Annotated in this window: 47 protein-coding genes, 1 tRNA gene and 1 pseudogene (1 of these 49 running past the window's edge); 28 read left to right on the forward strand and 21 right to left on the reverse strand. The window is 59.3% G+C overall.

Features of this window, described 5'->3' with window-relative positions; translation table 11 throughout:
- Positions 1-69: 69 nt before the first annotated feature.
- A complete protein-coding gene (locus tag CRD20_RS06345) occupies positions 70-1,077 on the forward strand; it encodes a DUF3644 domain-containing protein (protein ID WP_187405090.1) in 1,008 nt (335 codons plus the stop codon).
- Positions 1,078-1,341: 264 nt separating this feature from the next.
- Here CRD20_RS06345 and CRD20_RS06350 read toward each other — a convergent pair whose 3' ends face one another.
- On the reverse strand, positions 1,342-1,797 hold the full coding sequence (locus CRD20_RS06350) for a DUF4442 domain-containing protein (protein ID WP_187405091.1): 456 nt from the start codon (positions 1,795-1,797) through the stop codon (positions 1,342-1,344).
- A gap of 193 nt (positions 1,798-1,990) precedes the next feature.
- Between CRD20_RS06350 and CRD20_RS06355 the strand changes: the two genes are divergently transcribed.
- From CRD20_RS06355 to CRD20_RS06370, 4 genes and pseudogenes are all read left to right on the forward strand, one after another.
- A complete protein-coding gene (locus CRD20_RS06355; protein WP_187405092.1) occupies positions 1,991-2,869 on the forward strand; it encodes a hypothetical protein in 879 nt (292 codons plus the stop codon).
- 165 nt (positions 2,870-3,034) lie between these two features.
- Positions 3,035-3,292: pseudogene (locus tag CRD20_RS06360) on the forward strand (DNA polymerase III subunit delta'); the annotation flags it as partial.
- A gap of 103 nt (positions 3,293-3,395) precedes the next feature.
- Positions 3,396-3,468 (forward strand) — tRNA-Thr (locus CRD20_RS06365).
- 210 nt (positions 3,469-3,678) lie between these two features.
- Positions 3,679-4,650, forward strand: a complete 972-nt coding sequence (locus CRD20_RS06370) for an N-acetylmuramoyl-L-alanine amidase (RefSeq protein WP_187405093.1) — start codon at positions 3,679-3,681, stop codon at positions 4,648-4,650.
- 8 nt (positions 4,651-4,658) lie between these two features.
- Here CRD20_RS06370 and CRD20_RS06375 read toward each other — a convergent pair whose 3' ends face one another.
- Both CRD20_RS06375 and CRD20_RS06380 read right to left on the reverse strand, forming a co-directional pair.
- Complete coding sequence (locus CRD20_RS06375) at positions 4,659-6,710, reverse strand: acyl-CoA dehydrogenase family protein (RefSeq protein WP_187405094.1); 2,052 nt, start codon at positions 6,708-6,710, stop codon at positions 4,659-4,661.
- Positions 6,711-6,924: 214 nt separating this feature from the next.
- A complete protein-coding gene (locus CRD20_RS06380; protein ID WP_048732297.1) occupies positions 6,925-8,268 on the reverse strand; it encodes an MFS transporter in 1,344 nt (447 codons plus the stop codon).
- 817 nt (positions 8,269-9,085) lie between these two features.
- Between CRD20_RS06380 and CRD20_RS06385 the strand changes: the two genes are divergently transcribed.
- Complete coding sequence (locus tag CRD20_RS06385) at positions 9,086-10,375, forward strand: MFS transporter (RefSeq protein ID WP_070603578.1); 1,290 nt, start codon at positions 9,086-9,088, stop codon at positions 10,373-10,375.
- A 129-nt stretch (positions 10,376-10,504) separates the two neighbouring features.
- Positions 10,505-11,470 carry a GDP-mannose 4,6-dehydratase gene (locus CRD20_RS06390; RefSeq protein ID WP_187405143.1) on the forward strand — a complete coding sequence of 322 codons (966 nt, stop codon included), beginning with the start codon at positions 10,505-10,507 and terminating at the stop codon, positions 11,468-11,470.
- A 62-nt stretch (positions 11,471-11,532) separates the two neighbouring features.
- On the opposite strand, the gene CRD20_RS06395 is transcribed toward CRD20_RS06390, so the two are convergent.
- The 7 genes from CRD20_RS06395 to CRD20_RS06425 form a co-directional block, all read right to left on the reverse strand.
- Positions 11,533-12,528, reverse strand: coding sequence for a thioredoxin domain-containing protein (locus CRD20_RS06395; RefSeq protein WP_048732301.1), 996 nt, complete (start codon positions 12,526-12,528; stop codon positions 11,533-11,535).
- A 49-nt stretch (positions 12,529-12,577) separates the two neighbouring features.
- Positions 12,578-13,000 carry a DUF2304 domain-containing protein gene (locus CRD20_RS06400; RefSeq protein WP_048732304.1) on the reverse strand — a complete coding sequence of 141 codons (423 nt, stop codon included), beginning with the start codon at positions 12,998-13,000 and terminating at the stop codon, positions 12,578-12,580.
- Positions 12,997-13,689, reverse strand: coding sequence for a glycosyltransferase family 2 protein (locus CRD20_RS06405; RefSeq protein ID WP_016421953.1), 693 nt, complete (start codon positions 13,687-13,689; stop codon positions 12,997-12,999). The genes CRD20_RS06400 and CRD20_RS06405 overlap by 4 nt, the downstream gene beginning before the upstream one ends.
- A 23-nt stretch (positions 13,690-13,712) precedes the next feature.
- Positions 13,713-14,534, reverse strand: a complete 822-nt coding sequence (locus CRD20_RS06410; RefSeq protein ID WP_187405095.1) for a glycosyltransferase — start codon at positions 14,532-14,534, stop codon at positions 13,713-13,715.
- Positions 14,535-14,613: 79 nt separating this feature from the next.
- Entirely contained in the window at positions 14,614-15,969 is a 1,356-nt protein-coding gene (locus CRD20_RS06415; RefSeq protein ID WP_187405096.1) for a lipopolysaccharide biosynthesis protein, read from the reverse strand.
- An 18-nt stretch (positions 15,970-15,987) separates the two neighbouring features.
- On the reverse strand, positions 15,988-17,448 hold the full coding sequence (locus tag CRD20_RS06420) for a M1 family metallopeptidase (RefSeq protein WP_187405097.1): 1,461 nt from the start codon (positions 17,446-17,448) through the stop codon (positions 15,988-15,990).
- A 10-nt stretch (positions 17,449-17,458) separates the two neighbouring features.
- Complete coding sequence (locus CRD20_RS06425) at positions 17,459-19,633, reverse strand: prolyl oligopeptidase family protein (RefSeq protein WP_187405098.1); 2,175 nt, start codon at positions 19,631-19,633, stop codon at positions 17,459-17,461.
- A gap of 82 nt (positions 19,634-19,715) precedes the next feature.
- Between CRD20_RS06425 and lpdA the strand changes: the two genes are divergently transcribed.
- Positions 19,716-21,131 carry a dihydrolipoyl dehydrogenase gene (gene lpdA, locus CRD20_RS06430; RefSeq protein WP_049189521.1) on the forward strand — a complete coding sequence of 472 codons (1,416 nt, stop codon included), beginning with the start codon at positions 19,716-19,718 and terminating at the stop codon, positions 21,129-21,131.
- Between the two features lie 240 nt (positions 21,132-21,371).
- Here the strand turns inward: lpdA and ramB are convergent, their stop codons facing one another.
- The 5 genes from ramB to aceA all read right to left on the reverse strand — a co-directional run bounded on the left by ramB (position 21,372) and on the right by aceA (position 27,643).
- The gene (gene ramB / locus CRD20_RS06435) at positions 21,372-22,796 is read right to left on the reverse strand and encodes an acetate metabolism transcriptional regulator RamB (RefSeq protein ID WP_038629316.1); all 1,425 of its coding nucleotides are present in this window, start codon (positions 22,794-22,796) and stop codon (positions 21,372-21,374) included.
- Positions 22,797-22,889: 93 nt separating this feature from the next.
- Positions 22,890-24,095 carry an Ig-like domain-containing protein gene (locus tag CRD20_RS06440; RefSeq protein WP_187405099.1) on the reverse strand — a complete coding sequence of 402 codons (1,206 nt, stop codon included), beginning with the start codon at positions 24,093-24,095 and terminating at the stop codon, positions 22,890-22,892.
- Between the two features lie 108 nt (positions 24,096-24,203).
- The gene (locus CRD20_RS06445; RefSeq protein WP_187401363.1) at positions 24,204-25,055 is read right to left on the reverse strand and encodes a hypothetical protein; all 852 of its coding nucleotides are present in this window, start codon (positions 25,053-25,055) and stop codon (positions 24,204-24,206) included.
- A 67-nt stretch (positions 25,056-25,122) separates the two neighbouring features.
- Positions 25,123-25,902: a hypothetical protein gene (locus CRD20_RS06450; RefSeq protein WP_152681234.1), complete on the reverse strand. Its 780-nt coding sequence runs from the start codon at positions 25,900-25,902 to the stop codon at positions 25,123-25,125.
- Positions 25,903-26,350: 448 nt separating this feature from the next.
- A complete protein-coding gene (aceA, locus tag CRD20_RS06455) occupies positions 26,351-27,643 on the reverse strand; it encodes an isocitrate lyase (protein WP_016421960.1) in 1,293 nt (430 codons plus the stop codon).
- A 1,016-nt stretch (positions 27,644-28,659) separates the two neighbouring features.
- On the opposite strand from aceA, the gene CRD20_RS06460 reads away from it, so the two are divergent.
- The 9 genes from CRD20_RS06460 (at position 28,660) to CRD20_RS06500 (ending at position 40,856) form a co-directional block, all read left to right on the forward strand.
- Complete coding sequence (locus CRD20_RS06460) at positions 28,660-30,870, forward strand: malate synthase G (RefSeq protein WP_048732321.1); 2,211 nt, start codon at positions 28,660-28,662, stop codon at positions 30,868-30,870.
- Positions 30,871-31,092: 222 nt separating this feature from the next.
- A complete protein-coding gene (locus CRD20_RS06465) occupies positions 31,093-31,866 on the forward strand; it encodes an HAD family phosphatase (RefSeq protein ID WP_187405100.1) in 774 nt (257 codons plus the stop codon).
- A gap of 15 nt (positions 31,867-31,881) precedes the next feature.
- Positions 31,882-34,497, forward strand: a complete 2,616-nt coding sequence (locus CRD20_RS06470) for a glycoside hydrolase family 65 protein (protein WP_187405101.1) — start codon at positions 31,882-31,884, stop codon at positions 34,495-34,497.
- 416 nt (positions 34,498-34,913) lie between these two features.
- A complete protein-coding gene (locus CRD20_RS06475) occupies positions 34,914-35,654 on the forward strand; it encodes a succinate dehydrogenase cytochrome b subunit (protein WP_038627511.1) in 741 nt (246 codons plus the stop codon).
- A 19-nt stretch (positions 35,655-35,673) separates the two neighbouring features.
- Positions 35,674-37,692: a fumarate reductase/succinate dehydrogenase flavoprotein subunit gene (locus CRD20_RS06480; RefSeq protein ID WP_038627513.1), complete on the forward strand. Its 2,019-nt coding sequence runs from the start codon at positions 35,674-35,676 to the stop codon at positions 37,690-37,692.
- Complete coding sequence (locus CRD20_RS06485; protein ID WP_016421966.1) at positions 37,692-38,441, forward strand: succinate dehydrogenase/fumarate reductase iron-sulfur subunit; 750 nt, start codon at positions 37,692-37,694, stop codon at positions 38,439-38,441. The genes CRD20_RS06480 and CRD20_RS06485 overlap by 1 nt, the downstream gene beginning before the upstream one ends.
- A 40-nt stretch (positions 38,442-38,481) precedes the next feature.
- Positions 38,482-38,880, forward strand: coding sequence for a hypothetical protein (locus tag CRD20_RS06490; protein WP_038627515.1), 399 nt, complete (start codon positions 38,482-38,484; stop codon positions 38,878-38,880).
- A 190-nt stretch (positions 38,881-39,070) separates the two neighbouring features.
- The gene (locus tag CRD20_RS06495; protein WP_070431991.1) at positions 39,071-40,420 is read left to right on the forward strand and encodes a DUF445 domain-containing protein; all 1,350 of its coding nucleotides are present in this window, start codon (positions 39,071-39,073) and stop codon (positions 40,418-40,420) included.
- Between the two features lie 79 nt (positions 40,421-40,499).
- Positions 40,500-40,856 carry a DUF2516 family protein gene (locus tag CRD20_RS06500; RefSeq protein WP_016421969.1) on the forward strand — a complete coding sequence of 119 codons (357 nt, stop codon included), beginning with the start codon at positions 40,500-40,502 and terminating at the stop codon, positions 40,854-40,856.
- A gap of 163 nt (positions 40,857-41,019) precedes the next feature.
- Here the strand turns inward: CRD20_RS06500 and purU are convergent, their stop codons facing one another.
- From purU to CRD20_RS06515, 3 genes are all read right to left on the reverse strand, one after another.
- Positions 41,020-41,925, reverse strand: coding sequence for a formyltetrahydrofolate deformylase (gene purU / locus CRD20_RS06505; protein WP_016421970.1), 906 nt, complete (start codon positions 41,923-41,925; stop codon positions 41,020-41,022).
- Between the two features lie 17 nt (positions 41,926-41,942).
- Positions 41,943-42,713, reverse strand: coding sequence for an LmeA family phospholipid-binding protein (locus CRD20_RS06510; protein WP_016421971.1), 771 nt, complete (start codon positions 42,711-42,713; stop codon positions 41,943-41,945).
- A 98-nt stretch (positions 42,714-42,811) separates the two neighbouring features.
- Positions 42,812-43,309: a DUF2505 domain-containing protein gene (locus CRD20_RS06515; protein ID WP_049189515.1), complete on the reverse strand. Its 498-nt coding sequence runs from the start codon at positions 43,307-43,309 to the stop codon at positions 42,812-42,814.
- An 85-nt stretch (positions 43,310-43,394) separates the two neighbouring features.
- Between CRD20_RS06515 and CRD20_RS06520 the strand changes: the two genes are divergently transcribed.
- The gene (locus CRD20_RS06520; protein ID WP_187405144.1) at positions 43,395-44,570 is read left to right on the forward strand and encodes a UDP-N-acetylmuramate dehydrogenase; all 1,176 of its coding nucleotides are present in this window, start codon (positions 43,395-43,397) and stop codon (positions 44,568-44,570) included.
- Positions 44,571-44,873: 303 nt separating this feature from the next.
- On the opposite strand, the gene CRD20_RS06525 is transcribed toward CRD20_RS06520, so the two are convergent.
- On the reverse strand, positions 44,874-46,709 hold the full coding sequence (locus CRD20_RS06525) for a long-chain-fatty-acid--CoA ligase (protein WP_083308455.1): 1,836 nt from the start codon (positions 46,707-46,709) through the stop codon (positions 44,874-44,876).
- Between the two features lie 259 nt (positions 46,710-46,968).
- Between CRD20_RS06525 and mshA the strand changes: the two genes are divergently transcribed.
- From mshA to CRD20_RS06550, 5 genes are all read left to right on the forward strand, one after another.
- The gene (mshA, locus tag CRD20_RS06530) at positions 46,969-48,231 is read left to right on the forward strand and encodes a D-inositol-3-phosphate glycosyltransferase (protein WP_172620248.1); all 1,263 of its coding nucleotides are present in this window, start codon (positions 46,969-46,971) and stop codon (positions 48,229-48,231) included.
- A 59-nt stretch (positions 48,232-48,290) separates the two neighbouring features.
- The gene (locus CRD20_RS06535) at positions 48,291-48,776 is read left to right on the forward strand and encodes a YbjN domain-containing protein (protein WP_049172367.1); all 486 of its coding nucleotides are present in this window, start codon (positions 48,291-48,293) and stop codon (positions 48,774-48,776) included.
- 70 nt (positions 48,777-48,846) lie between these two features.
- Positions 48,847-49,593, forward strand: a complete 747-nt coding sequence (locus CRD20_RS06540) for a phosphoglyceromutase (protein ID WP_016421977.1) — start codon at positions 48,847-48,849, stop codon at positions 49,591-49,593.
- A gap of 130 nt (positions 49,594-49,723) precedes the next feature.
- Positions 49,724-51,031: an ATP-binding protein gene (locus CRD20_RS06545; RefSeq protein WP_187405102.1), complete on the forward strand. Its 1,308-nt coding sequence runs from the start codon at positions 49,724-49,726 to the stop codon at positions 51,029-51,031.
- Positions 51,032-51,034: 3 nt separating this feature from the next.
- The gene (locus CRD20_RS06550) at positions 51,035-51,730 is read left to right on the forward strand and encodes a response regulator transcription factor (RefSeq protein ID WP_016421979.1); all 696 of its coding nucleotides are present in this window, start codon (positions 51,035-51,037) and stop codon (positions 51,728-51,730) included.
- 51 nt (positions 51,731-51,781) lie between these two features.
- On the opposite strand, the gene CRD20_RS06555 is transcribed toward CRD20_RS06550, so the two are convergent.
- Entirely contained in the window at positions 51,782-52,714 is a 933-nt protein-coding gene (locus CRD20_RS06555; RefSeq protein WP_016421980.1) for a hypothetical protein, read from the reverse strand.
- Between the two features lie 34 nt (positions 52,715-52,748).
- On the opposite strand from CRD20_RS06555, the gene CRD20_RS06560 reads away from it, so the two are divergent.
- From CRD20_RS06560 to CRD20_RS06580, 5 genes are all read left to right on the forward strand, one after another.
- Complete coding sequence (locus tag CRD20_RS06560; RefSeq protein WP_161798518.1) at positions 52,749-53,687, forward strand: Ppx/GppA phosphatase family protein; 939 nt, start codon at positions 52,749-52,751, stop codon at positions 53,685-53,687.
- A gap of 1 nt (position 53,688) precedes the next feature.
- On the forward strand, positions 53,689-55,122 hold the full coding sequence (locus tag CRD20_RS06565) for a hypothetical protein (RefSeq protein WP_187405103.1): 1,434 nt from the start codon (positions 53,689-53,691) through the stop codon (positions 55,120-55,122).
- Between the two features lie 102 nt (positions 55,123-55,224).
- A complete protein-coding gene (proC, locus tag CRD20_RS06570; RefSeq protein WP_016421983.1) occupies positions 55,225-56,034 on the forward strand; it encodes a pyrroline-5-carboxylate reductase in 810 nt (269 codons plus the stop codon).
- Between the two features lie 263 nt (positions 56,035-56,297).
- Complete coding sequence (locus tag CRD20_RS06575) at positions 56,298-56,489, forward strand: helix-turn-helix domain-containing protein (protein WP_005509751.1); 192 nt, start codon at positions 56,298-56,300, stop codon at positions 56,487-56,489.
- Between the two features lie 242 nt (positions 56,490-56,731).
- Positions 56,732-56,833: a 30S ribosomal protein bS22 gene (locus CRD20_RS06580; RefSeq protein ID WP_003855542.1), complete on the forward strand. Its 102-nt coding sequence runs from the start codon at positions 56,732-56,734 to the stop codon at positions 56,831-56,833.
- Positions 56,834-57,071: 238 nt separating this feature from the next.
- On the opposite strand, the gene CRD20_RS06585 is transcribed toward CRD20_RS06580, so the two are convergent.
- Positions 57,072-57,671 carry the 3' portion of an HAD family phosphatase gene (locus CRD20_RS06585; protein ID WP_070603566.1) on the reverse strand. It continues 525 nt past the right edge of the window, so 600 of the gene's 1,125 nt are visible here — the last part of the coding sequence; the start codon falls outside the window, past its right edge; it ends in the stop codon at positions 57,072-57,074.

Below are 57,671 nucleotides of genomic sequence, written 5' to 3' on the forward strand. Positions count from 1 at the left end.
AGTGTAGACAGGGCACAGGCTGAGAACACCGAAGAGGTGAATCGGGAGCAGAAGTTAGAATGATCCCTCGTGGATAAGGGGCAGGAAGAAATCATTGAGCGGCTCCTAGAGAAGAGTAAGGAAGCTTTTGCTCTTGCAGTGGAGCTGTACAACAGGCCAACGTTGAAATACCACGCGGAGACCTGTTCAATTTATCTCTGCAACGCATGGGAGTTAATGCTCAAGGCGTACCTGGTCCGCGAGCGGGGAATCGAGTCAATCTATTACTCGGACGAATCTGGAAAGACAATTGCTCTAGCAGACTGTCTCAAGAAGATTTTTACGAATGATAAGGCCCCACTGCGCGTCAACATGGCGGAAATCATTCGCTTCCGCAATGTCAATACCCACTTCATCACTGATGAATATGAGATTTTCATCGGACCGTTCCTTCAAAAATCTGTCATGAATTATGCAGATAAGCTCCTCGAACTTCATGGCGAATCCGTTAGCGATTTAATACCGGAGAATCACTTGACGTTGGCCGTGCGCCGCGGTGCAATTGACCCCGACGTGATTCGGACGAAGTACGAGCCTCATGTCGCAGAGAAGCTTCTCAAGATGAGTCAGCTAGCCGCCGACGCGGCAGGAACCGGAGAAGGGGGTGCCGCTGCCGTCATCAATGAGACAAACCTGCGCATCGTCAAGAAAGCGAAGGATGTCGATCTTAACGTCTATGTCGACAAAGACGCGGAAGCCGGCATCACCATCGTTAAAGACATCCGAGACGCTGCCTCCTATTACCCTTACACAGTTGGTAATGCAGTAAAAGAGGTGCGAAACCGGTTAAGGAAGTCGAAAACCACTATTTACTTCCGAGGCGAGGAAAAGCTATTCAACCGGTGGCACTTCAATCTCTTCAATAAGGTATTTCAATTTAAAGAGGATGACAGGTACGCGCACGATTGCAGCACCGCTGGAGAACCCAATTCATCCTGGGCATACTCTCAGCGATTAATCGAGTTTATCGTTGCACAACTCGAAAAAGAGCCAGGGACGTGTATTGATGTCTTGCAGGCCAAGGTGAAAACAAAGTAAAAACGCCAACCCTCGGAGCAAAGGAATTCTCAGGCTGAAGCCCTACTCCCATTCGGGAACCCAGCTTTATCCTTCTCGGGTTGACGCTGTACCTGCCAGAATAGTGGGGCGCGAGGCCTTCTACAACACAAATCTTCCCAGTGCGCTCGAAATGGTTTCAAAATACCAGGTAAACGCGGCGCAAGAATTTCGGGAAAATACCACCGGTAATTCGGTGGCACTAGCCAGCGTCTGCAATCACGCGCAGCCCTTCGCACTCGCTGTTTACTTTTGCTTGCGCCGGTAGTACACCTGGCGGCGCACATGGGCGACGACATCGCCTTCCTCATCAAGAATGTCCACGTCGAACCAATGCAAATACTTCTCACCGTTGGCCGTCTTTTCTTCGATGAGCGCGTAGGTCTCCTCGGGGATGCGCATGTCGGCGGTGACTGTGCCGCGGCCGGGTTTCAAGTACTTAATCTCACCAGCGGTATCCCAGATGCGGTACTCCTTACCCAAGCGGTGCATGGAGGCGAGCATGAAGAAGGGGTCCGTCATGGCGGAGAGCGTGCCGCCGAAGGCAACGCCCATGGCGTTCTTGGTCAGCATGTTTGGCCTGTGGCTGACAACGACGCGGGTTCCATCATCGGCGAATTCCTTGATCCTTATGCCGGCGCCCAAGAAGGGCGGCCAGAACCCCATGAAGCGTTTGAGCTGGCGTGCAGAAAAGTTGGACATGAGAAAGCTCCGAGTAAGTGGTGGGTCAGGTGGGCTAAACGGCCACAACTCTACCGTTGTGGGACGGGGAGTGCCCGCACTTTGATTCGCCGTATCGTCTTTCTATAGGTAGTGCCAGGTCATGCACTGTGTACAGGAAAAAGTAGTGCTAGCGCTAGTGCCTTTCGCTCTCGTGGGAAACACAATATAGAGCATGAAAAAGCTTGTGGTTGGCATGATTGCCGTGGTGGCCGTGATTGTGGTGGTGTCTGTCGGGTTTGTGGGATTCATGCAGTGGGTAGACGCAGACAGCGTGACCGGTGATGACGGCGTGGCTGCCGGATACAGCGCTGAGACGGGTGGTCCGTTGGAAGCATCGTTTGCGGGCGAGGGACCGCACGAAATCGACGTGCGTCGTGACGGTGACGTGACCATTGCGGCACCGACGGGCGCGGGACCGTTTCCGGCGGTGGTCATGGCTAATGGCACGAACACGCCGTTGAGCAGCTACCTGCCCGTGGCGGAGCACCTGGCTAGTTGGGGCTTCGTGGTTGTCGGCGATGAGACTCTCCAAACTGGAACAGGGGAGAATGTCGTGAACTTGATCGAGCACTTGCCGGAACTGGATTCCCGTGTGGACCGATCACGGGTCGGCATCTTCGGACACTCACAGGGTGGTGCGGGTGCCATCAACGCTGCGGCCCACACGGAGGTAGCAGCTGTATATGCGGCAAGCCCAGCCTCCCACAAAGTGGCACAGTCCAATGACTGGGACTACACCACCGCGAACGTAAAAGCACCGTTGTTCTTGATGACGAGCGATGGCCGTTCGGACCGTTGGTTCGTTAGCCCTTGGTCAGACCTAGAGGAGAACTTTGAATCAGCTGGTGGCCCGGCGGTCATTGCCCGCCGCCTGGGTGTGGACCACAAGGATGTTTTGGAGTTCGGGGACGGTTACGCCACCGCGTGGTTCCGCTACATCCTCGCTGATGATTCTGACGCACGAGACGTGTTCGTTGGCACTTCACCAACGGGCGCTGGTGAGCTGGCGAGCAACGCGCTCTGGGACCGAGTGGCCATCCGCGGCTGGTAACTCGCCGGGTCTTTCACCATCCCGTGCGGTGTACCGAACACGCTAAAAGTAACCTGTGCTCACATACCCCCTTCGGCGGAGGCGTGATTCACAAAAATCAGCAGCCCTGATAAATTTCAAGTGAATTGTCAACCGGGCTGCGCCACGCCAGCCTGTACAAGCAGAATCGAAATCGCCCTCGTGGATCTCGCCGGTAGTTACCGCCATGCGCTCATGCTCAAAGTCGGTGCCGAGGTGGAGATGACCCACCCGGATTTCGCGGGCTTGGCGGGCGAGCTTGCCCAGCGCGTGAGCGAGGACGGTCTGCTTGCTGCCCAATCCGCCATCCGCACCTGCCGCGAGCAGCTGCCGCAGAACGTCACCCCGCAGGGGGCTTTCGATGGCATGGTGGGCCACCTGCGCCTGGCCTGCGGTGCGCGCTAACCTGCAGCATGTGCTGCGCGTGCCCTAGATTAAGCAGCCCGATTTCTTTCTCAGTCCCGGCCTAGGCTCAACTCTCACGTGGTGCATATACACACGGCATCGTGCCGCCTTAGCTCAGTCGGTAGAGCGTCTCACTCGTAATGAGAAAGTCGCGAGTTCGATTCTCGCAGGCGGCTCAGGTTTAAATGGGATCCTTTAAAAGGATCCCATTTTTTATTTCTTGGATCGGTCAAACATGAGGAGAGCGAATCCAGCGGCAGGCCGAGGAGTGGGGTGGCTCCCCCGAAACGAATGGGGGCGGAAATCTCGGAGCCGGGACTCTCAATCGAGTGTTTGCTACTGTTACTCAGCACATGGCAGGTACGCGGATACTAGGAGAACGCACGATGCGACAGCCCGGACACCAGCGATTAGTAGTGCGACCATCAGCGGGACGACTAGCTGTGGTTTTGGCGGCCGCGGCAATCATGCCTGCCGGTCTTGTGGCCTGCACCATCGACACGGAAGCTTCCAACGCAGGAAGTGCTCAGCAGACTGCGTCTACGGAAACTCAAACCTCCTTGGCAGCTGAAGAGGAGGCTATGCAGATGCCGAACCCCACGCCGCCGAATGAGGAGTTTGCAATGCCTGATTCTGCTAACCCCGACGCAGTCGCTCCGGGCGACGCGCCACAGCAGCAAGCTAATCGCGCTACTTCGCGTGCCGACGGCTCCAGCGCTGTAGCCGGCAAGGTCATCTACCTCGACCCGGGACACGCCGGCACCCCACCACCTGCCGACCTGATGGTCACTGACGGTCGCGGTGGCCAAAAGCCGTGTAATACCTCCGGCACCGCTTCCAACGACGGCTTTCCGGAGCACGAGTTCAACTGGCTGATGGCGCAGGAAATCAAGCAGCTGCTTGAACAGCGCGGTGCTCAGGTGCTACTCAGCCGCGCGGATGACGCTGGTCGTGCAGATTGCATCGATGCCCGTGCGGAGAAGGAAAATGCTTCCAACGCCGATGCCGTGGTGAGCCTCCACGCAGACGGCGCTGGAGAGGGCAACCGCGGATTCCATGTGTCGGCGATTTCTCAGCCACTCGCCAATAATGACGAGCAGGGCTCTACCGCGCTGGCAACTGCCCTGCGCGATGCGTTTGTTGCCGCTGGTTTTGCTCCGTCTAACTATCTCGGAAGCGAGGGGCTGAATCCGCGTGCAGACCTCACCGGACTCAACCTATCGACGAAGCCAAAGGCACTGGTCGAATACGGCAACATGCGCGATAGCAGCGACATTGCCGTCTTGACCTCCAGCGAAGGCCGTCAGCGTTTGGCAGAGGCCACTGTGGCTGGGTTGGAAGGTTTCTTGGCGCAGTAGCCAACCCGCTAACTAGCCGGGTTGGCCTTAGCCTTCGGCGTCATCGCGTCGTAAGGCTCCATCATGGGGATGTCCAGCATGGTGCTGGGGACACCAAAGGCGTCGACAAGTACCTCAGACCAGGGGCCAAGGGAATCAACCAGATCGGCCAAGCCCGCTCGCGCGCCCTTAGTGCGAGTACCGGTGAGCAGTGACTGCTCCAAGAACCAGCCGGCGTTATCGCAGACAACCGACAGGAAGAACACATCACGAACCTGTTCGAGCACTTCTTGAGAGCGCTCGTCTGTGAGTGTGGATTCGGCTTCGAAGAATGCTTCCAAGATCATGCGATCGATATGTGCCCACGCACAGGAAATCATGTGGTCCTGGACCTTGTCCACCAGCTTCGCAGCCTTCTCAACAGGAAGTTTCCGCGCTGGGCGTAGCCTGCGGGCAAGGGACTTGAGAAGTCGGTTCTCACGCTCGATGAGCAGTTGCATCTGGCTGGCGGGGTCAAAGAGCGAGGACTCATCAGCGTCAGTCAGCGCATCCAAGAGGTTCTGGACGACGGCATCCGCACCGGTGCGACGGCGCAATATGCCACTGAAATTGTCGAGGCCGAAGCGCACCATCTCCAGGTTGGAAAAACTCTGCACCTCCCGGGCAAAACCGCCCAAGAGTTCCTTGGTGACCAGCTGCAACATCACCACGTTGTCGCCCTCAAAAGTGGTGAATACGTCAGAGTCTTCTTTGAGAATGGTCAACAGGTTCTCTGCCATGTAGCCAGCTCCACCGGTGGCCTCACGCATCTCCTGGATGGCATCAGTGGCATGTGTGGTGTTGGCGACCTTCAAGGCGGCGGCATGTGCCTCCGCTTCACGCAGATCGCGAGCCTGCTCCGGGGTTAGATTCGCACGGTCCAGTCCTTCCGCTTCGAGGTCGTGAATCCGCTTGATTAGCAGGTTGGTCGCAAATTGCAGACCGTACGAACGCGCAATGCGGGGGAGTAGTCGGATTCGGTGCTGGCGGTGCTCAATGAGTTTCTTTTCCGGCAGCGAATCGTCGGGAGCAAATTGGCGCCGCAAGTGTGCGTACTTAGTGCCGATGGTCAGTGCGGTGCGGGTTGCCGCACCAGCGGCCGCACCGACTGTCACGCGGCCGCGCACGAGGGCACCGAGCATCGTGAAAAACCGTGCATTGGGGCTGTCAATATCGCTGCTGTACTCGCCAGTGGCCGAGACATCTGCAAAACGATTAAGCAGGTTCTCCCGCGGCACGCGGTAATGATCGAACATGAGAGTGCCGTTGTCCACGCCCAAGAGGCCGCCCTTGGTGCCGTGGTCGCCGATAGCAACTCCGTCGACAGGCGAACCATCATCATTGCGGATTCGAGCGACAATGCAGTGCACGCCATGGGATTCTTCCTGCCCTGGCGTGTAGAGCTGGCAAAAGACCGCAGCCCAGCGCCCATCGCGCGCGGCATTGCCCAAAAACCACTTCTCAGAGGAAGCCGTAGGCGAATTGAGGATGAATTCTTCCGTCTCGGGGTCGTAGTGCGCCGTGGTTTCGAGTGATTGCACGTCCGAGCCGTGGCCGCGCTCGGTCATGGCAAAGCAGCCGAGAGCCCGCAGCTCAATGAGGTCACGCACCAACTCGCCGTGACGCGCAGTTCCCAGGTTGCTGACAGCGCCGCCGAAAAGGCCCCACTGCACTCCGGACTTCACCATCAACGACAAGTCGGTGCAGCCGAGCATTTCAATCCCGGAGAGAGTGCTACCGGTATCTCCCGTGCCGCCCTGGTCAGTGCGGAAAGCGCCATAGGGCATGCCGGTCTTAAGCACCTTGGAAAGCGCGTCGGTGGTGTGCTGCCTGGCCTCCTCCACGGTCAGCCCAGAGGTGGGCCGCAGGGAGGGGTCTTCTAGAAGGACGCGGACATCAGCGCGCGCCTCGGGGAAATAGCCGTCCAGGGCCTTTTGCAGTGCACCTGCCACTTCCGGTTCAGGACGGGAGGGGAGCGTCTTCGGACCGTCGGTCGAGCGACGGCGGGGGATTCGCGCGGAGCTGGAAGAAGTCTGTGCCATAACCCAACGTTAATGGGATATCTGGGGCTTGTCAGCCGCTTTCGACTGAGAAACTCATGAGGAAATCGGGGCCGCGGCAAGAGAAAACCAGTTACCGAGATAAAAGGAAGGCGGAAACGCAAAAGCCGTCGTCAAGCAAATGCTGCGTTGTGCAGTGCTTGACGACGGCTCGCGTAATCAGACCCTCGGTCGGTCAGACCCCTAGCTGTGGGAACTAGACGCGCGACTTAACTTCGTCGAGGTTAGTCTCCGGGTGCTCGATGAGGTCACGGTCTTCAAGACCCTTCGGCAGCAGGAACAGGGCAATCAGTGCCGGGATAGCCATGGCCATCAGGTAGATGGAGATGTAGAACGGGTTACCGGTGGCGTCCATGATCATCTGGGCAATCATCGGTGCGAATGCACCACCCAGGACAGCGCCGATGGCGTAAGCGATGGAAGCGCCGGAGTAGCGAACCTCAGCCGGGAACATCTCGGAGTACATGGCCGGCTGCGGGCCGAAGGTCAGTGCCAGCGGCAGAGTGAGGACTGCGACGGTCATGACGTAGAGGAACGGGCCCTTATCCAGGAGGCTCCACATGACGGCTTCCCAAATCATGATTAGGACGTAGCCGATGATGAAGGTCTTTGCGCGGCCGATACGGTCGGACCAAGCGCCGGCCATGAACATGAAGATGGTCCAGCAGATACCGGCGACGAGAGTGCCTGTCCAAGCGACGGTTGCGGGGTAGCCCAGTGTCTTCTGTGCGTAAGCGCCGAAGAATGCGATCACGAGGTAACCGGTGGCCTGCTGAGCAGCGAAGATCAGGGCGCCCTGGATAACCTTGCCCCAGTGGTTGCGGAAGAGCTCCGGCAGCGGAGCGGAGCGCTCGGCAGACTCAGCCTGCATAGCCTGGAAGACCGGGGACTCATCGACGGTGCGACGAATCATGTAACCAATCAGAACCAGGATGAAGGACAGCAGGAATGGCACACGCCAACCCCAGTCCATGTAGGCTTCCTCGCCGATGATAGCCATAACAATCAGCATGGTGCCGGTAGCCAGGGTCAGACCCAGCGGAACACCGGCCTGCGGGAATGCGCCGTAGATACCGCGCTTTTCCTTCGGTGCGTACTCCACGGACATCAGGGCCGCACCGCCCCATTCGCCACCCGCGGAAAGGCCCTGGAAGATACGGAGCAGAACCAGCAGGATAGGTGCAGCGATGCCGATTGACTCATAAGTCGGCAGCAGACCGATACAGAAAGTAGCTGCACCCATGCCGATGAGGGTGAAGACCAGAATCATCTTGCGGCCGTAGCGGTCACCGATATGGCCGGCGACGATAGCGCCAAGCGGGCGGAAGAGGAAGGAAATACCCAGGGTTGCCCAGGCGAGCACCTGAGCGACCTGTGGGTTCGACTTCGCAGCCGGCTCGATGAAGTGCGGAGCGAGCACGATAGCTGCGGCCTGAGCGTAAATCAGGAAGTCATAAAACTCGATGGTCGTACCCACGAGAGTTCCCGTGAGCACCTTGCGGCGCTGCTTGGGATCATTCGCGATGATCGAAGTAGTCATAAAACAACAAGACTTTCTTTACATACCCGTCCGCACGGCCATCGAGGACCTTGGTGATTTCAGCGGTCGTGCAGAAATCGCCCCAGGTTTTTCTCAGCCAGCGTTTGGGGAATGGACAGATTGTTTGACGGTGTCGAATTCTTACACAGCCAGACCGGTAGCGACCAGCGTTTGAACTTCAGCGAGCGACGACAAAAAGTGGGCAACGGGGGTAATGGGGGTTGGTGAATGGCGGTAGATTTCCTTTGTTTGTGACCGATTTATTTATACGCATGCCTGACAAGTCGGATTCGGGGGTATGTAAAGGGGGTGGGTTGGACGCTACTTAACGACGGGCTGTTTCTGGCTTAATTTGCGCGACCTAGTGGCCGTTTGTGCGTGAGACTGTCTTAAATAGGGGAAATCTGCGTTTTATGACTGTTCGGCTACCCCCACATTGAACTAATTTGTAATTATATAATCAGAAGTTGTGTGAATAGTGTGGCGAAAGTGACGCAAGATATGAAAGAAGTAACGGAATAATAACGATGTAGTGTCGAAAAGATCATTGCCCCCGGATGGGGCAGGGGCGCAAGGTCGGCAACATGCCACCCCGAGACGGGGGTGTGAGCCCCAGGTTTCAGGGGCATATGTACCGAAACCAAGCCGAGGTGCCCAAACTGGGCACGCCACCGCATTAGCCGCCACAGCACTAGCCGACTCAGTTGCCCCGCCCCGCCTGCTCAACTACCTCGGCACACCTCTTGTGGTTAGCTCCGGTTGCTTTAATCCGCACCATTGTGCGTAAGACGCTGGGGACCGTCGTAAAGTAAACGACATGTCTTCTCACGCAGGAACTAACGGCAATGAAAATGAGGTACCTCACGGCAGGGCCAAATCCAATAAGGGCACGCCGTTGTGGCTGCTCGCCGCAATTGCAGTTTTCGCCGTCGCGTGGGGTGGCAATGAATTCACACCGCTGATGGTGATGTACCGCGAAAACGCCGACCTGGCGCCGGTGTTCATTGACCTTCTATTGCTGGTCTACGCCCTCGGCATCGCACCGGCACTGCTGATTTCTGGCCCAATCTCGGACCGTATCGGCCGTAAGCCGGTGATGCTCGCCGCGCCGGTGCTCTCGATTCTGGGCTCGACTCTCATCGCGCTGGGCGAGACCATCGCCCCGCTCATCCTCACTGGTCGTTTTATCTCGGGCTTGGCAGTCGGCATTGTCATGGCCGTGGGCGGCTCGTGGGTAAAGGAGCTTTCCGATCCGCGCTTTGACCCCAAGGCCACCTCCACCTCGGGAGCGAAGCGTCAGTCCATGGCGTTGACCTTGGGCTTTGGCCTAGGCGCGGGCATTGCCGGCACGCTGGCGCAGTTCGCACCGCTGCCGGGGCAGTTGGCTTATATCATCCACATCCTGATCTCCATCCCGACAATCTTCGGTCTTGTGGCTGTGCCGGAGACCCGCCAGTCGCCGCACCTGGGAGGCAGCAACGCTCCGCACGAGACTGTCTGGGAGTCCCTACACACCCCTTCGGTAACTAACCGTCGCTTCCTGCTCGTCGCCGCGATGGGAGCGCCGTGGGTCTTCGGTGCAGCCGGTGTTGCCTACGCAATCATTCCGTCGTTGCTGCAGGACCACGTCTCCCAGCCAGTGTTCTACTCCGCGATGGTCACACTGTTTGCGCTACTCTGTGGTTTTGGCATTCAGCAGATTGGTCCACGCTTTGTAACCGAGCACAACGCCCGCGGTTCGCTAATCGCAATTGGCATTGTGGTCATCGGCATGGGAATGGCCGCATGGATGTCCACCAACCCCACCGCAGTGACGGCGTTTATTGCAGCGCTGGTGCTGGGCACGGGCTACGGCCTGGCCATGTTTACCGGCCTCAACGAGGTACAGCGCATCGCCGGCCCGCGCGACATGGCCGGGCTGACCGGTATCTTCTACTGCCTGACTTACATCGGCTTCGCATTCCCGGCAATTCTGACCAAGCTCTCCCAGTCCATCTCCTGGATGACCTACCCGGTCATGCTCGGTGGCGGTATGGTCATCGCCATCCTGATGGGCTTGGTTATTTTCTTCAATTCCACTGTCAACCTGCCACAGCGCGCTGAGTAATCTCGCATTCCTCGGAAGATTAATCAACCCCGTCAATGTGAGGTTGGCACACGTATAAGCGGTTTTCCTTACTAAGCGCCTATAGTTCTTCCTATGGAGAAGCACAAGAACGAATCACCGGCCACCGCGATGACAGAATCGTCGGTAAGCGCGAAACCGCGCGCGCTGGTGACGGGCGGTGCCGGATTTATCGGTTCGACGCTAGTTGACCGGCTGCTGGCTGAAGGGTACGCGGTCACGGCGTTGGACGATCTCTCCCACGGAAAGCTGGACAATCTCCAGCAGGCATCGCTTAACGACGACTTTGAGTTCATAACCGCCGATGTGCTGGAGGTGGACTGGGACGAGCTGCTCGAGCAAAGCCGTCCGGAGGTTATTTTCCACCTCGCAGCGCAGATTGATGTGCGGATTTCCGTAGCCGACCCGGTGCGGGATGCGACGCTGAACATCATTGGCACAATCAAACTTGCCGATGCGGCTCGCAAGCAGGGTGTCCGCAAGGTTGTGTTTACATCTTCGGGCGGTTCCATCTACGGCACGCCGGAGGAGCTTCCGGTGTCGGAAAGCGTGCCGGTCAATCCGATGAGCCCCTATGCCGCCTCAAAGGCGACGGGCGAACTGTACTTGAATATGTTCCGCAATCTTTACGGGCTCGAATGCTCGCACATCGCGCCGGCAAATGTGTACGGCCCGCGACAGGATCCGCACGGCGAGGCCGGTGTGGTGGCTATTTTCTCCCAGCGTCTGCTGGCGGGAGAGTCGACCAAGGTGTTCGGTGACGGCGGAAATACCCGCGACTATGTGTATGTCGACGATGTGGTGGATGCTTTCTACCGCGCATCCGGCGAGGTCGGTGGCGGAATGCGCTTTAACATTGGCACCGGTGTCGAAACTTCGGATCGTCAGCTGCACTCGTTGGTGGCGCAGGCTGCGGATGCCGAGGATAACCCGGAGTTTGCACCGCCGCGCACTGGTGATGTGGCGCGGTCTGCGTTGGATCCCACGCGGGCGCGTGAGGTACTCGGCTGGGAGCCGGCTATGAGTATTCAGGAGGGCGTTGCCCGTACTGTGGAGTACTTCCGGAATCAGGGCTAGCACAACTTACGCGGGCGGCTTCATGCACTCGCCCGCATAAGTTAGCAGCAAGTCAGCGCAACTTACTTGCCAGCTTCTTCCATGCGCTTAGCGTGGATGAGAGCCAGCTCGATATTGTCCTCGAACACGTCAAGAGGCTGTGCGCCTGAGACGAACTGAGTGCCAACGAGGAAGCCCGGAGTACCGGAAATGCCCAGCATGGAGCCAAACTGGGTGGCATTCTTGACTGCCTCGGTCCACTTGCCGTCCTTCAGCTCCTTTTCAAAGCGCTTCATGTCCGGCACACCGGCCTCGCGAGCGACGGCAATCAGGTCCTTCTCAGTGAACTCCGGGTGGCCCTGGCCCTTTTCCCCGGCCTTCTTAAACAGCGCACGGGAGAACTCCCAGAACTTTCCCTGCGCTGCTGCGGCACGGCCGGCCTCAGCGTCCTTGATGGCCTTCTCGCCATTGATGGCCATGTCGTTCCACTCCAGGCGGACCAGTCCCTCGTTGACGTACTTTTCCACGAGGTCAGGCTCGGTTTCGTTTGCGAACTTCGCGCAGAACGGGCACTCGAAGTCCGAGTAGATCGAGATTACGACCGGCGCATCCACTGCACCGAGAGCAAAAGGATCATTTTCATTGCGGCGGTGGACATTGTCCATGTCCTCCGGGGACTTCAGCTGCGCTCCCGCCTTTGGTCCGTAGATGCTGGCGTCGAAAGAGCCATTCGGGCCAGGCACTGGCGCAATCTCGCCCTTGCCTGGTGCAACACCCGCCATGTTGACGGTGCTCACGCCGTTGAAGCTAGCCGAACGCGAACCAGCGAAGAAGCCCGCTGCACCGACAACAATCAATGCGACGACAGCTAGCGCCCATGCGGCGTTCGGAATCGAGTACCACGACTTAGTTTTCCCACCGCTGTCGGCAGACCAGGACTCCAAGTCCTGCTCAGTGGGTACCGGCTGAGAACCCTGCTGGGGTTCCTGCGGTGTCTCCTGCCACGCTGCGTCTGCCGAGGGCTGCTGCGAATCGCTGCTGTTGTCAGCGGCTGCGTTGTCCTTATTTTCTTCGCTCATGGCTTCTATGGAACCACAGCCTCAGATTCACATGCGCTTAGCGTGCCGATTAGTCGGACGGAGCGTTGTTCTCGACCTTCGTCGCGCTGTCCTTTTGGCTGCTGTTCTGGCTGCCCGAAATCACAATTTCTTCTTCCGGACGCACAGCGGTCTTCAAAGCCACTGCACGAGCCAGTCGCGCGTAGCGTAGCTCCTGTTCGCGGAAGCGGATGTAGGACGACACCGTGGTAAACACAAACGCCAACACCAGTACGTAGAGCAGCAAATCGGTGCCCCGGGTCACACCGATCCAGTTGGCCACCACGGTCAGATCGTCGGGACGCACGATTGCCCACAGGCACGCGACGACGAAAAGGACGAATCCCAGCTTCACGCCCGCCTTGGCGCGCGCTTTACGACGGTTAGCGACGAAGTAAGCCACCAGGCCCACCATCGCCAGCAGCAAAATAATTTGAACGATGGATGCGGTCATGGCAGCCTCTTCGAAATCAGGGAGTCGGCAAGGATATTGACACCGTTGAACAAGGATTGCCCTTTGGACATGGAGTATTCCGTGTAGAGGATATCCACCGGCTGCTCAGCGGTACGCCAACCTCTGTTGTCCATGACCTCGACAAATTCGGAGGCATGGCTCATGCCGTTCATGCGCAGGTTCAGTTGCTCTGCCACCGTGCGGTTGAAGGCGCGCAGACCGTTGTGGGCGTCGGTAAGCCCGAGCCGGCGCGTGCGTGGTGACAACATGACCACCGTCTTGAGGACAATTCGCTTAATCAGCGGCACCTGGTCATCCTCGGCGCGAGGGCGGCCGAAACGGGTCCCCACAATGATGTCGATTGGTTCGCTGCGCAGTCGCTGCACCATGGCGACGACATCCTTGACCTGGTGCTGGCCATCGGCGTCGAAGGTGACAAAGTACTTCGAGCCAGCCTGCGCGCGAGCGTATTCCACACCGGTCTGGATAGCCGCCCCTTGACCCAAATTGACAGGGTGGTTGACCAGGTGAGCGCCAGCCCTGTGGATCTCCAGGCTGGAGTTATCCGAAGAGCCGTCGTTGACCGCGACAATGTTGGGGAAGGTCTCGCGAGCGTGCTCGAGAACCTCACGAATAACCTGGCCCTCGTTGTAGCACGGCACAATCAGCCAGGTGTCCGAGAAATCCATGTTGTCAGTCATCGTTCCGAAGCCTACCGCACAAACAATCGTCGATATGCGCGTGACATGAGCTGAGTTGGCAAAAGTCGGAAAAGTGTCCGCACCGCCAAGTTAAACACCGCCCGCGGCCTGGAAATCAGCCCCTCAGCTACCAGCGTGCGCTGGAGCTGACGTTCACCGCGGATGATGCCGCGCGAGGTTCGCCGCTCGAACATGCCGTCGGCGCGGAAGTACACCAGTGGCTCGGGCAGATTCTCAAACTTCGCGCCGGCGGCCATGAGGCGCACCCAGAGGTCGTAGTCCTCCATCAGACGGATGTCACGATACCCACCGACCTCACGCACCTTCGCCGTTCGCAGCATCGAGGAGGGGTTATTCACGGGTGAATTAATCTTGATATAACGCGCAATCTCGGCGTGCGTCTGCGGCAGAGTCCGCACGCGCACCACCTTGTCCGGCGTGCCCTCGAACTCCGCCATTGCACTGCCCAGCACATCCAACTCCGGATTAGCGGTCAGCACGTCCCACTGCTTTTCAAAGCGGTCCGCACGCGCAATATCGTCCGCATCCAGCCGCGCCACCCATGGCGTTTCCACCAACGGAAGACCCGCCTGCGAAGCCACTCCCGAGCCGCCATTTTCCGTACAACGCAGCACGGTCATCTCCGAATGCGCCTGCTCATGCTTGACGACGACCCGGTCGAGTTCCTGCCCGATCGGGCCATCGATGACCACGATGACGTGCGCGGCCGGACGCGTCTGGTTCCACAGCGACTGCAGCGCAGCATCGAGCTGGTCGGGGACGACGCGGTGGTAGACGGTCATGAGAACCGTGAGGTTAGTGATGGTGGACATGTGAGTCTCGAACCTTGGGAGTTGCAGGGGGATTTGGACAGTTTTTTTGGGGGGGGGACGGCATTGGATGCGGGTGGTGTTATTCCATCGCAAAAGCCTCCGATACGGCTGACCTGGCAGCACGTGGGGAAAGTTTGCGCAGCGCAAGCAGGTGAATGACAACACCTACTGCTGAGCCTACGGCGATAGCCGCGACCGTGCGTACCGACAGGTGCCCAGGGAGGAAAAGAATGGCAACGGCGATCGTGGTCGCAGCCAACCAACCGATCAGATACATATGGTGCTTTTCCACTGCCAAGGTGACCGAGCCGGTAATCATCAACATGGCGGTCAACGTCGCACCGAGTGTCAGCGCTGCGAGCACCGGCCCGGACACGCGATAGCTATCGTCCAGGATGAGAGTCATAATCCACGGGCCGATGAGCCATGCCAGGCCCGCCCCGAAGGTGCCGAAAGCAGCCAGCGCTCCCAACGGCTTGGCCAGCGCTGCCAGTACGCCCTCGGAGCGGTGCCGGACAAAGCTCACAATGATGGCGTTTTGGAACTTCTCCAAGGGCATGAGCAGCGGAGCGCGCGTCAGCGTTACGGCGTAGGCGATACCCGCAATGGTCACCGCTGCGGTGAAGTTGTTGGCATGCGGCGGGGTAAGCGATTCGGCGATCCCTGCGCCAGTGGTGACCGCTTCGCCGGCAATCTTGACGATTGTCGGAAAACCTGTGACCAGCACAGCAGATGCGCCGGATGCGCCCATGGCCGTGACCATGAGAGTGATGAAGCGGCGCACCGGGACGTCGGCACGCGCGAACATGACCGAGCGGGTTGCCGGGGAAAACAGCGCGAGAATAAGCCAACTGACAGTGCCGAAGACCGTGATAATCAGCCATGCCAGCAGGCCCCAGTCGAAGTACCAGGCGATGAGTGCCAGAGCCACGCGCACGAGAATGTCAATCATGATTAGCGCGGCGTAGGGGCCCCACAGTTGGCGGCCGCTGAGCAGACCCGAGGTGGTGGCCTGCATGGAGTACAGCGCCAGACCAAAAGCCATGAGCAGAATTGCAGTGCCGGCGTCATCCTGCACGACCAGTGGGGCCCACAGCGGACCCGTCACTGCCATGGTGACGAAAGTAACTGCGGCGACGCCCAGGGACACTGTGATGGGACGAGCACCGAGAGTTTGATCTGCTGCCGAGGCTCCTCGCCCCTGCCTCTGCTCCTGCTCTCGATCCCGATCCCGCGATTCCGCAGCGCCGATTGCGCGCGTGGTCTCCTGCATCAGCCCGCCGAGAACACCCGTGAGCGCGAAGAAAAGCCCCCAGAACGCCACGAACTGCAGGTTTACCGCATTGGGAAGTGCGCGGGCCGAGATAATCAGCACCGCGAAGCTGCCTATCGCTGCGACAATCGTGGCCAGCGACAACCATTTGAAACCGGACATTGACGTGCCTCTAGCTCTCTAGTCCTTGGCCTTCGAGTAGCCGAGCTTTTCAAACTGAGCGGCCAGTTCCTCGTCCACGATCGGAGCACCATTATCGTCGATGCCCTGGTCAGCAGGGGAACGCGTTGGGTCGGTGGGGAAGTCCGGCAAGGAGCTGCGTGACAGCCAGGAGTCAAAGATGACATCCAGGTGCGAGGTGGTGATGCCACGCTCGCGGCATACGCGGTTGGCCAGTGCGCGGAAGTCCACTGCATCGACCACACTGTGGCGGTTGGTGGTGGTCCACTTGCGCACCAGGTCGAAGAACACCTCGTCGCCCAGCAGCAGACGCAGAGCGTGCACAGTCAGCGCGCCGCGCTTGTACAGACGGTCGTCGAACATCAGCTTGGGCCCTGGGTTGGCGATGATGATGTCCTGATCATCTTCAAGCAGGTCCAGGTAGTGCTTGCGGGCGTGCACATCCGCGCTGGCACCGCCGCTGACCTCGGACCACACCCACTCGGAATAGCAGGCAAAACCCTCGTTGAGCCAGATATCGCGCCACTGCGAAATGCCGACGCTGTTGCCGAACCACTGGTGTGACAACTCGTGGGCAATCAGTCGATTCCACGTGTCCTTGCCGTCGGCGTGGTTGGCTCCGAAGATGGACAGACCCTGTGCCTCGATGGGGATCTCCAGGTCGTCTTCACAAATGACCACCTGGTAGGCGCGGAAGGGGTAAGGACCAAAGAGCTTGGCGAATTCATCGAGCATGCGGCCCTGATCGCGGAAGTCATGGCGGGCATTGGCCACCAACTCAGAGGGCACCCAGGCCACTACGGTCGAGGTCTGGCACGGCAGCTCGACCTTCTTAAACTGGCCGACATTGATGGTGGCCAGGTAGGAGGCCATGGGCTCCTCGGTGACAAACCGCCAGCGGCGGCGCGATCCGCCCACGTTCACCGGAGCGTCGGCAAGCCCTGGTGCGACGACCTCGTAGGGAGCGTCGGTGACCATCGTGAACTCGTAGAATGCCTTGACCTCGGGATCGTCATCGCAGGGGTACCACGACGCCGCGCCCACCGGCTGCGATGCCACGAGCGCACCGTTTTCCAGTTCCTCCCAGCCAATTTCGCCCCACTTCGAGCGCACCGGACGTGGCGTGCCCGAGTAAGTGACAATCAACCGCAGCGTCTCGTCGGGAGCTAGCTCGCGGTCGAAGGTGACTCGCAGCTTACGACCCGAATGGCGCCAACGCTTCACATCGATTGAGTGTGCCTGCGAATCGGAAATCGCATCCACCGAATCGGCCCCCAGCGCATCCGCAAAGTCGAGCGTGATGTGCGAGGTCCAGGCGTTGATCTCGATATGCAGAGTCGCCGTCGCCTTCAGACGATTCGGCCCGACCCAATAGTCGAGGTCCAGCTCGTATTTGTTCACCCGGAAACCCAGGTTGAACGCGATACCGGTATATGGATTAGTGAAATCAGCGCTACTCACGGCTGTTACCTTACTTGAGCTTGTTCCACAGCCACGTAGATATGAGCGCCTCGACGAACGCGACCTGCGAATTATCCGCTGCGCCCGCGTGCCCGCCCTCTGTGTTTTCGTGATAGTCCACCGGCTGTCCCGCCTCTTCCAGCAGCCACGCCAGGCTCCGCGCATGCGCCGGGTGGACACGGTCGTCCCTGGTGGAAGTCGTAATCAACGCCGGTGGGTAGGCGCGCTGCTCTCGCTTGACGACGCGCTGGACCGGCGAATACTGCGCAATCGCAGCCCGCTCGGTGGGGTCGTCCGGGTTTCCATACTCGGCCATCCACGAGGCTCCCGCGGACAGCCTGTGATAGCGCATCATGTCCGCCAGCGGCACCTGGGACACCACTGCGCCTACCAACTCCGGGTAGGAGGTGAGGCAGACAGCGGTTAGCAACCCGCCGTTGGAGCCGCCACGTACGCCCAGCTGCTCGCGGGTGCAGTAGCCACGTCCAACAAGGTCGCGCAGCACGGCCTGATGATCCTCATAGACCCTCATCCGCTCAGTCTTGACCACCGAGGAGTGCCAGGTCGGACCGAATTCGCCACCGCCACGCAGGTTGGCCTCCACGAAGTAACCGCCGCGCTCGAGCCAGGTCAGGCCACGAATCGCCGAGTACTGCGGGACCAGCGAGACCTCGAAACCGCCGTAGGCGTGCACGAGGGTTGGGGCTGGGTTCGGAGTGGGTGCGTCTGTGGTTGTCTCCGCGCCTGTGCCATCACCTGTATCAGCGCCCGCCTCCGCGCCGAAGCGGCCGGTGATGCGATACGGAATGCGCGTGCCATCGGCCGAGGTCGCCCAGTGCTGGCGTGTCTCCAACCCCTCACTGTCGAAGAGCGCCGGAGCACGCCGCACTTCCGTGAGCGGGCTGCCGACTTGCCCGTACCAGAGGGTTGCCGGCTGCGTTGCCGAGGTCGACACCAACCAGATCTCATCATCGCGTTCAGAGGCCGTATCAATCACGCTCACAGTGGCCTGCGCAGGTAACTCGCCGAAGGCCTCCACCGGCTCCCATGAGCCCTCCCGCAAGACAACCACCTTCGTCGCGACATCCTCCAACAGCGTCAGCACCAGGAAGTTCTTCGTCCACGCGAGCTGCTGGAACGACGTGTGCGCATCCGGGGTGAAAATCACCTCCACCTCACGCGAGCCTGCCAGCCACTTTTCTAGCTCCACAACAGCCACGCCACCAGCCGGAATGCCGTTGAAGTCCGTGCGCGGCATCAGCACCAGCCACTGCCTATGGACACTCGTCCGGCAGTCCTGCGGCACCTCCAGAATCTGCAGCGAAAAGTCCCCATTCTGCTGCGCCGCCAACTTGCCCGAACGCTCCGCTGCCACGAACCGCTGCGAATTATAAAAATCATGCGCACGCTCGACAAACAGCCGCTCGAAACCCTCCGTCGCGTCGAACCAGCCGCCCACGGCCACATCATCACTGTGGCCCGAGAAAATCACATCCGCGCTTGACGACGGCATGCCGCGCCGCCACCTACGTACCTGCCGAGGGTAGCCCGAATCCGTCAGTGACCCGGGACCAAAATCACTGCCAACGAGAATCTCGTCACGGCCCAACCAACAGACATCGGACTTCGCCTCCGGGAGGTAGAACGGCTCATCCTTGACAAAAGTGCAGTTGACGAGGTTAAACTCCCGCACCACGGTGGCATCGGCGCCGCCGCGAGAGAGCAGAATTAACGCGCGGTCATACTCCGGATAACGGCACACCGTGCCCTTCCAGACCCAGTTTTCTCCTTCGGCTTTCGCCAGCTCATCGAGGTCAATCAGCACTTCCCACTCGGTCGCCTGCGGATCTTCCTGGCCAGCCAGATAGCTCTGCAACGAGGTGCGCCGCCACAGACCCCGCGGATGCTCGGCATCCCGCCAGAAGTTATAGAGGTACTCGCCGCGCCGCACCGGGTATGCGATCCGGGCATCGGTGTTGAGCGCAGTCAGGATGCGTTGTTCCAGGTTGGTGCGGTCGCTGGTGTCGTCGGCAAGCGAATCGACGCCTGCGACGCTGGCCTCCGACTGCGCGCGAGCCCACGCCAGCGCCTGGGAGCCGTCGATATCGTCCAGCCAATCGGGGACAAGGTCAGTGGAGAGGAAGGAGAAATTGTTGCCCAAGTCGGTGTCCGTGTCGGTGCCCATGTCCACCACCGTAGCCGACCGCAGTAGGTAAAACCGGGACTCGCACGTGAAGTAAAGGCAAGTCGTGCGTAGACTTATGCACGTGGCTGAACATTTTGATCTTGTAGTACTCGGCGGCGGTCCTGGCGGATACGTCGCAGCAATCCGTGCATCCCAGCTGGGTCTGAAGACTGCTGTGGTGGAGAAGCAATACTGGGGCGGTGTCTGCCTCAATGTTGGCTGTATTCCATCCAAGTCTCTGTTGAAGAACGCCGAGGTGGCGCACATTTTCAACCATGAGGCTAAGACCTTCGGTATCTCCGGCGATGTCTCCTTTGACTTCGGTGCCGCACACGCGCGTTCGCGCAAGGTGTCCGCGGGCATCGTCAAGGGTGTTCATTTCCTGATGAAGAAGAACAAGATCACCGAAATCAACGGTTTCGGTGAATTCACTGGCCCGACCTCCATGGCCATCACTGATGGCGATGACAAGGGCAAGGAAATTACCTTCGACAAGGCGATTATTGCAACCGGCTCTGTCGTCCGTTCCCTGCCGGGCGTTGAGGTCGGCGGCAACATCGTTTCCTACGAAGAGCAGATTCTCTCCGACGAGCTGCCGGACTCCATGGTTATCGTCGGCGCTGGCGCCATCGGTATGGAGTTCGCATACGTCTTGGCCAACTACGGCGTGGACGTCACCATCGTCGAGTTCATGGACAACGTTCTGCCGAACGAGGACGCAGACGTCTCCAAGGTTATTGCCAAGGAATACAAGAAGCTGGGCGTCAAGCTCATGACCGGGCACAAGACCACCTCCATCGTGGACAATGGTGACTCGGTTGAGGTCAAGGTCGAGGCCAAGGATGGTGGCGACGAGCAGACTCTGACCGTCGACCGCGTTATGGTCTCCATCGGCTTCGCACCGCGCACCGAGGGCATCGGCCTGGACAAGGCCGGTGTTGAGCTGGGCGAGCGCGGCGAGATTGTCATCGATGAGTACATGCGCACCAACGTCGACAACATCTACGCCATCGGTGACGTCACCATGAAGCTGCAGCTGGCACACGTCGCTGAGGCACAGGGCGTTATCGCAGCTGAGCACATGGCGGGTCACGAGACCGAGACCATCCCGGACTACAACATGATGCCGCGCGCAACCTTCTGTAACCCGCAGGTTGGTTCCTTCGGTAAGACCGAGGCGCAGGCCAAGAAGTGGGCAGAGGAGAACGGTCGCGAGATTAAGGTCTCCACCTTCCCGTTCTCTGCAAACGGTAAGGCCCAGGGTCTGGCGGAGCCGGCTGGTTTCGTGAAGCTCATTGCAGATGCCGAATACGGCGAGCTGCTGGGTGGCCATATGGTGGGTGCCAACGTTTCCGAGCTCATGCCGCAGCTGGTTCTGGCTGAGAAGTACGAGCTGACCACTGAGGAAATCGGCCGCGCCGTCCACATTCACCCGACCATGTCCGAGGCTATGAAGGAAGCAGCTGAGGGCGTTATGGGCAAGATGATCAACCTGTAAGAGGTTGTGGCTTTGGCCTGGGGCCAGTTTTCGCTGGTCCTGGCTCTCACTGGGCTGGTCCCGGTTCAGGCAAATACGAGTTAGTGCTTAAGTTTATGACAGTTTGACCGTGAAAATCGGTGCGAAAGTGTCATAAACTTAAGCACTTTCTTTTTGGGGTCTTCCTTTTTTTGGGGGGGGGCATCCTGCGCGAACCAAGCCCCCGCAAACAGGCCGACCCTGCGCCCGTCGTAAAGCGAACTAGTACGGCGAGACGGTGGAGCGGTGCATGTTGATGTCGATGTCGCGATGGATCGGCGGGAACGCGCGCTGCGGACAGGCCTCGCGGGAGCAGACCCTGCAGCCGGCACCGATTGGAGTTGCGGCGTCGAGGTCCGCGAGATCGAGACCATCGGCGTACACGGTGCGCTCAGCGTGACGGGCCTCGCAGCCCAAACCGATGGCGAAAACCTTACCTGGCTTGCCGAAACGTGCCGCGTGATGCTCCACGGTCCGCGAGATCCACATGTACGGCCGACCATCCGGCATGAGCGCGACCTGCCGCATGACCTTGCCGGGGTAGGAGAAGGTCTCGTAGACGTTCCACAGCGGGCAGGTACCGCCCGAATGCGTGAAGTGGAAGCCCGTAGCGGATTGGCGTTTGGACATGTTACCCGCGCGGTCGACGCGCACGAATGTCCACGGGATGCCGCGCAAGCTGGGGCGTTGCATCGTGGACAATCGGTGGCAGATGGTCTCGTAGCCGACGCCGTAAGTGCGCGACAACAGCTCGATGTCGTAGCGTTTCGACTCAGCCATCGCATGGAACGACTCATACGGCAGAATCAGCGCCGCCGCGTAGTACGTCGCGACTCCGCGCTGCGCCAGCTTCCGCGACTCCTCCGACATGAAATGCCCGGACGCGACGGCCTCGGAAATGGTCTCGCCCTGCTCCAAAAACCCCAGCTCCGTGGCCATGCGGAAGGCCCGCTGCCCCGGCGAGAGGTGCCGCGCGAGGTAGAGCGTCTTTGTCCGCCGATCAAGGCTGTGCTGCACATCGCCTAACGACGATTCCAGCGCAATCCGAATCCCATGGTCGTTGGACAGCCTGTCGGCCAGCACAGAGACCACATCGGTGGTCTCGTCGGTGATGCGCAGCTCGCGGGCCAGCTCCTCAGCGGCGGTGTCGACCGAAGCGATGTAGTTCTGGCGGGCGTAGAAGTAGTCGCGGACCTCCTCATGTGGCATGGTCAGCGCCTGTGAGCCGGAGGCGGTGTCGGTGCTGTTGCCGAAGTTGCGCTCCTCGGTGGCCAGGGAGAGTTTGTCGGTGACGTTGCGGTAGCGGCGGTGGATGTCCACCATGATGCGGGCGATGTCGGGATGGTCGCGAACCATTTCCGAGATCTCCTGCAGATCCATGGGGGACTTAGCGATCTCCTTGTCCATCACCACGTCCTGAACCTCAGCGAGGAGACGGGAGTCGTCATCGCGGGAGAAGAAAGTCGCGTCAACGCCGAATGTGTCCGTGATACGAAGCAGAACAGGAACGGTCAGCGGGCGGACGTCGTGCTCAATCTGGTTGACGTAACTAGCCGAGAGGCCCAACGCCTGCGCGAGCGCAGCCTGGCTGAGGTCGCGTTCGCGGCGCAGCTGGCGGAGACGGGATCCGACATAGGTTTTCGACATACTGCCCAGCATATCGCGGGCTTTGCTGAACTTGTGTAGAAAACCGTTGCAACCTTTGCTTACGTGTGTAGGTGCTGAGGTTCTCGGGCACGCTTAGTTGCCGGAGGTCGGAAACTCGAACTTCGGCAGGCCAGGCGAGCTCAAGGAATCAAAGAAGCTAGGTTGTGTATTGACCAGCATCTGGCGTGGTTCCGACTTTGCGTCACCTCGGGCTGCGGTGACGGTGACAGTGCCCGGGATAGACGGAAGGAATCCGAGATTGCATGAGAATGCTCCCTCATCATTGGTCTTGGCTACGCAGCGGGTACCACCTGGGCCCAGGGCTTCGATAGTGGTGCCCGGCTCAGCTTTTCCGCTGATGACTGTTTGTGCCTTGGCAAAAGCGTTGGCGGGTTCGGCCTTTAGCTCCGAGGGAGCCTCGGGCGGGGCGACGGTAACGGTGATGGACCTGGCGGCCGAGCTGCTGCCGAGGATCTCAGCGGAGTCCTCGAGGACTGCCTTGACTTCGAAGTTTCCGGTGTTGGTTGGGGTCCAATCGCACGTGGCTGTGCCGGTGATGGCAGCGATATCGGCAGTGCAGAGGGTGCGGCTGCCACTGACGAAGCTCACCTTCTTACCTGCCAGGGAAGGAGCGTCCACGCCGTCGTTTGCACTGGCAGTAACCTTTGCTTTCAAGGTGAGCGGGCGATCCACCACTGCTGTGTCCGGAGTGTCAACCAGCTCTACGGACGTGCGGACGCGGTTAGCGTCGACAACGGTAATTCCTGGGCCGCCATTGAACTTGTCACTGCCGTAGGTCTTTGAGCTCAGAAAGCTTCCGTACTTGTAGTAAAACCCAGAAGTGAGTTCCTTGCCCTGTGCGCATGCGTCACTCACCTTGTACTGCAGAGTAAACGTGTGCGGGGCGTCCTTGTTAAAGGTCCAGTAGCCGGAGGCATCATTGGACCTGATGGCGGTGGCACCTGGCGTAGCAGTCACTTTGTCCTCGGGGAGTGTGATTGCGGAAGCGTTGCCGATCTGGAGTGTTGCAGAACCCGACTGGTACTCGAGGCAGGAGTCTACGTTGTTCTTCCAATCGTAGATGTAGTCATTTCCAGAGGTTGTGGTGAAGGTTTGGGCGTAGGTGATGATTTCACCTGGAGCCGGTGTCGTGTTGCTGACAGTGCGGCTGTAAATGGATTGGCTGTCGGTATGGGTCGCAGTTGCGCTGTCTGCCATAGCAGCCGGAGCAGACAAGAGGGCAAATGCGGAGGCACAGGCTACTGCCGTGGTGATGCGCAGGGTCTTGCGAGAGGTCATGGCATTGCTTTCTATCGAAAGGGTCGTACGTCTGTCCGCTGAGCGGTCACTCAAGGACAGCTACCTGGAGAAGGGACCGGGAGATCTGAGGAGACCCGGGCAGCGGAATTACTCTGAGGCCTCGGCCTCGGTACCGGCAGTTTCTGCTGCCGGTACTGTTTCGGGGTTATCAGGGGCCTGTGAGCCTGGGCTCTGGAAGCCCGGGCTCTGTGGCGATGGCAGGCCTGGGGAGCCGAAGAATGCGCTGCCTGGTGTGCGAGTTCCCTCCTCGTAGCCGGTGAAAGCGTATGCGGCATTACTCTCATCGGTGCACATGATGAAGGCGGCAGCATCGAAATCCGTGCGCGGACCTGAGCTCGGGTTGTTCAGATAGACGGAGAAGTCGTGAGATGCACCAGGCTCAATGGTGAACGCGTCAATCAGACCTGCGTGACCCTTCACACGCTCAGTGGAGTAGTCCTTTGCAATCTGGTTGCGCTGGGCATTCGGGTCGCCAAGCAGTCCACCGAGTCCCTGTAGGAGCGGTCCGAGCATTCCCAGGTCCAGCTGTCCCAGTGGAATGTTGCCAATGATGGGGATGCCACCGATCTGGATTGGCACCTTGGGCAGTTCGCGGAAGGTGTTCTTGCGGTAATAATCCTCAGACTCCGCCACCAGCTTTGACGTGGTGACGTCGCCTGCGACCTTGCCGGAGCCACGTGGGCCAGCACAGGTGAACTTCTTATCTGAGGTGTTGGTGACCTTTCCGGAAATTTCAGTTGCGGCAGCATCAGCTGCATCCACGGTAACGGTCAGCAGCTTCGTGTCAGTGTGCACGACAATCGAGGATTGATCCGCGCCGGGCACGACATTGCTGTGGGTATCTGCAAGAGCGGGAGTGGTGGAAAGCAGAGTAACGGTGGCGGCTAGAGCCACTGCAGGAGTGGCGGCCTTAGCTACACGAGACAGAGAGAAAGTCATGGAATCCAGGTCCTTAGAGGCGAAGGGATAAGGGGCCGGGGAGGGGGCGTCGTAAAGCGGTGGTTTACTACGACATCTTTAGTGAGGGAGACGGGAGGCCAGGCGAGCCGAGTGAACCGCCGAAGCCGCCGACCCTGGGAGCCTTGCCGGATTCGTAGCCCGCGAAGACGTACTGCTGCTTATGCGGATTATCGTTGTCCGTGCAGTAGACGAGAGCGGCGGCCTCGAAATCTGTTCGCTCGCCAGAACCTGGCTTATTCAGAACGACTTCGTGAGTGGAAGTGTCGAAAGGCTTGAGCTCGAAGACGGGAATCTCGCCAGTATGGCCGGCCAACTTTGCCTGCTCCCAGGCGCGGAAAAGCTGCGCGCGAGTGTTCAGCTGCTTGCCCAGGGCGGAGCCCAGCAGCCCGTCCGGAACAAATTCCAACAGTCCGTTGGTGGGGATGACACCCAGGAGAGGTACATTGATGCCATCGGAAGGGACATTTGGCCAGGTGCGGTAGTAATCCACAGCCTGCGCGACGATTTCGGCTTCAGTCACCGTGTTAGGCAGTTGAGCTGGCTTCTTCGCATCGGTAGAAACACCCGGAGCGAAACAGGAGAAGTTGCTGTCGTAGTTGTTCTTAATTTCGACGGTGACGGTGTCTTCACCCTTGTTTTCCCCGACATTGACCTGGATTCGTGGGCTGTCGGTGACGACAACGTTGCCGTCAGACGATGCGCCGGGCAGAAGGCTGTTCATATCCTGCGCCGAGGCTACGGAGGCGGATCCGAAAACTACGGCAGTAGCTACTGCAATGACAGTGGCGGGCCTGACTGAGTTCTTGGGGGAAAGCGTACTGGACATGCGTGAGAAGAGTCCGGATTTCATAAACGTATCTTTCGTGGAGAAGTGAATATTCCCCGTGGCAACCACGCGCAACTGAAATCCCGAAGGGTTGGCGAGGAAGGATTGAAAAGCTCCGAAAACTATCCACGGGGGCATGGGATACGCACAGGAAGCTGTACCCATGACCACAAAGGGTGATACGGATGTTACCAGCGTGACTACTGTGACACATGTTGTAAAAATGCCACGGGGGTAACCACATTAATCCAGGTGGGAAGGCATTTATGAAATCAGATGCATTGCGGTGTAGCTGGCAATAGTCAAGCTCGTTGAAAGGTTGCATGCTTCACGACGGCCCGGAGTCGACATGTCGATGAACACACAAAAACACCCAGCGAGGGCTGCAAGTGCAACCCTCGCTGGGTGTTGAAGTTAGGCCCTTGACCTAAGCCCTAAGCCGAGTGACTTAGAACTGACCCTCCTCAGTGGAGCCCTTCAGGGCGGTGGTGGAGGAGTTCGGGTCGACGGTGGTGGCGATGCGGTCGAAGTAGCCAGCGCCAACCTCGCGCTGGTGCTTGACAGCGGTGAAGCCGCGCTTCTCGGCAGCCTCGAACTCGCGGTTCTGCAGGTCGACGAATGCGGACATCTGCTCGCGAGCGTAGCCGTAAGCCAGGTCGAACATGCCGTAGTTCAGGGCGTGGAAGCCAGCCAGGGTGATGAACTGGAACTTGAAGCCCATCTTGCCCAGCTCGTTCTGGAACTTGGCGATCTCGTCCTTCTCGAGGTGAGCGGACCAGTTGAAGGACGGGGAGCAGTTGTAAGCCAGGAGCTGGTCCGGGTACTCAGCCTTGACGCCCTCAGCGAACTTCTTAGCCAGCTCGAGGTCCGGAGTACCGGTCTCCATCCAGATCATGTCAGCGTACGGAGCGTAGGACTTTGCACGCTCGATGCACGGCTCCAGGCCGTTCTGGACGTGGTAGAAGCCCTCGGAGGTGCGGTCACCGGTGATGAACTTCTGGTCGCGCTCATCAACATCGGAGGTGATGAGGGTAGCGGCCTCAGCGTCGGTGCGGGCGATGATGACGGTCGGGGTGTTGGAGACGTCAGCAGCCAGGCGAGCAGAGGTCAGGGTGCGGATGTGCTGCTGGGTCGGGATCAGGACCTTGCCGCCCAGGTGACCACACTTCTTCTCAGAAGCGAGCTGGTCCTCCCAGTGGGTACCAGCGGCACCAGCGTTGATCATAGCCTTCTGCAGCTCGTAGACGTTCAGAGCGCCACCGAAGCCAGCCTCACCGTCAGCGACGATCGGCAGCAGCCAGTTGTCGACGGAGTCGTCGCCCTCGATACGAGCGATCTCGTCTGCGCGGAGCAGAGCGTTGTTGATGCGGCGAACGACGTTCGGCACGGAGTTAGCCGGGTACAGGGACTGGTCCGGGTAGGTGTGGCCGGAGAGGTTAGCGTCACCAGCAACCTGCCAACCGGAGAGGTAGACAGCCTTCAGGCCAGCGCGAGCCTGCTGAACGGCCATGTTACCGGTCAGTGCGCCCAGAGCGTTGATGTAGGAGTCGTCCTTAACGTTGACGCCTTCCCACAGGATCTCAGCGCCGCGGCGAGCGAGGGTGTTCTCCTCGACGACGGAGCCCTGGAGCTCAGCAACCTGCTCAGCGGTGTAGTCGCGGGTGATACCTTCCCAGCGCGGGTTCTCGTCCCAATCCTTCTGGATTTCGGCGGCGGTACGTGCCTTACCAACGTTAGACATAAACGGAGTCACTTCCTTTTGCTTGCTTTTTGAACTCCGGGTGCTGACTTAAGAACAATTCCGACAGAACCGATCTACAGGCTGACCCGATAGTGACCGCGGTGTCACGTGAATGCAGGGGGCGCTAGCAAAGTGCTGTACCCCTGCACGCAAACACGCGAACAAAAACAATGTCCGCTTCCGCGTGCCATGTCTCACATTTTGGGGCATAGCGCTACGTTCGTCAAGCAGCTTCCGATGTGAATTCAAGTATGTAATACGGATAACACTTGTGAAGATTGCAAACATTGTGATGTGTAGCTTGGCTTTAACAATTTTCGCCTGTGACCGGCCGGTACATTTGTACTGTTATTTCCCTATGGCGGGCTCGCGAATAATGTTCCCCCCGCTTTGGGGTGATTTATATTTTGGTATTTATCAAAGCTGGCCGTTAACAGTGTTTGGAGTTTAGGGGGTGTTTCGCTACCCCCGAAATTACGGCCGTAAAGGTGGAAACGGGCTTCTAAATACACTGCCGTTACACCGTCAGTACCCCGCCGGAGCATCCCTGGGTAGTGGCCAGGGTCTCGGTTGTCATCTCGCTTTTATGGTCTGGTTTGAAGGCGGAGGCTGTAGCGACGTGATTGGTCGCTGGCCGTTGATACGCAGGTCGCAATAGTAAATGTCTGTGAGGCGCGACACTTTCCCATTGTGTGTGGTGTTCTGTGGCTGGAGGAAAGAGTGCCGGGGATGCTGCAGTCAATGCGGGTGGGGGAGGGCTGGTTGTGGCGTCAGGATTGAATGCCCGAATGGTCATTGGGGAGGGGTGGGGTCTGTTCGCAGGGTGCTCGTCGTAAAGCGAATGAAATGGCAAATGTGAGCGGCGCTATACCGGGCTGGCGGTTGGCGGTTATGGAAAAAGACGGTTCATAAGTGCGCCGAATCACATACAGTAGGGGAACAACGCATCCAGTGTGAGCCGCTGACGTGGCCATGGCTGGATGGGCAAATTGCAATCAATAGTTTTGAGGAGAGCAATGGCACAGCGTATTTCGGCAGGTGGAATGCAGGTCGCGAAGGTTCTTTACGACTTCGTTAATGACACCGCACTCCCCGCCGCCGGCATTGAGGACAAGGACGCGTTCTGGAACGGCTTCGGTGACATTGTCGCTAAGTACACTCCGCGCAACCGCGAGCTGCTGGCCAAGCGCGATGAGCTGCAGGAAAAGCTCGACGCTTGGTACAAGGAACACCCGGGCGAGCAGAATCAGGATGAGTACGTCGCATTCCTGAAGGAAATTGGCTACCTCGTTGACAACCCGGGTGACTTCCAGGTCACCACCGCTAACGTCGACACCGAGATCACTTCCACGGCTGGCCCGCAGCTGGTTGTGCCGGTTCTCAACGCCCGTTTCGCCATCAACGCTGCGAACGCACGCTGGGGCTCGCTTTACGACGCGCTGTACGGCACCAACGCTATTCCTGAAGATGGCGGTGCGGAGAAGGACACCCCGGGCTACAACAAGGTCCGCGGTGACCGCGTTATCGCATGGGGTCGTAACTTCCTGGACAAGGCTCTGCCGCTGGTCGACGGTTCCCACGCGGACGTCACCTCTTACGACATCGTCGACGGTCACCTGCAGGCAACCCTGGAAGGTGGCGCTACCTCCGGTCTGCGCGAGCCGGAGACCCTGGTCGGCTACACCGGTGACAAGGACGCACCGGAGTCCATTTACTTCAAGCACAACGGTCTGCACATCCAGCTGCTGATTGACCCGGAGTCCCCGGTTGGCAAGACCGACAAGGCTGGCGTCAAGGACATCATCCTGGAAGCCGCTGTCACCAACATCATGGACCTCGAGGACTCTGTCGCCGCAGTTGACGCTGCTGACAAGACCCTGGGTTACACCAACTGGCTGGGCCTGAACGTCGGTGACCTCGCAGTCGAGTTCACGCGTGGCGGCAAGAAGCTGTCCCGTACCATCAACGACGACCGCACCTACACCGCTCTTGACGGTTCCGAGGTCACCCTGCACGGTCGTTCCCTGAACCTGGTCCGTAACGTCGGCCACCTGATGCAGAACCCGGCCATCCTCGACCGCGACGGCGAGGAGATTTTCGAGGGCATCATGGATGCCGTCGTCACCGCTGTGTGTGCAATCCCGGGCCTGGACCAGGACAACGCACGTAAGAACTCCCGTACCGGTTCGATCTACATCGTGAAGCCGAAGCAGCACGGCCCGGATGAGGCTGCATTCACCAACGAGCTGTTCGCAGACGTTGAGAAGCTGCTGGGTCTTCCGCACAACACCCTGAAGGTCGGCCTGATGGACGAGGAGCGTCGTACCTCCGTCAACCTGGACGCCGCCATCAAGGCTGTTTCCGAGCGTGTCGTCTTCATTAACACCGGCTTCATGGACCGCACTGGTGATGAGATCCACACCTCCATCCAGGCTGGTCCGATGTTCCGCAAGGCTGTTCAGAAGACCGCTCCGTGGATGCTGGCTTACGAGGACAACAACGTCGACTCCGGTCTGGCACACGGCCTGCAGGGCAAGGCTCAGATTGGTAAGGGCATGTGGGCCATGACCGAGCAGATGGCCGAGCTGCTGGAGCAGAAGATCGGTCAGCCGAAGCAGGGTGCTTCCACCGCGTGGGTTCCGTCCCCGACCGGTGGTGTCCTGCACGCTACCCACTACCACGAGGTTGACGTCTTCGGCGTTCAGGACAAGCTGCTTACCGACGGTCGCCGCGACACCTTCGGTGATCTGCTCACCATCCCGGTAGCGGCAGCTAAGGCTGGCGAGCCGGGCGCTGACTGGTCCGATGAGGACAAGGCCAACGAGCTGGATAACAACTGCCAGTCCATCCTGGGCTACGTTATCCGCTGGGTTGAGCAGGGTGTTGGCTGCTCCAAGGTGCCGGACATCAACGATGTTGACCTGATGGAGGACCGCGCTACCCTGCGTATTTCCTCCCAGACTCTGGCTAACTGGCTGCTGCACGGTGTTGTCACCGAGGAGCAGATCATCGATTCGCTGGAGCGCATGGCCGAGGTCGTTGACCGCCAGAACGAGGGCGATGAGGCATACCTGCCGATGGCTCCGGACTTCGACAAGTCCATTGGTTTCCAGGCTGCCAAGGAGCTCATCCTCGATGGTGTGAACCAGCCGTCCGGTTACACCGAGCCGATCCTGCACCGCCGTCGCCTGGAGTTCAAGAAGCGCGAGGGCATCGACCAGGATTAATTCTTGGTCGGGCTGCGGCTGCCGAGCCTGAAATAACAAAATAGATATCCATACTGCCGGCGCGCATGCGCGCCGGCAGTTTTGTTTTTGGGGAAGCGCACCATGATTCTCAGATTCGAGATACCCGGGTTCACAAGCGGGGTAGGGGCAACGTTGCTAGCGTTGATTGGGAAGTTAATTGAGAAAATGCAGTCTGCAACGTCCAAGGAGCTGCGACCCCCCATGACTAATTCCACGACCGATAGTGCTATCAACCTCGCCAAGGCCAAAGAATTCCTCCATAGCGCGGGCGCAATCCTCTTTGACCTCGACGGAGTGATTACCCCTACCGCCGATGTGCACGAGCAGGCGTGGGCGGACATGTTTAGCGACTACTTCGAGCACAAGGGCGTCTCGGCCTACACAGAGGATGACTACTTCACCTACCTCGATGGCCGCCGCCGCGATGAGGGCATCGCAGCAATCCTGGAATCTCGCGGCATTTCGCTGCCACACGGTAGCGATGAGGACACAGCGAAAGACGAGACGATTGTGGGACTCGGGAAGCGCAAGAATGATGACTTCCTGGCGCGAGTCGAGAGGGGAATTGAGGCCTACCCGGGGTCGGTTGCGCTGCTCGACGAGTTACAGGGCGCGGGGGACTCGTCGGCAAGCGAAAAACCGCAGTTGGCGGTGGTTAGCTCGTCGAAGAACGCGGTGCCGGTGCTGACGGCCGCTGGGCTGCGTGAGCGGTTCGTGGAGATCGTTGACGGCGTGGTGGCGCATGAGAACAACCTGCCGGGTAAGCCAGCCGCCGATACTTTCGTGTACGCGGCGAAGAATCTGGGGGTGGCGCCGCGCGATGCTGTGGTGGTCGAGGATGCCATCAGTGGTGTGCAAGCGGGTGCAGCCGGCGCATTTGGTCTGGTCATTGGTGTTGACCGAGGTGCTGGCGCAGAAGCGCTGCGCAGAGCGGGCGCCGACATTGTGGTCAGTGACTTGGCGGAACTCGTCTAGGCTGGCTCGTAACAAATGGCTGAGAGAAAACCGGAAGGCATCATGGCCAACGATTCGACCACAGCAGCAGTCGACGAGACTGAGCGTGTGATTCCGCAGGGGCAGGGTCACGACGCGGAGACCGCAGAGGCTGAAAAACAGGAGGAGACGGTGTCCCCAGTTCGTCGTAAGCAGCGTCGTAACTTCCCGGCGGATCGTGCGGATAAGCACCACCACCTTGTAAATGCCGAGGGACTCATGGACCGAGACATCACTCCGGTCGATGAGTGGCGTCTGATTGAGACGAAGCCGAACGGCCTCCCGCTCGGTTTGGGCGAGACGCTGTTTGCGCTGTCGAACGGGTACATCGGCATGCGTGGCAACCCGCCGGAGGGCCGTGACTCCAGTGAGCACGGCACTTATATCAACGGTCTGCATGAGACCTGGCCGATTAGGCACGCCGAGGACGCCTACGGCCTAGCCCGCCAGGGGCAGACGATTGTCAATGCTCCGGACGCTAAGGCAATGCGTCTCTACATTGACGATGAGCCCCTGCGTCTCGGCAATGCTGAGGTCAGCGACTACGAACGTAGCCTGGATTTCCGCGAGGGCGTGCTGCGTCGTCGGTTCATTTGGCGCACCCCGGGTGGCAAGCGCGTTCGCGTCACCTCTGAGCGCATGGTGTCTTTCCAGGAAAAGCATGTCGCCGCGATGAGTCTGGAAGTCGAGCTGCTGGATGCGGATGCTGCGGTGATGATTAACTCGCAGATCCTCAACCGCCAGGACGGCGAGGACGAATACCACGATGCTGCTAAGGCGCAGGGCACCGAACTGGATCCCCGTCGTGCCGAGGCGCTGGAAGACCGCGTTCTCATTCCGGCATTTCAGTCGGAATCGGCGCACGGGCAGCGCTCGACGCTGGGCTACCGCTGCGCGAACTCCGGTATGACCGTGGCTACCTCCATGGACCACACCTTTACTGTCCGCACTCCCGACGGCACGGAGCCGTTCGTAGAGATTTCGCAGTCGACCGAGCCGGATGTGGCCAGCTCCCTGTTCAACCTGGATGCGCCGGTCGGCACTGTCATACGCCTGGAGAAGCTGGTCGCGTACCACTCCTCCCGTAAGGTGCGTGCCGAAGAGCTGGCATTCCGCTGTGAGCGCACCTTGAACCGCGTCGGTCGCATCGGCATGCTGGGGCTGATGGAGAACCAGGAGGAGTGGCTCGAACGCTTCTGGGAGCGCTCTGACGTGGTTATTTACAATCAGCCGGAGATTCAGCAGGCAGTGCGCTGGAACATTTGGCAGATTATCCAGGCCGCCGCCCGCGCCGAATTCCAAGGTGTGCCGGCCAAGGGAATGACCGGCACCGGCTACGGAGGCCACTACTTCTGGGACACGGAAATCTACGTGACCCCATTCCTTACTTATACGTCGCCGCAATTCTCACGCAATGCCATGCGCTTCCGCTGGGACATGCTCGAAGCCGCGTGGGCGCGTGCCGACGAACTGGCGCACGACGGTGCCCTCTTCCCGTGGCGCACTATCAATGGTCAGGAGTCCTCAGCCTACTTTGAGGCCGGCACGGCGCAGTACCACATCGATGCGGACATCGTGTACGCAATGATGAAGTACGTCTATGCCTCCGGCGATGAGGAGTTCCTGCTCAAGGAGGGCACGGACTTGCTGCTCGGCACAGCCAGATTTTGGATGTCGCTGGGATTCTTCGATGCCGAGCATCGCGAATTCCAGATTCACAGCGTCACCGGCCCAGATGAGTACAACACGGTGGTGAACAACAACCTGTACACCAACGTGATGGCGCAGTATAACCTGCGGGTTGCTGCGGACGTCGTCAGGCAGATGAAGCGTGATCGCCCTGCTGCCTATCGTGAACTGACCAACCGCTTCGACCTTACCGAGCGCGAGATTGAAGAGTGGGAGCAGGCCGCTGAGGCGATGTACATCCCGTTCGATGAGAAGCTCGGCATTCACCCTCAGGATGACCAGTTCCTACTGCGTAAGCGCTGGAATCTCGACAATCCCGAGGTCGGCCCCCTGCGCCCGTTACTGCTGCATTACCACCCGCTGACGATTTATCGTCACCAAGTCATTAAGCAGGCGGACGTCGTCCTTGCACTGTTCCTCATGGGCAATCGCTTTACGACGGAACAAAAGCGCGCAGACTACATGTATTACGATCCGCTCACCACTGGTGATTCCTCGCTGTCCGCTGTTGTGCAGTCCATTGTTGCGGCCGAGTTGGGCTTGCAGGAGCAGGCAATGGACTTCTTCCTACGCGGACTCTATGTGGACCTGGCGAACCTGCATGGCAACGCTGCCGATGGTGTCCACGTCGCATCTGCCGGTGGAGTATGGCAGTCCCTGGTCTATGGCTTCGGTGGTTTCCGTGACCACGATGGCCGCTACAGTATCGATCCGCGTCTGCCTGAAGACTGGAGTGGTCTGACGTACCGAGTCACTATTCATGGTTGTCGTATCCGGGTGACGGTGCGTGGCCGCACGGTGGAAGTCGCCCTGGAGGAGGGCGACCACCAGGTTGGACCGATTATGGTCGCGAGCCATGAGGTGATCATTGGTCCGGAGCCGTTGACCGTGGTGATGGCGAACTCGGATCAGAGCGAGGATTAGTCGGACGGCTTCGGCTGTGCACGGTGCCAATGGGGGGGGGATTGCCTGTTGGGGGTGGCTGTTTGGGTTCTTTGGGGAATTCGGCAGGGGTAAAAATAAAGAATTTCGCAACATAATTATTGAGTATTAAAACCGTCCACCTGAGAAAAGTGGGCGGTTTTTTATTTTCGTGCTATTTATGTTGCGTTATTAGCTGGTTTGGGCGGGTGAAAAATCGGCAAAAGTCGGGGTAGGGGCGTTTTTATGGTGGGGAAGGGGATTTATACAGCGCCGACATCAGAAGTGGCTAAAATGCGATAACCTGAGAAAAGGCGGAGAAAAGCCCTAGGTAACCTGTGAAAATCCCCACCCAAAAGGGGGAAAAATGTTTACCAGGCGCTGTGTGACTTTAGAGTGAATATGACACTGGAGGTGCCATGACTGTTAAAAGTTCAAACCGTGACGCAATCGCGCACGGCAAAATTAATGTAGAACCGCTGCGCGAGCAGCCTAAATACCCCTCATGGGCTCTGAAGCTGACCATGGCCGTCACTGGCGTGCTGTTTGGCCTCTTCGTTATTGTCCACATGCTGGGTAACCTGAAAATTTTCGCTGGCGCGGAAGATTTCAACGCATACGCGACCTTCCTGCGCACTGTCGGTGCTCCGGCAGTTCCGAACGAGGGCATTCTGTGGATTTTCCGCATTGTCCTGCTGGTAGCTATTGTCCTGCACATTTTCGGTGGCCTCACCCTGGCTGCACGTGCTAAGCAGTCCCGCGGCAAGTTCCGCCGTCAGGGTATGGTGTCCAGCTGGAACACCTTTACTGCACGTTCGATGGTGATCACCGGCATCGTGCTGCTGGCCTTCATCATCTTCCACCTGCTGGACCTGACCATCGGTGCTGGCGTTGCTCCGTCTTCTTTCGAGCACGGTGAGGCGTACCAGAACGTGATTGCGTCCTTCTCGCGTCCGGGTGTTGTTGTTTGGTACATCATTGCGCAGCTCGCTCTGCTGCTGCACCTGTCCCACGGTCTGTGGACTGCTACTTCCGACCTCGGTATCACCGGTAAGCGCTGGCGCAAGGTTCTGCTGTTCCTGTCCGGCCTGCTGCCGCTGCTGGTTGTTGTCGGCAACATCTTCATCCCAGTCGCCGTCCTGACCGGTCTGGTCTCGTAGGTCGAGGAGGAAATTTACTATGACTAACACTGAAGCAACCGTCGCTGCGGACTTCCGCGCGCCGGAAAGCGTTGTCGACGGGGTCAAGATCGGCAAGGTTCTGTCCGATAACTCCCCGGGTGACAAGGTCTCCATGAAGGACCACTGGCAGTACCAGAAGGATCACGCCAACCTGGTTTCGCCGCTGAACCGTCGTAAGTTCCGCGTCATGGTCGTCGGTACCGGCCTGGCTGGTGGCGCTGCCGCTGCTGCCCTCGGTGAGCTCGGTTACGACGTGCAGGTTTTCACCTACCACGACGCTCCGCGCCGTGCGCACTCCATTGCTGCACAGGGTGGTGTCAACTCCGCTCGCGGTAAGAAGGTCGACAACGACGGCGCTTACCGCCACGTCAAGGACACCGTTAAGGGCGGCGACTACCGCTGCCGCGAGAACGACTGCTGGCGTCTGGCTGTCGAGTCCGTCCGCGTCATCGACCACCTGAATGCAATTGGTGCTCCGTTCGCTCGCGAGTACGGCGGTACCCTGGCAACCCGTTCCTTCGGTGGTGTGCAGGTCTCCCGTACGTACTACACCCGTGGTCAGACGGGTCAGCAGCTGCAGCTGTCGACTACCTCGGCTCTGCAGCGCCAGATTGGTCTCGGCAACGTCGAGATCTTCACCCACAACGAGCTGGTTGACATCATCGTCGCCGACGGCCGTTGCCAGGGTGCCATCATGCGTAACCTCATCAATGGTGAGCTGACCGTTCACACTGCTCACGCAGTTATTCTGGCTACCGGCGGTTACGGCAACGTCTACCACATGTCCACGCTGGCCAAGAACTCCAACGCTTCGGCCATCATGCGTGCATACGACCAGGGTGCTTACTTCGCATCCCCGTCCTTCATCCAGTTCCACCCGACCGGTCTTCCGGTCAACGCGCACTGGCAGTCGAAGACCATTCTGATGTCCGAGTCCCTGCGTAACGACGCACGTATTTGGACCCCGAAGAAGAAGGGCGACGAGCGCCCGGCCAACGACATCCCGGAGGACGAGCGCGACTACTTCCTGGAGCGTCGCTACCCGGCATTCGGTAACCTCGTCCCGCGTGACGTCGCTTCCCGTGCCAACTCTCAGCAGATTAACGCCGGCTACGGTGTTGGTCCGCTGAAGAACTCCGTCTACCTGGATCTGCGTGACGCAATTGAGCGCCTGGGCCAGCCGGTCATCAAGGAACGCTACTCGAACCTGATTCAGATGTACGAAGAGGCAATCGGTGAGGACCCGTACAAGGTTCCGATGCGCATTGCTCCGACCTGCCACTTCACCATGGGTGGTCTGTGGTCTGACTTCAACCAGATGACCTCCATCCCGGGTCTGTTCACCGGTGGCGAGGCATCCTGGACCTACCACGGTGCAAACCGCCTGGGTGCAAACTCCCTGCTGTCCGGTTCGGTCGACGGTTGGTTCACCCTGCCGTTCACCATTCCGAACTACCTTGGCCCGCTGCTCGGTACCGACCGCCTGGCTGAGGATGCCCCGGAGGCCAAGGAAGCACTGGACCGCGCTCAGGCTCGCCTGGACAAGCTGATGAGCATCCAGGGTAAGCACGGCGCTGAGTACTTCCACCGCCAGCTCGGTGAGATTCTCTACCGCGACTGTGGTGTGGCCCGTAACAAGGAAGACCTGGCTCGTGGTATCGAGGAGATCCGCGAACTGCGTAAGGCATTCTGGTCTGACCTGTTCATCCCGGGTGAGCCGAATGAGATGAACCAGCAGCTCGAGTACGCTAACCGTGTTGCTGACTACATCGACCTCGGTGAGCTCATGTGTGTCGACGCCCTCGACCGCGATGAGTCCTGCGGTGCTCACTACCGCGATGACCACATCTCCGAAGATGGCGAGGCAGAGCGCGATGACGCTAACTGGTGCTTCGTTTCCGCATGGGAGCGAGGCAACAATGGTCCTGCATGGGATCAGTCCGGTCACGAATTCATTCGCCACGCCGAGCCGCTCACCTTCGAAGCCGTCCCGCTCATGACAAGGAACTACAAGTAATGAAACTGCACCTTGAAATCTGGCGCCAAGCAGGTCCGAACGTCGAGGGACACTTTGAATCCGTTGACGTTGACGACGCCGTCGCAGAGATGTCGATCCTGGAGCTGCTTGACCACGTCAACTCCAAGTATGTCGAGTCCGGCAAGGAGCCGTTCGCGTTCGCATCTGACTGCCGTGAGGGTATCTGTGGTACCTGTGGTCTGAACGTCAACGGTCGTCCGCACGGCCCGGGCCAGAACACCCCGACCTGTCAGCAGCGCCTGCACCAGTTCAGCGATGGTGACACCCTGAAGATCGAGCCGATGCGCTCCGCCGCATACCCGGTCATCAAGGACATGGTCGTTGACCGCTCCGCTCTGGACCGTGTCCTCGAGCAGGGTGGCTACGTCTCCATCAACGCTGGTACCGCTCCGGATGCAGATACTCTGCACCTGAACCACGAGACCGCTGAGTTCGCACTTGACCACGCAGCCTGCATCGGCTGTGGTGCTTGTGTCGCAGCTTGCCCGAACGGTGCTGCACACCTGTTCACCGGCGCAAAGCTGGTTCACCTTTCCCTGGTCCCGCTGGGTAAGGAAGAGCGTGGCAAGCGTGCCCGCAAGATGGTTGACGAGGTCGAAGGCACCTTCGGTCCGTGCTCCCTCTATGGTGAATGTGCTGACGTCTGCCCGGCAGGTATCCCGCTGACTGCGGTTGCCGCCGTCACCAAGGAACGAGCTCGTTCGTTCTTCCGCGGTAAGGACGACTAGACTCTTTCTCGATTAGAGTTTTCCAGAAGGGACATAGATTATGGCGAATGCAGTCAAGCGTTACCAGGGCGAAGAGCACTTCGTCGACGGTTACGTGCCTCAGAGCATGAATGCCGAATACTCCTCGCTTCACAAGAGCATTACCTGGATTGGCATGGGTCTCATTCTCGCCTCTCTGGCGGCTTGGGGTACCTTCATTTTCGGTCTTGCAACGACCGTTTTTGCCGACCAGACTGCTGCCTCTCACAGCAATGGTTTCCTGGCTAAGGATGCCGCCAACTACACCGACTACACCGGTGGTTGGAACTTCGACGGCAGCGTGTTCATGTGGGCTGGCCTGGTAGTCGCACTGGTTATGGTTATTGCGGGTGTGGCCTGCATCTCCATCGGTCGTCGTGACTACAAGGCTTACCGAAAGGAATTCGGCACTCACCACTAAAGGCTTGCCCCAGTTTAAAGGGGCTCGCCTCTAGGCGGATGCAACGCTAGCCTTTTGAACTAGCACCTCCACAGTTGATGCCACTGTGCACAGTGTGCTGGGGTAGGGAAGTACTGAGAAGTACCTCTCTCACCAACAGCGGACTGCGGCGCGGTGGCATTTTCGCGTTTTCGGCGCCTAATCTATACACATGGATAACAACCCCGCTAAGCTCTCGGCAGCTGTAGATACGGTCTCGGACCGTCTTGAAGTTCCCGGGCCATCACCTGAGGTTGAAGCGGAAAAACGTGCGCAACTGCGTAAGGCCAAGGCTTTCGCTACAATGCTGCTGGTCATCGCAACCGCTGTGTATTTCACATGCCGCGGTATTGAGTCTTCACACTTATCCGCAGGCGAAGTTGTGCCCGCGTGGGTGGGCTACGTTCGCGCTGCTTCTGAGGCCGGCATGGTCGGTGCCCTCGCCGACTGGTTCGCAGTCGTAGCTCTGTTCCGCCACCCGCTCGGCATTCCTATCCCACACACCGCTATCGTCCGCCGTAAGAAGGACCAGGTCGGTGAGTCCCTGGCGCAGTTCGTCGGAGACAACTTCCTGAACCCCGCTTTGATTGTGGACAAGGTGCGTAAGGCCGAGCTCCCTGAGCGTATCGGCGAATGGCTGGTAGCGCCGGGAAACGCCGACAAAGTGTCAGCAGAGGTCGGTAAGTTCACCGGAAATGTGCTGGAGGCGATTAATCCCGACGATGCCGCCGCAGTGCTGAAGTCAGCAGTCATCGACGAAGTTGCAGCTCCGGAGTGGGGGCCACCAGCGGGTAAGGTTCTCGAGCAGCTGATTGAAGAGGGGCGCACCGAGCCCATCGTCCAGCAGATGGCTGAGTGGCTGCACCGGAAGTCGCTGGGCTCGCAGAATCTTATCGACCGCCTCGTCGGAGAGCGCGCCCCATCCTGGGCGCCGAGCTTTGTCAACGATCTCATCGGCGACAAGGTCTATCGCGAGTTGGTTGATTGGACCTGGCAGGTGCAGCATGACTCTAAGCACGACGCGCGCCTGGCACTCCACCGCTTCCTCACGCAGCTCGCCATAGACTTGCAGAACGACGAGAAGACCATCGCCAAGGTCGAAGAAATTAAGACTGACATTCTTTCGTCCGCCGCTGTCACACAGGCACCGGCGAAGATTTGGGCATCAACATCCGCAAAGCTTGTCGACGCTGCCCGAGACCCGGACTCCCTGCTCCGTCGGAAGGTCTCGGAAACGGCCGCCCGCTACGGCGAGCGAATCCAGTCCGATCCTGAGTTGCGCAAACGAATGGACCGCCGTCTGGAAGCGGCTGTCGTCTTCATCGCTGAGAACTACGCGGGCGAGATTACCTCGATCATTTCCGAGACCGTCGAGCGTTGGGACGCCGATGAGGCTTCCGACAAGATTGAACTGATGGTCGGTCGCGATCTGCAGTTCATTCGCGTTAACGGCACTGTTGTCGGATCACTGGCCGGTTTGGCTATTTACACCCTGTCGACCTTGGTGTTTGGGGCTATTTAGCAGCACAACCCAGCACATCAGACCGTGTGCGTTAGCATGTAAAAAGCAATGCATCCCTGTTAAAGGAGTTGTTCCCCCGGTGCGCCTGTTACCATCTTTGCCCAGTCTTGCGGATTCGCCGCTGATGGCAATTTCCGTCTATGTGGACGTCCTGTTTCAGTTCGCCATTCCGTTTGTCATCGGCATCTTGGCGCTAATCGGTGCGGTGCTTGTCATCACCACCCGCGCGGATGCCTTTGACGCTGCAGACCGCAAGAGCCGCAACGTCTGGGCCGGCATGCTGGTCGGTTCGGCTATCTTCCTACTCCTGCCGTGGCTGGGCTGGGCAATGCTGGGCATCCCGCTGATTGCCGGACTAGTCATCACGGGGATTTACTGGTTGGATGTTCGCCCACAGATCAAGGACATTTTGTCGAACGCACAGGGCGGGTATTAGTCCCGGGCGGGTGCTAGCCCAGGGCGGGTGTTAGCCCGCACAACTGAGAAAGTGTCTGGGTTTATGACAGTTTCTGGGTGAAAAACCCGGTGATTTTGTCATAAACCCAGACACTTTCTTTTTTTTGGGGGGGAATAGGGGAAAGATCTGGTTCCCCGAAAACCTACTGGAACACCACGGTGCGGTTGCCGTAGACCTGCACACGGTCCTCCAGGTGCCAGCGCAAACCGCGGGCGAGGACCTGCTTCTCCGCATCGCGACCCTCACGCTGCATGTCCGCAGCGGTGTACTTGTGGGAGACACGCATGACGTCCTGCTCAATAATCGGGCCGTCGTCGAGGTCCTCAGTGGCGTAGTGGCAGGTGGCACCGATGAGCTTCACACCACGTCGATAAGCCTGCAGGTACGGGCGCGCGCCCATGAACGACGGCAGGAAGCTGTGGTGGATATTGATTGCGCGGCCTTCCCACTTCTCGCACAGATCCGGCGGCAGAATCTGCATGAAACGTGCGAGCACGATGGCATCCGGGTTTTCGGCATCGACAATCTCGGCGACCTCATCGAATGCCTTACGCTTGCCGACGGCATCCTTGGGGAAGGGCACGTGGTGGAAGGGAATGTCATACGCTGCGACCAGTGGCTCCAGATCGCGGTGGTTACCAATTACTGCAGCGATTTCCATCGGATAGTCGGACTGTGCGACGCGGCCGAGCAGATCCTGCAGGCAGTGGCCTTCCTTGGTCACCAGGATGACAGCGCGCTTCGGGACAGCGTTGTCGGTGACCTTCCAGCGGACCTCAGGGCCCCAATCACCGACGAGCTCAGCGAACTTCTCGCGCAGCTCTTCTACCGTCAGGTCGAGAGCGTCGGCGCGGACCGCCTGGCGAGTGAAAAACCATCCGGTCTCCGGGTCGGAGAAGAAGTCCGCCTCGGTAATCCATGCACCAATGTCGGACAGGAAGGTCGACAGGGTGGAAACGATACCGGTACGGTCTGGACAGCCGAGCGAGAAGATGTACTGGCGCTCGGTGGGAGTACCGCTATTTGCGGTGATGAGAGAGCGAGTCATTCTCGGTATCTTACCTGCTAGCTAAAGGTAAGTTCGCTCACGGTCGACAAAGGCAGATTTGCGCCCGTCAGCGTCAACGCCAGGCCCTCCCCTGTGACGTGTGCTTCCTCCACCTGCATACCGTGGCCGATGTCGTAGCTCAACAGCGTACCGCTCGCTTCTCCCAGCCAGCCGGCCAGGCCATCGAGGTTTAAGCCGAGGATTGAGCCGCCCTCCAAGTTGATTTCGATATGACCGCCGTTGGCAATCGGGCGGAACTTGGAGGTCGCAAATCCGGAGGCGAATTCAATGTTGAACAGGCCTTCGTCCGGCAACGGCGTGATTGTGGAAGCGCGTACACCGCTTTCCCGGTTAATTAGCGCCTGCAGCAGTTGAGGTGGGATTGTGACGTCTACTCGCAGCGACTCTGCGGTCGGATCCGCACGATTGCTCAGATCCACGTTTTCCAGGTGCACTTCCGCTGCCGGGTCACCGTTGATCTCCGGTGCGCCACCCAGCGCCTCCGGGTTCTTGACCTCCAGTGTGTTCGGAGTGGACAGATCCATCGAGGGCACTGACTTGGTGGCCAAGGCGAGCAGCATCGGGCGGGTGCCGAAAGAAACCTTGGGGTCTTCAGTGACCGTCGCACCACGCTCTTCGGCGGAGGTGCGGTAGCCGTCGGAAATCTCCTTGCTCACGAACATCCGGACGCCGATTTCGCCGGCAATCGCAATGAGTGCCACCACGATGATGACACCGAGGACGGTGGGCAGGACTTTGACGCTCGACGAGCGTTTAGCAGAACTCATGGTTCCCAGTCTTGCTTAACGACGGCTCCGTCGCTACCACTTATCTTCGCCCGGTATCCGTCCCCTCGGTGTCGCCCCGGAGTGCCCCGCTGCGCAACCTACTTAGCGACGTAGTCCGCCAGCACAGCGGTCTCAGCGTTGAGGACGCGTTCCAGGTACGGAGCTGCCTTCTCCTCGAGCTTGCCACCGAGCAGCGGCACGTTGATGGAGAACTCGGAGTTGGTGGTCAGCACTGAACCTTCACCCTGGGCGGTGAGCTTCTGGGACGCACTGAAGGACGCCGGTACGCCCGAAGCTTCTGTGGTCACAGTAGAGGTCGCGCCGTCGTCGTTAAGCGGGCTGATGACGAACGTGCGCGTCATGCCGACCCCGGACTTAACGAACTTCTGCGCCTGCGCCGGAATCTTGTCAGCAGAGACGGTCTGGCGAATCACGACGGTGGTGCCAGCGTCGGTGGTCTCGAACTTTTCCACCTTGCCGTCAGCTGCCGAGAAACGGTTTGCGACCTTCTCCCAGAAACCGGCGTCGGTGAGGGCCTCGTAAACCTTCTCAATCGGCTGGTCGAAGTTGACGGTGTGCGTGTTAGTCGTAGTCATGCGCTTGATGATACGTAATTTGCACTACGCTAGGGGCGTGGAAAATCTCGACCAATCGCCGAACCCAATTCACCTGACCTCCGACATGGAAGAAGCCATCGATGGGCTTGCGGGGCTAGAGGGGGTGGAGCTCAGCACGCATACCGCTTTCGCGGATTTGACGACGCTCCGCCTCGGCGGGGTGCCGCGTGCCGTCGTCCGGTGTAGCACGACGGACGCTGTGGTCGATGTTGTACGCACGCTTGACGACGCTAACGTGCCCCTCCTCATCGTGGGAGGCGGATCCAACCTGGTGGTAGCCGATGAACTCGAGCCGCTGGTGGCCGTGGTAATCGAGGCCGACAACGTGACCATGAGCACTCGCGGACACGGGCTGGAGTCCGTGTCGGCAATCGTGGAGGCCGAGGCCGGTGCGGTTTGGGACGAGGTCGTGGAGATGAGTGTCGACGCAGGTTTTGGCGGCCTTGAATGCCTGTCGGGTATTCCGGGATCGGCCGGAGCCACTCCGGTGCAAAACGTGGGCGCCTACGGTGCTGAGGTGTCGCAGGTCCTGGACGCGGTGCAGCTTTACGACCGCGCAACCGGCTCGGTCGAGTGGGTGGAACCGGAGTCTCTCGACCTTTCCTACCGCTACTCGAACCTGAAGTTCACCGCACGGGCAGTGGTGCTGGCCGTGCGGTTCGAGCTCAGTGTGGATGGCATGTCCGCGCCACTTCGCTATGGCGAACTGGCGCGGCGCCTGGGCGTCGACGAGGCCGAGGCTGCGGCTGGCGAGATTCGCAGGCCGGCGGAGCTGGTGCGCGAAAAGGTGCTTGAGCTGCGCCGGGGCAAGGGCATGGTGCTCGAAGATGCTGACCGCGATACCTGGTCGGCGGGTTCTTTCTTTACCAACCCGATTATTCCGGAGAACTCGGTGGAGGCCGTGCGTGCAAAGGTTGCCGCGCTGCGTGGGGCCGATGAGGCCGCGAATATGCCCGCATTCCCCGCTGGCCCCGGCCACGAGGGGGCCGTGAAGCTCTCGGCGGCGTGGCTTATCGAGCGCGCCGGGTTCCCCAAGGGCTACCCCGGTGACGGTGCGCCCGCGCGACTGTCGACTAAGCACACTCTTGCCCTGACCAACCGCGGGGAGTCCGGCGACGGTACGCCTACGACCGCCGCCGACTTGGTGGCTTTGGCGCGCGATGTGCGCGCTGGCGTGGAAAAGGCCTTCGGCGTGACCCTGGTGCCCGAGCCGGTGTGGGTCGGCGTGAGCATCGATTAGGCCCGCGGCGGGTGGCTGATGGCCAGTGGGGGCGGACTGGAGAGGCTGGCGGGACTGATGGGGCTGGCGGGGCCGCTGGGGCTGATAGAACCGCCGGGTAGTCCTCAGTTTGCGCTCCCGGGCTTTCTCCCAATGGTGAGATAAAGAAAGTGACTAGGTTTATGACATGTGAATATTATTCACCCTCAGTTTTTTGTCATAAACCTAGTCACTAAGTCCGGGGGGGGGGAGCCGGGGTCCGCCTTAAAGGGATAGGAGCCCGCTCTACTCAGGCCCCTATCCCAACTACAAAACCACCCTGAACTAATGGGACTTGCGGTGGGAAAGCGAATCGACGCTCTGGCCCTTCTGCTCCAGCTGTGTGAGCAGCACGTCGCGGACATCGCGGCGGCGGACCTTGCCCATCTGGTCGCGAGGAAGTTCCTCCAGGTGGAAGAATGCGCGCGGCACCTTGTACCGGGTCAGGTTGTCGTAGCAGTGGTCGCGGTAGGCGTCGGAATCCAGTCGGGCGTAGTCGGCAAGGGTGATCGCGGCCACGACCATCTCGGAGCCGTCACTCTTCGGCAGGCCGACGACCGTGGCATCGGTGATGTCCGGGTGAGAGAGCAGTACTTCCTCGACCTCGGCCGGGTAGACATTGAAGCCACCGGTGATGATGACCTCCTTGATGCGGGCAACCAGCTTGATGAAGCCGTCCGACTCCATGACTCCGACATCGCCGGTGCGGTACCAACGGTCGCCAGCGGGAAGCTCAGCAGGCCCATCGGTGAAGGACTTCTCCGTTGCCTCCGGGAGGTTGAGATAACCGGCGAAAACCTGTGGGCCTCGGACGATGACCTCGCCCTCCTCGCCGTCAGCGCGGAGTTTGGTGGGATTTTCGGGGTCAACGATGGCAACCTCGGTGTCGGGGAATGGCAGGCCAACGTAGCCCGGGCGGCGGTTGCCGTCCATCGGGTTGCCGACGATAATCGGTGACGTTTCGGTGAGGCCGTAGCCTTCGACAAGGCGCCCGCCAGTGAGTTTCTCCCACTTCTGTACAAGGGAAACCGGCAGGGTAGCGGCGCCACAGAAGGCAAACTTTACCCCGGAGAGATCGACATTATCGCGCTCGGCTGCTTCGACAATCTTCTCGTAGAGAGTCGGCACACCAGGCACCCATGTCGGGCGATTGTTCTTCATCACCTTCATAATCAGCGGAATCTCCGGTGCCGGCACCAGCACCAGTTCAGCGCCAATCAGCATGGACAAGTTGGTGACAATGGTCAGGCCGTAGGCATGGAACATTGGCAGGATGCCGAGGGAGATTTCCCGCTCCTTGCCAAGGCCCGGCACCCAGGCCTTACCCTGCAGAATGTTCGCTACCAACCCCTGGTGACTCAACTGTGCGCCCTTTGGCGAGCCCGTGGTGCCAGAGGTGTACATCATCACTGCAGTGTCATCGGCAGTGATGGATTCATCGGCCTGGAGGTCGTGGCCATCTCCGCCGACGGCGTCGTGAAGCAAAGCGTCAAAACCCATGACCTGCGGTGCGGAGGAGTGCAGCTTAGCGCGGGCGGCGCGGAGCTTCGGCAGCGGGATCGACAGGGCGGTGCGCATGACAAACGGCAGGTCCTGCAGCATATTGACCGCGATGATGGTCTCGAGCGGGGTGTTGTTGCGGAGGTCTTCAAGTACGGGGACGATCTTGTCCCAGCAGATGGCAAAGCGGGCGCCGTGGTCGTTGAATGGGTGGCGCAGTTCGTGGGCGGTGTAGAGGGGGTTGTGCTCTACGGCAACAGCGCCGAGGTGCAGAACTGCCCAGTAGGCGATGACGTGCTGCGGGCAGTTCGGCATGAGCAGTGCCACGCGATCGCCTTTGCGTACGCCAAGTGCGCGCAGGCCGGCGGCAACGCTGCGAACCTTGGCATCCAGCTCCGCATACGAGGTGGAGCGACCGAAGAAGGTCAGTGCCTTGCGGCGCGGGTGGTTGCTCAGAGTGTGGCGGTAGACGTCTAGGAGGGTGTCGAAGTTGTAGTCGATGTGGGGTGGGGTCCACTCCGGATACAAGTTCAGCCAGGCCTTGGAAACCGCAGCGTTGGGTGCGGAACCGTGAGCTGGGGCAGAGTCATTTGCAGCGTGTGAGCTGGATGTATCGGCCATGGGGTCCTCCTAAATTTTTGTTTAGCACCTGAATATGTCGTGAGGTGATAATAACCTACGACGTAGTAGGTATCGACCTCTATTGTGCCGTACGTCGCACTGCGATGCCGGAATTCCGATACACGTATTTGAGGTACTCATTTGCGGGGTTGCCCCTGGCGTAGGCACTCTGGGCAGTATGAGCGAAACATTTCCGGCGGCAACGGCGGGCGCAGACGCAGCCACCTCTAACACCCCGGCGTGGCCGAACCGCATCGCGATGATCTCCATGCACACCTCTCCGCTGGAGCAACCGGGCATCGGTGACGCTGGTGGCATGAATGTCTACGTGCTGCGCACCTGCGAGGAGCTGGCACGACGCGGTGTGAAGGTGGATGTTTTCACCCGCGCCACGCGTTCCAGCGATGGGCCGGTGATTCAGGTCAGTGAGAACTTCCGCGTCATCAACATTGTGGCTGGTCCCTATGAGGGGTTAGAGAAGTCAGACCTGGCTACGCAGATGCCGGCCTTTGCCGGTGGGGTCATTGAATTCGCCCGCAAACAGGGGATTGAATACGACCTGATCCATTCGCACTACTGGCTCTCTGGCCAGGTGGGGTGGCTGCTGTCGGATTTGCTTGACATTCCGTTTGTGCACACGGCGCACACGCTGGCGGCAGTGAAGAATCTCCATCTGGCGGAGGGAGATACGCCGGAGCCGGAGTCTCGGCGTATCTGTGAGCAGCAGATTGTGGACAATGCGTGCCGGCTCATCGTCAACACCGATGCCGAGGCTAAGCAGCTCGCGGATCTCCACGATGCCGACCCGTGGCGCATCAATGTCGTGCCGCCCGGGGTGGACGTGGAGCTCTTTTCGCCGGGCAGTGATCGTGCCACCGAGCGGTCCCGTCGTGAGCTGGGCATCCCGTTGCACACTAAGGTCATTTTGTTCGTCGGTAGGCTGCAGCGGCTGAAAGGCCCGCAGGTATTGCTGCGGGGTGTCGGTGAGCTCATGCGTCGCCATCCCGCCACTAATGTCCGAGTGATTATCTGCGGTGGCCTGTCCGGTTCTGGGCTGCACGCGCCCGACGAATTCACCAATCTCGCCGCGGAAGAGGGGATTGATCACCTAGTCCGGTTCATGCCCCCGCGCCCGCCGCAGGATCTGGCGAAGCTCTACCAGGCCGCCGATATTGTCGCCGTGCCCAGTTACAACGAAACTTTCGGGTTGGTGGCGATGGAGGCTCAGGCCACTGGCACTCCCGTTGTCGCGGCGAATGTCGGCGGGCTCTCCATCGCTGTCGACGATGGGGTCAGCGGTTTGCTTGTCGACGGTCACGAGCCCGCAGCCTGGGCCGATGCCCTCGGTCGCCTGGTGGAGGACGACGAGCTGCGCATTAAGTTGGCCACCCAGGCGCGCGAGCACTCCTTGGAGTTTTCCTGGCAAAAGACCGTGGATCGGTTGGCCGATGTCTATCATCGAACCGAACTCCAAAAGGAAAATTGTCCCGGCTCTATCCGGGATGCGGGCGGCTCCCGGTAGGTTTCGTTAGCTTCAGTACCGCCAGAGCCGTAGCCACAAAAGCAGGGAGATGATTCACGATGAGCACGGACATCCAAGTACAGCTGAAATCCCTCGGTGAGCAGCTGGAACGCCTCGGTGTCGAGCATGGTATTGCAGACAATGCCGCCGTGGTGGTCCTGCCTGGTAAGAAGAAGCTCAAGACTGTCGTCGGCCTCATCCCGGCGCCCGACTCCCTGCGTGTTGAAGCCTTCGTCTGTCGCGCGGTCGAAGAAAACCACGAGGCCGTTTACAAGTGGTTGCTACAGCGCAACCGTCGTCTGTTCGGCATCGGTTACACCATCGACGCCGCCGGCGACATCTACCTGGTCGGTCAACTGCCCGCTGAGCTTTCCGACGATGACCTCGACCGTCTCCTCGGTCAGCTGCTGGAGACGGCCGATGGGGACTTCAACCAGATCCTCGAACGCGGCTTTGCATCGGCAATCAAGCGCGAGTGGGAGTGGCGAGTTGACCGTGGGGAAAACCTGGCCAATCTGGAGCAGTTCCGCCACATGGTTGAGTAGCCGGGGGTAGCAACCCACATAGCGGGGCAACGAACGGCGGGCTTTCCAGTTTTGGGGCACAATTGGGGGTATGAGCAATGGAAAACTGATTCTTGTCCGTCATGGCCAGAGTGAGTGGAACGCATCCAACCAGTTCACGGGCTGGGTCGACGTTGCACTGACCGACAAGGGCCGCGCTGAGGCAGTACGTGCCGGTGAGATGCTCGTAGAGGCAGGCCTGAAGCCGCAGGTTCTCTACACGTCGCTGCTGCGTCGCGCAATTAACACCGCACACATTGCCTTGGATACCGCTGACCTGTTGTGGATTCCGGTTATTCGTGACTGGCGTCTGAACGAGCGCCACTACGGTGCTCTGCAGGGTCTGAATAAGGCAGAGACCAAGGAGAAGTACGGCGAGGACCAGTTCATGTCCTGGCGTCGCTCCTACGACACTCCGCCGCCGGAGCTGTCGGATGACAGCGAGTTCTCGCAGGCTAATGACCCGCGTTACGCCAACCTGGATGAGGTTCCGCGCACGGAGTGCCTCCTGGACGTCGTCAAGCGTTTCATTCCTTACTTTGAAGAGGAAATCCTGCCGCGTCTGAAGGCCGGTGAGACTGTCATGGTGGCAGCTCACGGTAACTCCCTGCGTGCACTGGTCAAGCACCTGGACAACATCTCGGACGAGGACATTGCCGCTCTGAACATCCCGACCGGTATCCCGCTGGTTTACGACTTTGATGCTGAGGGCAAGGTTTTGAACCCGGGTGGCACCTACCTGGATCCGGAAGCTGCAGCCGCAGGTGCTGCTGCTGTTGCTGCTCAGGGCAACAAGTAAATATGTAGGTGTTTGATAGGCCGATAAGGGGCGCAGCCAAGTGGGGCTGTGCTCCTTGGTCTATTTAGAGCTAGCTAGCGCACTGATTTTCAGCGCGCGCGGATTGTGAAAAGAGCTTAGGGTAAGACCCGTGTCAAAAATCATTATCGCCGCTCTATTAGGTGCTGCGGTTATGGCAGCTGTGCTGATTCTTGGTGGAGTTGTCTCGGGTGCCTATAACGCCGCTCGGCGTCAGAAGAGCGACGAGGAAAGTTCAATAACCACCATGGCGCAGGTCATGCACCTGGCCATTCAGAAGTCTCCGACGGGTGTGGTGGTCGTTGACATCTCACGTGATTTGATTTTGTCGAACTCCATGGCGCACAAGTTAGGGCTGGTCTATGAGCGCCGCCTCAATGACGTGGGCTGGGAAGCTGCGCTCAAGGTCTTTGACTCGCAGGAGGACCAGGAGCTAACGCTGGTGCTGCCGTCGCGCCGGGCGGGGGCGCCGGACACAATTGTCCGCTGTCAGCTAACTCCGTTGTCACTGGTGGACGACCGTTTTGTGGTGATTTATGCGGCGGATGTCTCCGAACAGGCCCGTATGGAGGCCGCGCGACGTGACTTTGTGGCTAACGTTTCCCACGAGCTCAAGACTCCGGTGGGGGCCATCAGCCTCTTGGTCGAGGCGCTGAATGAAGCTACCGACGACTCGGTTGCCGTGCGTCACTTCAGTGAGAGCCTGACGCAGGAGTCCAAGCGGATGTCGACCATGATTACGGAACTCATCTCGCTGTCGAAGCTGCAGGGGGCAGAGCCGCTGCCGGACATGTCTCCCGTGAGGGTTGAAGAGATTGTCCAGGGAGCTGTGCGTCGTAACCAGATGCTCTCGGAGCAGGCGGGTATTGAAATCACCGTTGACTGTGAGCCGGATTTGGTGGTTGAAGGTGAACGCAGCCTGCTGATTACCGCGGTGTCCAACCTGATTTCAAATGCGATCAACTACTCGCCAGAGGCCACGCCTGTATCTGTGACTGCGGTCAAGGAGGATAACGACACCGTCGCTATCCGCGTCACTGACCGCGGTATCGGCATTTCCCAGGCGAACCAGAAGCGCATCTTCGAGCGCTTCTTCCGTGCGGATAAGGCACGCTCGCGGGCGACAGGCGGTACCGGTCTGGGCTTGGCAATTGTTAAGCACGTCGCAGCGAATCACAAGGGAACCGTCAAGCTGTGGAGTCGGCTGGGCACAGGATCGACCTTCACCATTGAGCTCCCGCTGATGGAAAAGAACGGTTCCGCGTCGAATGATGGCGATGTATCTGCACGTTTGCCAATCGGCCACACCCAGCCTGCGGGTAAAATTGCGGCTAAGAAAAACGCGCAGCGAGGTACGGGCAAAACCCGTGGCAAGGATAAGGATTCCCAGAACAAGGATTCCAAGGAAGGAATGAAGTAATCCGTGACTGAGGTACTTATTGTCGAAGACGAGACGGCTTTGGCGGAGCCGCTTGCGTTTCTGCTGCAGCGCGAAGGATTCGAGGTGCGGATGGCCGCTGACGGCCAGGAAGCACTTGCAGAATTCTCCAAGGCAGAACCGGACATTGTGCTGCTGGACCTCATGCTGCCAGGTATGAGTGGCACCGAGGTCTGCAAAAACATCCGCTTAAAGTCCTCTGTCCCAGTGATTATGGTCACCGCCCGTGACACTGAGATTGACAAGGTCGTCGGCCTCGAAATTGGTGCGGATGACTATGTGACCAAGCCGTATTCCTCTCGGGAACTTATTGCCCGTATCCGAGCTGTGCTGCGCCGTGGTCGCCACGACGACTCCGACGATGTCGAGGATATCTACGAGGAGGTCTTGCGCGGCGGCCCGGTCGTGCTGGATGTCGAGCGCCATGTAGTCACCGTTGACGGCGATGATGTCGCAATGCCGCTCAAGGAATTCGACCTGCTGGAGTACTTGCTGCGCAACCGTGGTCGTGTGCTAACCCGTGGCCAGCTCATCGACCGCGTCTGGGGCTCCGACTACGTCGGCGACACCAAGACGCTGGACGTACACATCAAGCGCCTGCGCTCCAAGATCGAGCGCAATCCTTCCTCGCCGGAGTTCCTGGTCACCGTTCGCGGCTTGGGTTACAAGTTCGAGGACTAGCTCAGCAGACTGCTGCCGACAATCTCCGCCGTCGGTCTGAGAAACCCCGACTTAAACCTCGTCCGGCGCCAGCCCCTCGGCCGCTGCGCGTGTGGCCGGGTGAATCGCCAGCAGTGGGTAGCCACTCGGCCCGAAAGCCTTGGCCGCGCCCGCTATTTCTCGGGCACGGCAGTGCTCCGCCAGAATTTCGTAGCACTCTTCGCCGATGAGCTCTATTAGCTCGGACTTGTGCGTGCGCCACACCGGCTCGCCACCGGTATGTGTGGCCGGCGCGCCCGTGCAGAACCATTCAAAGTCCTCGCCGCCATCGCCCCAGGCACGACGATCGTATTCGGTAATGGTCGTGCGCAGAATCTCCTGGCCGTCCGGGCGTTCCTCCCAGTCCTCCAGTCGGCGCAGCGGCACCTGCCAACACACATCCGGCTTGACCTTTACGGGGTCAATGTCGTTGGCCATCGCCCATTGGTGGATGGCACAGCCCGCACCATTGCGCCATCCGTCACGGTTGGCAAAAATGCAGGCATTCTTCACGACCTTCGTTTTCAGAGCAGGCTCAGGCTCTCCGTTTTCGTCGTCAAGCTCGTCCCACACTAACCACGGTTCCAACGGTTCGGAGGGGTCGGTTTCGTAGGTTTCAAGCCACTTCAGAGTTTGTTCGGGGCGGTTCTGCCACCACTGGGGCTCTGCGGAGTCGCCTTCCATTCGCTTTACGACGTCAATAACCCTCTCGCGGTCTTCTTCGTCGGTGATAAAGGCGCCATGGCCGCAGCATCCGACATCCGCGTTCGCGGAGTCGATGCCCTGGCAAGCGGAGGTGCCGAAAGCGCATTGATAGGAGCTCATCAACCAGGTTAGGTCGCAGGTGATGATATGTTCTGGGTCCTCCGGGTGGGCGAACTCGAACCACTCGCGGGGAAAGTCATAGGCGACTTCAGCGGGAGACGGTTGCGGTCCGCGACCGGGGCGGGGGTGGGGTTGATTCACACCAATACACCGTAGACCGTCTAACCTACTAAGAGTGAGATTAGGTGTATTAGATGTAGGTAGTAATACCGTCCACTTGGTGATGGTGGACGCCCGCCGGGGCGGACATCCGACTCCGATGAGCGATTCCAAGTCGACGATGAAGCTGGTCGAGTACCTGGATAAGGACAACAACCTGTCCAAGAAGGGCATTGACAAGCTGACGGGCTACGTCGCTGAATCCAAGGAATTGGTTGAGCAGATGAAGTGCGAAGAGATGATTAGCTTCGCCACTTCAGCTGTTCGCGATGCCACGAATGCGGACGAGGTTCTCGCCCACGTTGAGAAAGAAACTGGCATTAAGCTGCAGATTCTCTCCGGTGAGGATGAGGCTCGTCTGACCTTTTTGGCAGTACGGCGCTGGTACGGCTGGTCTGCTGGTCGTCTAATCAACCTGGATATCGGTGGCGGTTCTCTTGAGCTGACGTCGGGTACTGATGAAGATCCGGAGGCGGCGTACTCGCTGCTGCTCGGTGCGGGGCGTTTGACCCACGAGTGGTTCGAGACCGATCCGCCGGAGCGCAAGAAGATTGACCTGCTGCGCGATTACATTGATGCTGAGCTCGCTGAGCCAGCGCGTCATCTGCGTACGCTTGGTGAGCCGGACTTGGCTGTCGCCACCTCGAAGACTTTCCGCACTCTCGCCCGCCTGACCGGTGCGGCGCCTTCCGCCGCTGGCCCCAGGGTTAAGCGCACTCTGACTGCCGCTGGTTTGCGCCAGTTGATTGCGTTTATTTCCCGCATGACGGCGGCTGACCGTGCTGAACTTGAGGGTGTTAGTGCGAATCGTTCTCACCAAATTGTCGCAGGTGCTCTCGTTGCAGAGGCTAGTATGCGAGCATTGGGATTAGAGAAGGTCGAGATTTGTCCTTGGGCGCTGCGCGAGGGCATCATCTTCCGACGACTGGACAGTGACCTATACGGAAAGGGTTGAGATGAGCGAGGAAAAGCTCACCGTTGCCGAACTGCTGGCGCGGCGGCAGAAGGAGGGAGCTCCCTCTGAACCACCGCGGCGCCGCCGTCGACGCAGCCTTGAAGAAGGCGGTGTGTCCGTTCAGGAACTCACCGGCTCAATCCCTCGTGTAAAGGCCGACGAACCGCGACGTGGTGCTCACGCTCTTTCCAACGCAGACGACGATCAGACGACTACGAGTGATTTGCTTGCCGACGAAGCTGCGGCCAACGCCGCCGACGAAGCGCAGGCAACCGAACCGGAGGTAGAAGCTCCGGAGCACTCGGAGGCTGTCGCTGAGCCAGTGGTAGTTGCTGAAGGGGCGGATTCTTCGGAGCATGAGGTTCAAGCTGAGGCCGAGGCTGAAGCTGCTGCTCAGGAAGAAGAGGAGTCGGAATTAGCTGAGGCTGATGCCGAAGTCGCTGGTGCCGAAGTAGCTGACGCCGAGGTCGCTGAGGTCGAAGCTGACGACGTTGAAGCTGACGAGGTTGCCGAAGTTGCTGAAGAACCGGTTGCACCGGTTGCACCGGCAGCTCCGCAGCAGGAGCAAGCCGCGCAGAGCACACCAACTGCGCAGCCAGCAGCCCCTGCGGTGCCATTGGCAATTCCGATGGAACCCCGTCCGGTCATGGTCAACTCCGAGCGTTCGGAGATTACCTACACCTTCACCGAACTGCGTGACATGGCAGACGAGTCGCAGCAGCTTGGGGAGCCGGGGCCAGTCGCTCGTGCGGTACTCACCGGTTCCAACGCTTACGACGACCGTCCGACTGCCTCCATTCCGGTTGTCCAGGACAATGTCGACGAAGAGTCCGAGGCATCCGCTGAATCGGATGACGTCGACGGTGAACAATTTGCTGAGGCTGAAGCTGCTCAGGAAACCGCTACCTTCGAGGCTGCCGACGCTGACGCCGATACCGGTGCCGCTTCCAAGGCGGCAGTGGCAGCCGCTGTCGCTCCTGAAGTTGCACAGGCAGAAGACGCACAGGCCGATATCGAGCAGGCCGAGGACGCCTCCACTGAGGCTGCACAGGTCGAGACCACACCGACCCAGGCCGCAGCTGACGAGAAGCAGTCGGAGCCCCGGGACGTCGTTAAGCGTGAAGAATCCAAGAGCTCCAAGGGCAAGGCCGTCGCGCGCGATGGCTACGCCGAGGACAATTCCCTCTCGGTGCCGTTGCTGCTAATCCAGGTTTTCGTGGGTCTGATTGCTGGTGCATTGGTGTTCCTGGGCTTCACCATGGCCTGGTCGTCGCTGCCAAAGATTGTGGTTGTCATCATGGCTCTCGTGGTCGCTGGTGGCTTCGCGGGAATGGCGAACTACCTGCGCCGTGAGAAGGACAAACTGACACCGATTCTCGCGGGACTTGTCGGTTTGGCGCTGACATTTGGCCCCTGGATTCTCTTCCAGTTGTAGTGGGGTCAACAGAATAATCATCACCTGATGCAGGGGTCGGAAGCGTAGTTTTCCGGTCCCTGCATTCGCATGTGTGGGCCAGTTTTGGCACACTTAGCGTCCATGACAAGAATTGCTGTAATTGGTGGCGGAAAGATTGGTAGCGCACTCGTCGGTGGTCTCATCGACGGTGGTGTCTCGCCCTCCTCGATTTATGTGGTGGGGCGCACCAAGGAGAGCCTGGCCGGTCTGAAGGAGACCTACGGCATTGTCGATGCCGACGACCCAGTAGGGGCCGTCGACGGTGCCGACGTGGTGTTCTTGTGCGTAAAACCGTACTTGATTATCGACATGCTCGAGCAGATTGCCGACGTGCTCGATGACTCTGAAGTCGACACCATCGTCGTGTCGATGGCGGCTGGCATCACGCTGGACAAGATGGAAAGCGTCTGTGCTGTCGGTACTCCGGTGATCCGCGTCATGCCGAATACCCCGATGCTGGTGGGCAAGGGGGTCTGTGCAGTCGCGCCGGGCCGCTTTGTCACGGAGAGCCAGACCGACGAGGTTGTCGAACTGTTGAAGAAGGTCGGCAGCGTTGAGGTTGTCGATGAGTCGCTGATGTCTGCAGTCACTGCAGTCTCGGGCTCCGGTCCGGCTTACTTCTTCCAGTTCGTCGAGGCGATGACCGATGCGGGTGTGAATCTGGGCCTCAAGCGTGATCAGGCTAAGCGTCTGGCGTCGGCTACGGCTGCTGGTGCGGCCGAGATGATGATGCAGGAAGGCGCGGACCCGACTGCGTTGCGTGCCGATGTCACTTCGCCGGGCGGTACAACCGCTGCGGCCACCCGAGTTTTCGAGGAAGAAGGCATTCGTCGCGCGGTGCATCGCGCGCTGCAGGCTTGCTACGACAAGGCCAACGAGATGGGTAAATAAGTATTTCGCCGCGTGGAAGCGGGTGTACAAGTAACCCCAATATTTGGGGCATTGGAAATGGTCAGGGGCAGTAGCTAATCCGATACGCAGGGACGATGGGTTAGTCACAACTGTCACACCATTCGCCAATGCCCCTATTTTTTATCAAAAATCGCACCGGCACCTTGCCTACCGGTAGGATATGAAAAGCACGTGCGTGTCACGATTTTCTGCAGGAGGGGAAGCCTGCAGCGCGTCGCGTGCGCTGAAGGGAATATTTACTAATGCAGAATGCAGATAAAGGCACCTTTCTGACCGTTGCGGAAGTTGCTGACATCATGCGCGTATCCAAGATGACCGTCTACCGCCTGGTTCACGCTGGCGAGCTGCCGGCAGTGCGCGTTGGCCGTTCTTTCCGCGTCCATGAGTCCGCAGTCAAGGAATACCTGGACTCCTCCTTCTACAACGCGGGTTAATTTTTTCTGCCTTTAAGCGGGGCTGTTTGACCTGAACGCATATGTCCCCGCTATGATTAATCCGATTAGTACATGGTGCTGTGCTGCGCCCCTGTTTCCTATCGTCTTCAAGTCATGAAGTATCTAGCTGTGAAGGCGGAAGGAAAAAGGGCGTGACATCTCGGCGGTTGTAAGGCCGCATTGAGTACGCCGCCATTGTGCAAGAAAAGAAATTTCCGTCAACGAATAGCGAGGTCGAGCCGATGGGTTCCGTCATTAAGAAGCGTCGCAAGCGCATGTCGAAGAAGAAGCACCGCAAGATGCTTCGCCGTACCCGCGTGCAGCGTCGTAAGCTCGGCAAGTAAGCCAGCATTCCTGCCGTTATCGCAGGAGCGCGCGTGCTGCGTCGCGTACACGTTTTAAAAGCAGAACCCGCCCGGTCTCGTTGAGATAGGGCGGGTTTTGTCGTTGGGGGCTAATCACGGGCTGCCGATTACGGGCTGCAAATGTGAAACTGTAGGAGTTTATGACACTTTCATGCCACTTTTCGAGCCATTTTTGTCATAAACGCAGTCACTAACTCTCGAGTGCGCCTAGCAGCGTTTAACTTTCCTTATTCGCGTCCCACAGTCGCTTGCCGACGAGTCCCGCGCCCCCGACAGCTCCTGCCAGCAGTGCTCCGATCGAGAGCCACCGCATCGTGGCGAAGGTTGCGGAGCGGAAGTGACGGTAGTCGTAGACAGTCCACCGCATCTTCTGGGCGTAATTCCGCAATTTGCGGTCCGGGTTGATGGCTACGGCGGTGCCTACCATGGACAGCATGGGGATATCGTTGGCGGAATCTGAGTATGCCGTGCAGCGAGACATGTCCAACCCGGAAGAGGCCGCCAGAGCTGCCACCGCGTGCTTCTTGCCCGGGCCGTGGAGAATATCGCCTACCAGGCGGCCAGTGAACTTGCCATCTTTGACCTCGGCGACCGTGCCAAGGGCGCCGGTCAGTCCGATGTGCTTAGCGATAACCTGGGCCAGCTGCACCGGGGTGGCGGTGACCAGCCAGACCTCTTGGCCAGCCTGGATATGTAGTTCCGCCAGATCGCGGGTGCCTTGGTAAACGCGGTCGCTGATCTTTTCTTCAAAGATTTCTTCGCCGAGTTTGACCATTTCATTCACATCGTGGCCGGCGAAAAACTCCAATGCCTGTTC

The sequence above is a fragment of the Corynebacterium sp. LK33 genome (assembly GCF_014334955.1).
GTDB classification, from domain to species: Bacteria; Actinomycetota; Actinomycetes; order Mycobacteriales; family Mycobacteriaceae; genus Corynebacterium; species Corynebacterium jeikeium_D.

Excerpts from the sequence above, each read along its gene's own strand:
- CRD20_RS06580 (WP_003855542.1), top strand. The coding sequence starts at position 56,732 with ATGGGTTCCGTCATTAAGAAGCGTCGCAAGCGCATGTCGAAGAAGAAG.
- proC (WP_016421983.1), top strand. The coding sequence starts at position 55,225 with ATGACAAGAATTGCTGTAATTGGTGGCGGAAAGATTGGTAGCGCACTC.
- CRD20_RS06565 (WP_187405103.1), top strand. The coding sequence starts at position 53,689 with ATGAGCGAGGAAAAGCTCACCGTTGCCGAACTGCTGGCGCGGCGGCAG.
- CRD20_RS06410 (WP_187405095.1), bottom strand. The coding sequence starts at position 14,534 with ATGTCCACCATCACTAACCTCACGGTTCTCATGACCGTCTACCACCGC.
- ramB (WP_038629316.1), bottom strand. The coding sequence starts at position 22,796 with ATGTCGAAAACCTATGTCGGATCCCGTCTCCGCCAGCTGCGCCGCGAA.
- CRD20_RS06445 (WP_187401363.1), bottom strand. The coding sequence starts at position 25,055 with ATGACTTTCTCTCTGTCTCGTGTAGCTAAGGCCGCCACTCCTGCAGTG.
- CRD20_RS06350 (WP_187405091.1), bottom strand. The coding sequence starts at position 1,797 with ATGTCCAACTTTTCTGCACGCCAGCTCAAACGCTTCATGGGGTTCTGG.
- CRD20_RS06510 (WP_016421971.1), bottom strand. The coding sequence starts at position 42,713 with ATGAGTTCTGCTAAACGCTCGTCGAGCGTCAAAGTCCTGCCCACCGTC.
- CRD20_RS06370 (WP_187405093.1), top strand. The coding sequence starts at position 3,679 with ATGCGACAGCCCGGACACCAGCGATTAGTAGTGCGACCATCAGCGGGA.
- CRD20_RS06380 (WP_048732297.1), bottom strand. The coding sequence starts at position 8,268 with ATGACTACTTCGATCATCGCGAATGATCCCAAGCAGCGCCGCAAGGTG.
- mshA (WP_172620248.1), top strand. The coding sequence starts at position 46,969 with ATGATCTCCATGCACACCTCTCCGCTGGAGCAACCGGGCATCGGTGAC.
- CRD20_RS06485 (WP_016421966.1), top strand. The coding sequence starts at position 37,692 with ATGAAACTGCACCTTGAAATCTGGCGCCAAGCAGGTCCGAACGTCGAG.
- CRD20_RS06470 (WP_187405101.1), top strand. The coding sequence starts at position 31,882 with ATGGCTGAGAGAAAACCGGAAGGCATCATGGCCAACGATTCGACCACA.
- CRD20_RS06535 (WP_049172367.1), top strand. The coding sequence starts at position 48,291 with ATGAGCACGGACATCCAAGTACAGCTGAAATCCCTCGGTGAGCAGCTG.
- CRD20_RS06490 (WP_038627515.1), top strand. The coding sequence starts at position 38,482 with ATGGCGAATGCAGTCAAGCGTTACCAGGGCGAAGAGCACTTCGTCGAC.
- CRD20_RS06450 (WP_152681234.1), bottom strand. The coding sequence starts at position 25,902 with ATGTCCAGTACGCTTTCCCCCAAGAACTCAGTCAGGCCCGCCACTGTC.
- CRD20_RS06525 (WP_083308455.1), bottom strand. The coding sequence starts at position 46,709 with ATGGCCGATACATCCAGCTCACACGCTGCAAATGACTCTGCCCCAGCT.
- CRD20_RS06375 (WP_187405094.1), bottom strand. The coding sequence starts at position 6,710 with ATGGCACAGACTTCTTCCAGCTCCGCGCGAATCCCCCGCCGTCGCTCG.
- purU (WP_016421970.1), bottom strand. The coding sequence starts at position 41,925 with ATGACTCGCTCTCTCATCACCGCAAATAGCGGTACTCCCACCGAGCGC.
- CRD20_RS06395 (WP_048732301.1), bottom strand. The coding sequence starts at position 12,528 with ATGAGCGAAGAAAATAAGGACAACGCAGCCGCTGACAACAGCAGCGAT.
- CRD20_RS06520 (WP_187405144.1), top strand. The coding sequence starts at position 43,395 with ATGGAAGAAGCCATCGATGGGCTTGCGGGGCTAGAGGGGGTGGAGCTC.
- CRD20_RS06575 (WP_005509751.1), top strand. The coding sequence starts at position 56,298 with ATGCAGAATGCAGATAAAGGCACCTTTCTGACCGTTGCGGAAGTTGCT.
- CRD20_RS06465 (WP_187405100.1), top strand. The coding sequence starts at position 31,093 with ATGACTAATTCCACGACCGATAGTGCTATCAACCTCGCCAAGGCCAAA.
- CRD20_RS06540 (WP_016421977.1), top strand. The coding sequence starts at position 48,847 with ATGAGCAATGGAAAACTGATTCTTGTCCGTCATGGCCAGAGTGAGTGG.
- CRD20_RS06415 (WP_187405096.1), bottom strand. The coding sequence starts at position 15,969 with ATGTCCGGTTTCAAATGGTTGTCGCTGGCCACGATTGTCGCAGCGATA.
- aceA (WP_016421960.1), bottom strand. The coding sequence starts at position 27,643 with ATGTCTAACGTTGGTAAGGCACGTACCGCCGCCGAAATCCAGAAGGAT.
- CRD20_RS06515 (WP_049189515.1), bottom strand. The coding sequence starts at position 43,309 with ATGACTACGACTAACACGCACACCGTCAACTTCGACCAGCCGATTGAG.
- CRD20_RS06495 (WP_070431991.1), top strand. The coding sequence starts at position 39,071 with ATGGATAACAACCCCGCTAAGCTCTCGGCAGCTGTAGATACGGTCTCG.
- CRD20_RS06405 (WP_016421953.1), bottom strand. The coding sequence starts at position 13,689 with ATGGATTTCTCGGACACCTGGCTGATTGTGCCGTGCTACAACGAGGGC.
- CRD20_RS06440 (WP_187405099.1), bottom strand. The coding sequence starts at position 24,095 with ATGACCTCTCGCAAGACCCTGCGCATCACCACGGCAGTAGCCTGTGCC.
- CRD20_RS06385 (WP_070603578.1), top strand. The coding sequence starts at position 9,086 with ATGTCTTCTCACGCAGGAACTAACGGCAATGAAAATGAGGTACCTCAC.
- CRD20_RS06390 (WP_187405143.1), top strand. The coding sequence starts at position 10,505 with ATGACAGAATCGTCGGTAAGCGCGAAACCGCGCGCGCTGGTGACGGGC.
- CRD20_RS06475 (WP_038627511.1), top strand. The coding sequence starts at position 34,914 with ATGACTGTTAAAAGTTCAAACCGTGACGCAATCGCGCACGGCAAAATT.
- CRD20_RS06425 (WP_187405098.1), bottom strand. The coding sequence starts at position 19,633 with ATGGGCACCGACACGGACACCGACTTGGGCAACAATTTCTCCTTCCTC.
- CRD20_RS06460 (WP_048732321.1), top strand. The coding sequence starts at position 28,660 with ATGGCACAGCGTATTTCGGCAGGTGGAATGCAGGTCGCGAAGGTTCTT.
- CRD20_RS06400 (WP_048732304.1), bottom strand. The coding sequence starts at position 13,000 with ATGACCGCATCCATCGTTCAAATTATTTTGCTGCTGGCGATGGTGGGC.
- CRD20_RS06480 (WP_038627513.1), top strand. The coding sequence starts at position 35,674 with ATGACTAACACTGAAGCAACCGTCGCTGCGGACTTCCGCGCGCCGGAA.
- CRD20_RS06355 (WP_187405092.1), top strand. The coding sequence starts at position 1,991 with ATGAAAAAGCTTGTGGTTGGCATGATTGCCGTGGTGGCCGTGATTGTG.